Annotated in this window: 50 protein-coding genes and 1 tRNA gene (2 of these 51 running past the window's edge); 35 read left to right on the forward strand and 16 right to left on the reverse strand. The window is 61.7% G+C overall.

What is annotated here, in order from left to right; all coding sequences use genetic code 11:
* The 5 genes from NH234_RS01735 to NH234_RS01755 form a co-directional block, all read right to left on the reverse strand.
* Window positions 1-538: the 5' portion of a hypothetical protein gene (locus NH234_RS01735; protein WP_367255483.1), read on the reverse strand. 251 nt of this gene lie to the left of the window's left edge; 538 of the gene's 789 nt are visible here — the first part of the coding sequence; its start codon is at window positions 536-538; its stop codon lies off the left edge, out of view.
* On the reverse strand, window positions 535-1,383 hold the full coding sequence (locus NH234_RS01740) for a DUF4123 domain-containing protein (RefSeq protein ID WP_367255485.1): 849 nt from the start codon (window positions 1,381-1,383) through the stop codon (window positions 535-537). Before NH234_RS01740 ends, NH234_RS01735 begins: the two co-directional genes overlap by 4 nt.
* On the reverse strand, window positions 1,380-3,449 hold the full coding sequence (locus NH234_RS01745; RefSeq protein WP_367255487.1) for a type VI secretion system tip protein VgrG: 2,070 nt from the start codon (window positions 3,447-3,449) through the stop codon (window positions 1,380-1,382). The genes NH234_RS01740 and NH234_RS01745 overlap by 4 nt, the downstream gene beginning before the upstream one ends.
* A gap of 169 nt (window positions 3,450-3,618) precedes the next feature.
* Entirely contained in the window at window positions 3,619-3,930 is a 312-nt protein-coding gene (locus NH234_RS01750) for a hypothetical protein (protein ID WP_367255489.1), read from the reverse strand.
* A gap of 58 nt (window positions 3,931-3,988) precedes the next feature.
* Window positions 3,989-4,576, reverse strand: coding sequence for a phage tail protein (locus tag NH234_RS01755; RefSeq protein ID WP_085733413.1), 588 nt, complete (start codon window positions 4,574-4,576; stop codon window positions 3,989-3,991).
* Window positions 4,577-4,817: 241 nt separating this feature from the next.
* Here NH234_RS01755 and NH234_RS01760 point away from each other — a divergent pair, with 241 nt between their 5' ends.
* The 6 genes from NH234_RS01760 to NH234_RS01785 all read left to right on the forward strand — a co-directional run bounded on the left by NH234_RS01760 (window position 4,818) and on the right by NH234_RS01785 (window position 17,148).
* A complete protein-coding gene (locus tag NH234_RS01760; RefSeq protein WP_367255491.1) occupies window positions 4,818-6,413 on the forward strand; it encodes a glycosyltransferase family 39 protein in 1,596 nt (531 codons plus the stop codon).
* A gap of 138 nt (window positions 6,414-6,551) precedes the next feature.
* Window positions 6,552-7,397: a sulfotransferase gene (locus tag NH234_RS01765; RefSeq protein ID WP_085712623.1), complete on the forward strand. Its 846-nt coding sequence runs from the start codon at window positions 6,552-6,554 to the stop codon at window positions 7,395-7,397.
* Window positions 7,398-7,450: 53 nt separating this feature from the next.
* Window positions 7,451-13,834: an Ig-like domain-containing protein gene (locus NH234_RS01770; RefSeq protein ID WP_367255492.1), complete on the forward strand. Its 6,384-nt coding sequence runs from the start codon at window positions 7,451-7,453 to the stop codon at window positions 13,832-13,834.
* Window positions 13,835-13,882: 48 nt separating this feature from the next.
* Window positions 13,883-15,397: a TolC family protein gene (locus NH234_RS01775; protein ID WP_085733410.1), complete on the forward strand. Its 1,515-nt coding sequence runs from the start codon at window positions 13,883-13,885 to the stop codon at window positions 15,395-15,397.
* 3 nt (window positions 15,398-15,400) lie between these two features.
* Window positions 15,401-16,186, forward strand: coding sequence for an aspartyl/asparaginyl beta-hydroxylase domain-containing protein (locus NH234_RS01780; RefSeq protein WP_367255494.1), 786 nt, complete (start codon window positions 15,401-15,403; stop codon window positions 16,184-16,186).
* Complete coding sequence (locus tag NH234_RS01785) at window positions 16,174-17,148, forward strand: sulfotransferase family protein (protein WP_367255496.1); 975 nt, start codon at window positions 16,174-16,176, stop codon at window positions 17,146-17,148. The genes NH234_RS01780 and NH234_RS01785 overlap by 13 nt, the downstream gene beginning before the upstream one ends.
* Here NH234_RS01785 and NH234_RS01790 read toward each other — a convergent pair.
* Complete coding sequence (locus NH234_RS01790) at window positions 17,114-17,872, reverse strand: slipin family protein (protein ID WP_085712629.1); 759 nt, start codon at window positions 17,870-17,872, stop codon at window positions 17,114-17,116. The genes NH234_RS01785 and NH234_RS01790 overlap by 35 nt on opposite strands.
* Before the next feature lie 2 nt (window positions 17,873-17,874).
* Window positions 17,875-18,426: an NfeD family protein gene (locus NH234_RS01795; protein ID WP_367255498.1), complete on the reverse strand. Its 552-nt coding sequence runs from the start codon at window positions 18,424-18,426 to the stop codon at window positions 17,875-17,877.
* A 175-nt stretch (window positions 18,427-18,601) separates the two neighbouring features.
* Between NH234_RS01795 and NH234_RS01800 the strand changes: the two genes are divergently transcribed.
* Window positions 18,602-19,063 carry an aminoacyl-tRNA deacylase gene (locus NH234_RS01800; protein ID WP_085712631.1) on the forward strand — a complete coding sequence of 154 codons (462 nt, stop codon included), beginning with the start codon at window positions 18,602-18,604 and terminating at the stop codon, window positions 19,061-19,063.
* A 128-nt stretch (window positions 19,064-19,191) separates the two neighbouring features.
* Window positions 19,192-19,437 carry a DUF2789 domain-containing protein gene (locus tag NH234_RS01805; protein ID WP_085712632.1) on the forward strand — a complete coding sequence of 82 codons (246 nt, stop codon included), beginning with the start codon at window positions 19,192-19,194 and terminating at the stop codon, window positions 19,435-19,437.
* Window positions 19,438-19,446: 9 nt separating this feature from the next.
* Here the strand turns inward: NH234_RS01805 and NH234_RS01810 are convergent, their stop codons facing one another.
* Window positions 19,447-19,647: a hypothetical protein gene (locus tag NH234_RS01810; protein WP_367255500.1), complete on the reverse strand. Its 201-nt coding sequence runs from the start codon at window positions 19,645-19,647 to the stop codon at window positions 19,447-19,449.
* Between the two features lie 185 nt (window positions 19,648-19,832).
* Here NH234_RS01810 and NH234_RS01815 point away from each other — a divergent pair, with 185 nt between their 5' ends.
* The 16 genes from NH234_RS01815 to NH234_RS01890 all read left to right on the forward strand — a co-directional run bounded on the left by NH234_RS01815 (window position 19,833) and on the right by NH234_RS01890 (window position 37,879).
* Window positions 19,833-20,261 (forward strand): MarR family transcriptional regulator, encoded by a 429-nt coding sequence (locus NH234_RS01815; protein WP_085733406.1) that lies wholly within the window; start codon window positions 19,833-19,835, stop codon window positions 20,259-20,261.
* Window positions 20,258-22,321, forward strand: a complete 2,064-nt coding sequence (locus NH234_RS01820) for an FUSC family protein (protein WP_367255502.1) — start codon at window positions 20,258-20,260, stop codon at window positions 22,319-22,321. The genes NH234_RS01815 and NH234_RS01820 overlap by 4 nt, the downstream gene beginning before the upstream one ends.
* Complete coding sequence (locus NH234_RS01825; RefSeq protein WP_007957657.1) at window positions 22,318-22,527, forward strand: DUF1656 domain-containing protein; 210 nt, start codon at window positions 22,318-22,320, stop codon at window positions 22,525-22,527. Before NH234_RS01820 ends, NH234_RS01825 begins: the two co-directional genes overlap by 4 nt.
* Window positions 22,524-23,411 (forward strand): HlyD family secretion protein, encoded by an 888-nt coding sequence (locus NH234_RS01830; protein ID WP_085733404.1) that lies wholly within the window; start codon window positions 22,524-22,526, stop codon window positions 23,409-23,411. The genes NH234_RS01825 and NH234_RS01830 overlap by 4 nt, the downstream gene beginning before the upstream one ends.
* Complete coding sequence (locus NH234_RS01835) at window positions 23,408-24,850, forward strand: efflux transporter outer membrane subunit (protein WP_367255505.1); 1,443 nt, start codon at window positions 23,408-23,410, stop codon at window positions 24,848-24,850. Before NH234_RS01830 ends, NH234_RS01835 begins: the two co-directional genes overlap by 4 nt.
* Window positions 24,851-24,943: 93 nt before the next feature.
* Entirely contained in the window at window positions 24,944-25,579 is a 636-nt protein-coding gene (locus NH234_RS01840; RefSeq protein ID WP_085733402.1) for an NADH:ubiquinone oxidoreductase subunit N, read from the forward strand.
* A gap of 199 nt (window positions 25,580-25,778) precedes the next feature.
* Window positions 25,779-27,290, forward strand: coding sequence for a YdgA family protein (locus tag NH234_RS01845; RefSeq protein WP_367255507.1), 1,512 nt, complete (start codon window positions 25,779-25,781; stop codon window positions 27,288-27,290).
* 258 nt (window positions 27,291-27,548) lie between these two features.
* Window positions 27,549-30,032 (forward strand): poly-beta-1,6 N-acetyl-D-glucosamine export porin PgaA, encoded by a 2,484-nt coding sequence (gene pgaA, locus NH234_RS01850; protein ID WP_367255509.1) that lies wholly within the window; start codon window positions 27,549-27,551, stop codon window positions 30,030-30,032.
* Between the two features lie 12 nt (window positions 30,033-30,044).
* The gene (gene pgaB, locus NH234_RS01855) at window positions 30,045-32,042 is read left to right on the forward strand and encodes a poly-beta-1,6-N-acetyl-D-glucosamine N-deacetylase PgaB (protein ID WP_367255511.1); all 1,998 of its coding nucleotides are present in this window, start codon (window positions 30,045-30,047) and stop codon (window positions 32,040-32,042) included.
* 1 nt (window position 32,043) lies between these two features.
* Complete coding sequence (pgaC, locus tag NH234_RS01860) at window positions 32,044-33,399, forward strand: poly-beta-1,6-N-acetyl-D-glucosamine synthase (RefSeq protein WP_085733398.1); 1,356 nt, start codon at window positions 32,044-32,046, stop codon at window positions 33,397-33,399.
* Window positions 33,396-33,926: a poly-beta-1,6-N-acetyl-D-glucosamine biosynthesis protein PgaD gene (gene pgaD, locus NH234_RS01865; protein ID WP_085733397.1), complete on the forward strand. Its 531-nt coding sequence runs from the start codon at window positions 33,396-33,398 to the stop codon at window positions 33,924-33,926. Before pgaC ends, pgaD begins: the two co-directional genes overlap by 4 nt.
* Window positions 33,927-34,029: 103 nt before the next feature.
* Complete coding sequence (locus tag NH234_RS01870) at window positions 34,030-34,590, forward strand: YbhB/YbcL family Raf kinase inhibitor-like protein (protein WP_085733396.1); 561 nt, start codon at window positions 34,030-34,032, stop codon at window positions 34,588-34,590.
* Between the two features lie 88 nt (window positions 34,591-34,678).
* Window positions 34,679-36,370, forward strand: coding sequence for a von Willebrand factor type A domain-containing protein (locus NH234_RS01875; RefSeq protein ID WP_367255513.1), 1,692 nt, complete (start codon window positions 34,679-34,681; stop codon window positions 36,368-36,370).
* Between the two features lie 29 nt (window positions 36,371-36,399).
* Complete coding sequence (locus tag NH234_RS01880; protein WP_367257111.1) at window positions 36,400-36,981, forward strand: RNA polymerase sigma factor; 582 nt, start codon at window positions 36,400-36,402, stop codon at window positions 36,979-36,981.
* The gene (locus NH234_RS01885) at window positions 36,978-37,589 is read left to right on the forward strand and encodes a hypothetical protein (RefSeq protein WP_367255515.1); all 612 of its coding nucleotides are present in this window, start codon (window positions 36,978-36,980) and stop codon (window positions 37,587-37,589) included. The genes NH234_RS01880 and NH234_RS01885 overlap by 4 nt, the downstream gene beginning before the upstream one ends.
* A 20-nt stretch (window positions 37,590-37,609) precedes the next feature.
* Window positions 37,610-37,879 carry a hypothetical protein gene (locus NH234_RS01890; RefSeq protein WP_256576049.1) on the forward strand — a complete coding sequence of 90 codons (270 nt, stop codon included), beginning with the start codon at window positions 37,610-37,612 and terminating at the stop codon, window positions 37,877-37,879.
* A 66-nt stretch (window positions 37,880-37,945) separates the two neighbouring features.
* Here the strand turns inward: NH234_RS01890 and NH234_RS01895 are convergent.
* Window positions 37,946-38,022: transfer RNA gene (locus tag NH234_RS01895), tRNA-Arg, on the reverse strand.
* A 444-nt stretch (window positions 38,023-38,466) separates the two neighbouring features.
* Here NH234_RS01895 and gabD point away from each other — a divergent pair.
* From gabD to NH234_RS01910, 3 genes are all read left to right on the forward strand, one after another.
* Window positions 38,467-39,909 carry an NADP-dependent succinate-semialdehyde dehydrogenase gene (gabD, locus tag NH234_RS01900; RefSeq protein ID WP_085733392.1) on the forward strand — a complete coding sequence of 481 codons (1,443 nt, stop codon included), beginning with the start codon at window positions 38,467-38,469 and terminating at the stop codon, window positions 39,907-39,909.
* A gap of 186 nt (window positions 39,910-40,095) precedes the next feature.
* Window positions 40,096-41,373, forward strand: coding sequence for a 4-aminobutyrate--2-oxoglutarate transaminase (gene gabT, locus NH234_RS01905; protein WP_085733391.1), 1,278 nt, complete (start codon window positions 40,096-40,098; stop codon window positions 41,371-41,373).
* Window positions 41,374-41,513: 140 nt separating this feature from the next.
* Window positions 41,514-42,725, forward strand: a complete 1,212-nt coding sequence (locus NH234_RS01910) for a response regulator (RefSeq protein ID WP_085733390.1) — start codon at window positions 41,514-41,516, stop codon at window positions 42,723-42,725.
* Between the two features lie 25 nt (window positions 42,726-42,750).
* On the opposite strand, the gene NH234_RS01915 is transcribed toward NH234_RS01910, so the two are convergent.
* Together NH234_RS01915 and desA are read right to left on the reverse strand one after the other, a co-directional pair.
* Window positions 42,751-43,740 (reverse strand): GGDEF domain-containing protein, encoded by a 990-nt coding sequence (locus NH234_RS01915; RefSeq protein WP_367255517.1) that lies wholly within the window; start codon window positions 43,738-43,740, stop codon window positions 42,751-42,753.
* Window positions 43,741-43,885: 145 nt separating this feature from the next.
* Window positions 43,886-45,070: a delta-9 fatty acid desaturase DesA gene (gene desA / locus NH234_RS01920; protein WP_085733388.1), complete on the reverse strand. Its 1,185-nt coding sequence runs from the start codon at window positions 45,068-45,070 to the stop codon at window positions 43,886-43,888.
* 146 nt (window positions 45,071-45,216) lie between these two features.
* Between desA and dibA the strand changes: the two genes are divergently transcribed.
* From dibA to NH234_RS01950, 6 genes are all read left to right on the forward strand, one after another.
* Complete coding sequence (gene dibA, locus NH234_RS01925) at window positions 45,217-47,136, forward strand: phosphodiesterase DibA (protein ID WP_085733387.1); 1,920 nt, start codon at window positions 45,217-45,219, stop codon at window positions 47,134-47,136.
* A gap of 190 nt (window positions 47,137-47,326) precedes the next feature.
* Window positions 47,327-47,509, forward strand: a complete 183-nt coding sequence (gene oscA / locus NH234_RS01930) for a sulfur starvation response protein OscA (protein WP_085733386.1) — start codon at window positions 47,327-47,329, stop codon at window positions 47,507-47,509.
* A 132-nt stretch (window positions 47,510-47,641) separates the two neighbouring features.
* The gene (locus tag NH234_RS01935) at window positions 47,642-48,655 is read left to right on the forward strand and encodes a sulfate ABC transporter substrate-binding protein (RefSeq protein WP_065257482.1); all 1,014 of its coding nucleotides are present in this window, start codon (window positions 47,642-47,644) and stop codon (window positions 48,653-48,655) included.
* A 71-nt stretch (window positions 48,656-48,726) separates the two neighbouring features.
* Window positions 48,727-49,545 carry a sulfate ABC transporter permease subunit CysT gene (gene cysT, locus NH234_RS01940; protein ID WP_007952818.1) on the forward strand — a complete coding sequence of 273 codons (819 nt, stop codon included), beginning with the start codon at window positions 48,727-48,729 and terminating at the stop codon, window positions 49,543-49,545.
* Between the two features lie 13 nt (window positions 49,546-49,558).
* Window positions 49,559-50,431 (forward strand): sulfate ABC transporter permease subunit CysW, encoded by an 873-nt coding sequence (gene cysW, locus NH234_RS01945; protein WP_085733385.1) that lies wholly within the window; start codon window positions 49,559-49,561, stop codon window positions 50,429-50,431.
* A 3-nt stretch (window positions 50,432-50,434) separates the two neighbouring features.
* Entirely contained in the window at window positions 50,435-51,424 is a 990-nt protein-coding gene (locus tag NH234_RS01950; RefSeq protein WP_085733384.1) for a sulfate/molybdate ABC transporter ATP-binding protein, read from the forward strand.
* Between the two features lie 53 nt (window positions 51,425-51,477).
* On the opposite strand, the gene NH234_RS01955 is transcribed toward NH234_RS01950, so the two are convergent.
* A complete protein-coding gene (locus tag NH234_RS01955; RefSeq protein ID WP_367255521.1) occupies window positions 51,478-52,002 on the reverse strand; it encodes a DUF962 domain-containing protein in 525 nt (174 codons plus the stop codon).
* A gap of 85 nt (window positions 52,003-52,087) precedes the next feature.
* Here NH234_RS01955 and NH234_RS01960 point away from each other — a divergent pair, with 85 nt between their 5' ends.
* Window positions 52,088-52,771, forward strand: coding sequence for a Crp/Fnr family transcriptional regulator (locus NH234_RS01960; RefSeq protein WP_367255523.1), 684 nt, complete (start codon window positions 52,088-52,090; stop codon window positions 52,769-52,771).
* A 3-nt stretch (window positions 52,772-52,774) separates the two neighbouring features.
* Here the strand turns inward: NH234_RS01960 and NH234_RS01965 are convergent, their stop codons facing one another.
* Window positions 52,775-53,779 (reverse strand): AraC family transcriptional regulator, encoded by a 1,005-nt coding sequence (locus NH234_RS01965; RefSeq protein WP_085733379.1) that lies wholly within the window; start codon window positions 53,777-53,779, stop codon window positions 52,775-52,777.
* A 100-nt stretch (window positions 53,780-53,879) separates the two neighbouring features.
* Between NH234_RS01965 and NH234_RS01970 the strand changes: the two genes are divergently transcribed.
* Window positions 53,880-54,953, forward strand: a complete 1,074-nt coding sequence (locus NH234_RS01970; RefSeq protein WP_367255524.1) for a fatty acid desaturase — start codon at window positions 53,880-53,882, stop codon at window positions 54,951-54,953.
* Between the two features lie 53 nt (window positions 54,954-55,006).
* On the opposite strand, the gene NH234_RS01975 is transcribed toward NH234_RS01970, so the two are convergent.
* The 3 genes in view from NH234_RS01975 to NH234_RS01985 are tightly spaced (at most 14 nt apart) and all read right to left on the reverse strand, a layout consistent with a single transcriptional unit that may run on beyond the window.
* A complete protein-coding gene (locus NH234_RS01975) occupies window positions 55,007-56,617 on the reverse strand; it encodes an arylsulfatase (protein ID WP_367255525.1) in 1,611 nt (536 codons plus the stop codon).
* Between the two features lie 14 nt (window positions 56,618-56,631).
* Complete coding sequence (locus NH234_RS01980) at window positions 56,632-57,447, reverse strand: ABC transporter ATP-binding protein (protein WP_085702770.1); 816 nt, start codon at window positions 57,445-57,447, stop codon at window positions 56,632-56,634.
* Window positions 57,444-57,671, reverse strand: partial view of an ABC transporter permease gene (locus NH234_RS01985; protein WP_367255526.1) — the end only. It continues 1,371 nt past the right edge of the window; 228 of the gene's 1,599 nt are visible here — the last part of the coding sequence; its start codon lies beyond the right edge, outside the window; its stop codon occupies window positions 57,444-57,446. Before NH234_RS01985 ends, NH234_RS01980 begins: the two co-directional genes overlap by 4 nt.

Here is a 57,671-nt window from a genome sequence, read left to right on the forward strand (position 1 = left end):
CCCCGAAGGTCTTGCCATAAGCTCGTGATCCCGAGGCGTCGACTGTTCTGCAATCAAGGATCTTTCTGAGAATTCGCGGTTTACCCGAGGTGCGGAACCACCACTCACACTGACCATGGAACGTGCTTTCACCGGCTTCGTTGAACACACCTTTGAACTGCTCCTCCAGATCATCACGGATGAAAACCATGGCTTCGTCACGACTGAAGTCGCTCCAGTTTCTGCCGTATGCCGAATTGATCTCCAGCTCGATTCGCCTCACGACCAACGGACACCCTTTAACCGTCTTGCGAATCGTGATCTCGGCATCCGGCTTGTAGTCCGTGCGCCACTTGCTGTTGAACACCGGGGCAAGGTTGTCGCGTCTGTCGAGGGTGCAGGTCTGGCCTTTTTCGGGTACGTAGTAAACCGCTGCCACATAGGCAAATCCCGGTGGTAGATCGGCCGTGAATTTGAAGGTGTTGGGCGGTTCGGTCCTGCAGCCTCCCAGTGCCGCGAAACAGCCGATCAGACCGAGGCTTTTGAGCGGAATTTTCATGAGGGCGTCTTCCCGTTCCAGTGCTTCGAGAGCTGGTAAACCCGATCAAAGTGTTCATCCGGTGTTTCGTCCGGTCGGGCTTGCCAATGGGGCGCGAGATTCGGCGTTTGCAGGCTGTGGATCAGCAGAAACTCCAGCCGCTCCGGTGCCAGCCAGCTCCAGGCTTCGGCCTGGGTCAGTCGTTCACGGAGCCAGATTTGCGGATCCCGAACACACGCCAGCGCGGAATAAGCCTGCACATGCCCGGCCAGCAGAAAGCGGTGGGCATTTGCCAGGCGAATTTCCATGGATTGTTCGTCAGGCATCGGCAGTTGCAGCCACGGCGGCGTGTCCGGCACGGGGTAGCTGCCCGGCGCAGGGTTGTCGGTCATCTGCCAGTGCGAGCCCTGCCAATGGCAAACGCTGATCGCCGGCCCGAGATACGCCGGCAAAGCCTCGACCGGCAGATGCTCCAGCGCCCGGTCCAGCACCCGGTTGTCGTGAAAGCGGTACAGCGCCTGATGCGGACGGGCGCCGATGATCAGCCGCTCCTGCCAGTGCCGGACCCAGGCCTTCAACTCGCCTTTGCCCAGGCTGGCCAACCATCCCCAGTGGCTGTCCGGCCTGTCGAGCAGGGCGTCGAGACGGCGGTCGTCGGGCTGGTCGAAGGTGAAGAGGAACGGGCCGGTGTCGGCCAGTTCGGCAACTGCGGTTTCGCCGTAGACGCTGGCGTATTGCTCGTAACGGCTGCTCTTCAGCCAACGCTGGCGCATGTCGCGCTCGTTCTGCGAGTCGAGAACCAGGCACAGGAGGCAACCGGCACGGTGCTGTTCGATCAGCCAGCGTCGTACAAGGGCGTCGCTCATGCGGCAGCCTCCGGGATCGGGCACGCACCTGTGCAGCAGGCTTCGCAGATCGGGCAGAAATCCGCGCCCAGGGTTTTGCTGGCGGCCATCAATGCCTGTTGTGAGGGCGCCACCAATGGCGGCAAAGGCGCAGGCGCCGACAGGTCTTCAATACCGTCGGGCTGCAACAACGGGGCGCGCAGGAAGGTCGCGGGCACGCCGCCGATCAGCAGGTCGCTGCTGCCGAAAAGGCCACTGTGATCGAGGACAAAATGCTCGCCACCGACTTTCAGACTGATGCTTTTTCCGGCCTCCAGCACCAGATGTTCGCCCGCGCTGAGGCACAGCTGCCCGACGGTTTCGGTTGTCAGTGATTGACCGACCCGGGTGTGGCTGCTGTCGCCGACGTGCAGGTAATCGCTGGCCTTGAGATGGGTCTTGCGATGACCGGTGACGATGCGGTGTTCTTCCGCGTGCAGCGCGCTGAAGCTGTTGCCCCTGATGGTTTCCCGGCGTTGGTTGCCGATGTCCAGCTGACTGTCGTGCTCGACCTTCTGTCGCAGGTCGCGCTGGGCGCGCAGGTAAATCTGCTCCTGGCCCGCGCGGTCTTCGATCATCAGCTCGTTGAAGCCTGTGCTGTCCGGCGAACTGCGGGAGCGAAACACGCTGCGGGTCTTGTGCGTCGGCAACTCGTAGGGCACCGGGTTGGCGCTGTTGTTCAGGCAACCGCTGATCACCGGACGGTCGGGATCGCCGTGGAGAAACGTCACCATTACTTCCATGCCCACGCGCGGGACGATCACGCTGCCATGGGCATTGCCGGCCCAACCCGAGGCCACCCGCAGCCAGCAACTGCTCTTGTCGTTGTGGCGGCCTTCGCGATCCCAGAAGAACTGCACCTTGACCCGGCCGTACGGGTCGCAATGGATGTCTTCGCCTTCCGGGCCGGTGACCACCGCTGTCTGGGTCGAACCAATGTGGGGTTTGCGGTAGCGCAACGGTGGTCGATGGATCGCCTCCCAGGGCGTTGCCGTGAAGTGGTTGCGATAGCCCTGGGTGAAGTCCTTCTCGGGATCGGCTGACGCATGATCAGCGGTCTCTTCCAACACTTGCGGTTGCTTTCCTTCATGGCGGATTTCGGTCAGCAGCCACAGGTCGTTCAATGCCGGATCGGGATGTTCGGCCAGTGACAAAAAATGCCCCGACAACAGCGCCGGTTCATTGCTGTCGCCTTCTCCCAGGCAACCATCGGCGCGGTGACCTTCCAGGACTCGCCGGGCCAGTTGCTTGCCGTGCTCGCGATCGAGGTAGCGTCCCGGGTATTCGTAAACCCCGGGATCGGGCTGGAGATGCCGATCGGGATTGCGGGCATCCGCTTCCAGCAACATACGCGCCTTTTTAAAGTCGTAGGCGCGGCTGGAGGCGTGGTTGGGTCGGGTTTCGAGCCGATAGTCGAATCGCTGAATTACCGGCCTGTCGGCCACCATGGCGTTGTGCGGTTTAAAGCGTGTTGGCCGAGAGAGGCGGGGGAACACGGTCTGGTCGTCGCCAAAGACCAGCAGGTGTCGGTCGCGGCTGTGCCGGAAGTGGTAATGCAAGCCGTCTTCCTGACACAGGCGCTGGATGAAGTGCAGGTCGGACTCGTTGTACTGCACGCAATATTCGCGATCCGGTAACGGGTGGCCGAGCTGGAACCGGTAGCGATCGGCGTGGATGCCATGTTCTTCGAGAATCTGCGCAATGATTCGCGCAACGCTCAGGTTCTGGAAAATCCGCTGATTGACGCGATGGCGAAGATTGGCCAGGCAAGGGGCGAGGGTCAGGCTGTATCGTGTCAACCGTTCGCCGATATTGCCGCGGCCGATGTGCTGGATCTGTCCGTGTATGCCGTGGCCGTGGTCATCGAAGGCAAGAAAGGCCTGTTGGTGCATCAGGCCTGGAAGATCGGCATCCGGTCTGGTGCCGACCAACTCGACTTTGAAGGCAAACGGCTCGCTGATGGCTTCGCTGCCACTGAAGGACAGCACTTGAAAATCGTGTTTAAAGTCGTCGGTCGTAAGGCGAAAGCGTGCGTTGGCATTGAACATCCGTTGTTCCTCGTCCTGTGACGGATTCGGAACAACGCTAACAAGGTGAGCCGGGAAATGATGTCGGACGTTTCCCAATAAAATCGGTTGAAGAGCCCGCCCTACAAGGCCTTGGCTTTAGTCCTACATCTTTTTCCTACAAGGTTTCGTGAGGATTCTGCAGGGGGTATCAGTTGAAGGAAATACAGAAGTAGCCCAACTGTGGATCCCGCCCCATCGCCGGCACCCGTGACACGAAAATATCTTCCACCCGGCCGAATTCCGGCAGCTCCAGTGCGCACAGGCCGTCGACAAACTCGGTCGGCTCCAGGCTGTTGAATTCGAGGCAGAAGGGCATGCGTTCGCTGTGGCGCATTTTCGCCGACGGGATTTCTTCAAGGTGGGCGAGTTGAATCGGCAGCGCCGTGCCGTCCGGCAGGTGCAGTGTGCGTTGTCGCCCCAGCAACGGCTGGAGATGTTCGATTTGAACCGATTGCAGCATGGTCTGACTCCAGAAAAAAAACGAAACGTCCGGGGGCGCGGGGCCCCCGGACGATTGCTCAGTTGCGCGACGGAAAGAGACCGTTCAGGGCAACGCTGAAGTTGAGGACCAGGAAGGGGTTCATGATGCCCAGCGGCTGGCTGCCGCCGGTGGAGGAAATGTCGCCGGTGACGGTGGTGGTCACACCTTTGAGTGGCACCGGCGTGGCGCCCTGGGCGTCGGAATAGATGTTCGCCGAGCCGGGGCCGCCGCCCGAGGCACCGATGTAGGAATTGGTTGCAGTCGGTACGGTCGCCGGATTGCTGGCGGGTACCGCCAGCGACAAGGCCGTGTTGGCGGTGAGACCGGTCATCGCGTGGGTGTGGTTGGGCATGTTGGCAATGGTGGCGGTGACGCTTTCCGTACCGGCCACCTGACCGATGACGCGCGGCGTCAGGCCGAGGCCGTTGCCCTGGGCCATTGGCACGCGGCCCTGCAGGTTGGGCAACTGAAAATTGGTCGTGCCGTTGCCGCCGTAGTAAGTGCCCAGCAACGCGAAGAGCGCGTTGTATTGCGCAATGGAAAGGATCTGTCCATTACACAGGGCCCAGCCACTGGGAGCGAAGTTGAAGGCGAACGGTTGAATCGTACCCATAAAGACTTCCATGGTTCCTCATCCTTCTGTTATGTGGTTGGCGCGCCGCGCGTTAGCCTGTGTTGCCGGGCAGGTCGAAACGTTTTACTGACGCCTTCCATTTGCGCGGGCAGGTCACGCCAAGCCGTAGCGTAGACCCGGATCGGCGGACTTGCCGGACGTCGTCGCGGCCGCGCGTCGGCTTCGGCTCTGGCCTAAAGTGTGCGCAATGAATGGCGCTGTTTTTTACTCGGAATACCGTAAGGGAAGGTTGATGGAAGCGCGTCGCGAGACTCCGCTGGGGGATACCCAGGACCCGTTTGCCGCACCGAATGCCGGTGTCCGGCGTCTGCTGCGCTGGGTTCGCCAGCAGTGGCTGATACCGATTTTGCTGTTGGCGACCGTCGTGCGGTTTTATGACCTGACCGCCGCCGCGATCTGGGGCGACGAAGGCTCCAGCCTGCTGCTGGCGCGCTATACGCTGGGCGGTATCTGGGAGCATGCAGCGTTCGATGTGCATCCGCCGTTGTACTTCATGCTGCTGCACGGCTGGATCGGACTGTTTGGCGAAGGGATCCTGTCGATCCGCAGCCTCAGTGCCCTGGCCGGCATCGCCACGGTCGGCCTGGGCGTGTGTCTGGTCGATTGTCTGGCGACCCGTCGCGCCGCGATCATCGCCGGGGTGTTGCTGGCGCTGCTGCCGACGGCGGTGCGCTACAGCCAGGAAGTGCGCATGTACTCGCTGCTCGGCCTGTTGCTGGTCGGCACCACCCTGGCGTTGATCTGCTGGGTCAGACGCCCGCAGCGCCGACGGTATCTGGTGATCTATGCGCTGCTGATGAGCGCCGCGTTGTATACCCACTACTTCGCGGTGCTGGCGGCGCTGAGCCATTGGCTGTACCTGGGGCTGATCCGCCTGCTGCCGGGGTATCGCCTGCGGCATATCCAGCGCAAGGACTGGTGGCTGGCCAATCTGGCGATTGTCGCGCTTTACCTGCCGTGGCTGCCGAACCTGCTCGATCTGACGCAACACATGGAAGAACTCAAGGTCGGTGGCGATGTCGGTTGGGAAGACCCGGTGACCCTGTCCTCGTTGCCGTCGATGATCTGGCTGTGGCTGATCCAGAACGAGGGCGATCATCTTCCGCTGCTGCTGTTCTGCGGCATGCCCCTGGCCATGCTGGCGCTGGCGGGCGTGGCCGTCGCCCGCGACCGCAGCGTGAACCATGGCAGCGTGTTGCTGGCGCTCTATACCGGAGTGCCGTTGTTTCTGGTGTTCGCGGTGTCGTTCATCAGCCCGGTGTTCATCGAGCGCTATCTGACGGCTTATGCATTGGGCCTGCCGATGCTGGCGGCGCTGGCCATCGACCGCCTGTACAGCCGCGTTCGTGTGTTGGCGCTGGCGGTGCTGGTGGCGTTTGTCGGAATCGAAATGGTCGGGGTGAACAACAACGCCACGGTCGATCCGAATGACCAGTTCAACGTGATGGTCGATCACGTCAACCACCACTTCGTCAGCGGCGACCGGATCGTCACCAGCGACATGCTCTGGTACCTGAGTTACGTCTACTACAACCGTACCGATGCGCAAATCCGGTTGTATACGCCGCCTGCCGCCGACGGGCGCTCGACGCGTCCGAACCACTACGGCTTCGGCACACTGGTGTCCGATGAGGTTTATCTGGATCGTCTCGCGGATCTGCCGAAGGACAGTTCCCGGGTCTGGTTGATCGGTGACCTGGACCCGGAAATTGCGGACCCGTTCCTGCCTCTGCCCAAGACCTGGCAACTGCGTGATCAGTCCAACGCTGGCGGGGCGAAAGCGCGACTTTTCGTTCTGGAAAAGGACGATCGTACCAACAGGGAATGACTTAAACGCTTCACCTTACTGTTCGCGATAAGAAATGGTCTGACAAGTCCGTTTTGCTCTATGTTGATGTCAAAACACTACTAGTCGAAAGGGTATTGTTGGACTACGCTCGTCGGGCAAAAGGACTTACAAAGTAAGGTGAAGGGATTGCAGCAGTTCCACTTTATCTCCGGCTTGCCGCGCTCGGGCTCGACCCTCCTTTCTGCGATCCTTTTGCAGAATCCGCGCTTCCATGCCGGCATGACCAGCCCGGTTGGCGCACTGTTTTCCGGTGTCCTTGAACAATGCAGCGCCGGCAGCGAATTCGGCGCGGTGATCGACACCGACATGCGCCGTCGCCTGTTGCGCGGCCTGTTCGATTCCTACTACGCCGACAAGGCCGACAAACCGGTGGTGTTCGACACCAACCGGCAGTGGAGCTCGCGCCTGCCGGCCATCAGCGATCTGTTCCCCAAAGCCAAAGTCATCGCTTGCGTGCGCAACGTCGCCTGGGTGATGGACAGCCTGGAGCGGCTCTACCGCGCCAACCCCTACGAAAACACCAAGCTCTTCGGCGATGCCGTCGAGCGCAACACCGTCTACAGCCGCTGCGAGACCCTGGCCCAGCGCAACCGCCTGGTGGGTTTTGCCTGGGCGGCGCTCAAGGAAGCCTATTACGGCGAGCACGCCGATTCGCTGCTGATCGTCGATTACGACCTGTTGACCCAGGCCCCGGAGCGCGTGCTGCGGCTGGTCTACGACTTCATCGGCGAGCCGTGGTTCGAGCACGATTTCGAGCACCTGGCCTATGACGCGCCGGAGTTCGACCAGGCCCTGGGCGTGGCCGGCCTGCACAAGGTAAAACCCAAGGTCGCCCTGCAGTCCCGGCGCACGATTCTGCCGCCGGATCTGTTCAAGCAATACGCCGATCTGTCCTTTTGGCTCGATGGCTCAGCCAGCGCTGCCAATGTGATTCGTATGAAGTCCGACGCCGCGATCAGTTGATCGCGGCGTTTTTCATTGATGCGTTTACAACTGTTCGAGTCCGGGTGAGCAACATGTGGTGGAGCAAGCAAAAGTCGCGGGTAACCGAGGGCCAACGGACGCTGGCTGCGCCGCTGATCATGTCGCTGGAGCCGCGCATGCTGTTCGACGGTGCTGTCGCGGCCACTGTGGCCGATACCGCTGCGGCCCAGCCCGACAGCCATCCCACTGCCGATGCCGCCAAGGCGCCGACCGCCGATCATCCGGTGGCGAGCAAGGACACCCACGGCCAGGCCGATGCCACGCCGGCTGCCAGTCCTGTCGCCGTGCCGGGCCAGACCGTGGTGTTTGTCGATGCCCGGGTCAAGGATGCCGACAGCCTGCTGAAAGGCATCGCTCCCGGCACGCAAGTGGTCAAACTCGACGCGAGCAAGGACGGCTTGCAGCAGATCGCCGAGTATCTCGACCAGCACTCGGGCGTCAGTTCGGTGCAGATCATCGCCCACGGCAACGCCGGTGACTTGTGGCTCGGCAACAGTTACCTGTCGGCGGACAACGTCGCGCAGCGCAGCGCGGTATTGGCGGAAATCGGCAAGGACATGAACGTCGGTGGCGACATCCTCATTTACGGCTGCTACACCGCCGAGGGTGACCGTGGCCTGAGCTTTGTCGACTCGCTGGCGCAACTGACTGGCCGCGACGTGGCGGCGTCGAACAACCGCACCGGTGTGGGCGGCGACTGGGATCTGGAGATCGCCACGGGCAAGATCGAGAGCGCCAACGTGCTGTCGGCCCTGTCGATGAGCGAATACCAATGGGGCCTCGCCACCTGGACCGCCACCAACAACGCGAACACCGGGGTCGGCTCGCTGCGGGCAGCGCTGGCGTCGGCGCAAAACGGCGACATCGTGACCTTCAGCACCGGCATGACGGTGCAGCTCACCTCGGAATTGCTGATCAACAAGAACATCACCGTCGATGGCGACCTGAACAATGACGGCGTCGCCGATGTCACCCTCGACGGCCAGTACAAGACCCGGGTGGTGGAAATCACTTCCGGCAGCACCGTGACCCTCGACGGTCTGGTGATTACCCGGGGCCTGGTTTCGGGCAACGGCGGCAATGGCGGCTACGGCGCGACCGGGGCCATGGGCGGCGGGATTTTCAACGCCGGCATCCTCACGCTGAACAACGTTTCGGTCACCGGCAACGCGGCAGCGGGCGGTGGCGGCGGCGGTGGTGTCACGGGCGCCAACTACGGCGGCGGTGGTGGCGGTGGCGGTGGCCTCGGCGGTCAGGGTGGCGGTCATGGCGGTACGGCCGGGCCGGGCACCGGTACGCTGGGCGGCCAGGCCGGCAGCGGCGGTGTCGGTGGCTACGGCGGTGGCTACGACGCGACGCACATGGGCGGTCGTGGCGGATCCACCATCGGCGGCGCCGGTGGTGTCGGCGTGTCCTATTACAGCAACGGCGGCAATGGCGGCACTGCGAACAACGGCACGATTTCCATTGGCGGCGGCGGTGGCGGCTCCGGCTGGGACAAGGTCGGCGGCGTCGGCGGCAACGCGGCCGGCGGCATTTACAACGCTTCCACCGGCACCCTGAAAATCGTCGGCACCTCGGTCATCAGCAACAACATCGGCGCGGGCGGCGGTGGCGGCGGCGGCAGTGGCCAGGGCAGCAACAACCTCAATGGCGGCGACGGCGGGCGGGGTGTCGGCGCGATCTGGAACCAGGGCGGCACGGTACTGATCACGGCCTCCAACTTCAGTGCCATCAGCGGTAATGCGGCGGGCAGCGGCTCCGGCGGCTCAGAGCTGGGCGGCGGCGTGACGGGCTCTGTACCTTTGGCTTTTGCAGCGATCTACAACAACGGCGGCACCCTCAACACCGCTTATGTGGAGCCACCGACCGCCACCATCGTGATGTCCGATACCGCGCTGAAAATCGGCGAAACCTCGCTGGTGACCATCACCTTCAGCCGCGCAGTGACCGGTTTCACCAATGCCGACCTGACCATCGCCAACGGGACGCTGACATCGGTCAGCAGCAGCGACGGCGGCCTGACCTGGACCGCGACCTTCACTCCGACCAACAACATCACCGACGCCACTAACCTGATCACTCTCGACAACACCGGGGTGACCGCGATCAGCGACGGCGTGGCGGGTGTCGGCACGACCAGTTCCGTCAACTACGCGATCGATACCGCACGGCCGACCGTGACCATCGTGATGTCCGACACGGCGTTGAAGATCGGCGATACCTCGCTTGTGACCTTCACGTTCAGCGAAGCGGTGACCGGTTTCACCAACGCCGACCTGACCATCGCCAATGGCACGCTGAGCGCAGTCAGCAGCAGCGACGGCGGCATTACCTGGACCGGGACGTTCACCCCGACTGCGAGCATCACCGACACCACCAACCTGATCTCCCTGGACAACACCGGTATCGCCGACCTGGCCGGCAACGCCGGCAGTGGCACCACGGATTCGGCCAACTACGTGATCGATACCGTGCGGCCGACCGCGACCATTGTCGTCGCCGACAGCAATCTGGCAGCGGGCGAAACCTCGCTGGTGACCATTACCTTCAGCGAAGCGGTCAGCGGCTTCACCACCGCCGACCTGACGGTGGCCAACGGCACCCTGACTGGCCTGAGCAGCAGCGATGGCGGCATCACCTGGACCGCCACGCTCACGCCTACCACCAACATTACCGACACCACCAACCTGATTACCCTGGACAACACCGGGGTCGTCGATCTGGCCGGTAACGCCGGCAGCGGCACCACCAACTCCAACAACTACGCCATCGACACCGCGCGTCCGACCGCGACCATCGTGGTGGCCGACAACAACCTGAAGATCGGCGAAACCTCACTGGTGACCATCACCTTCAGCGAAGCGGTGACCGGTTTCACCAACGCCGACCTGACCATCGCCAACGGCACCTTGACGGCGGTCAGCAGCAGCGACGGTGGCATCACCTGGACGGCCACGTTCACGCCGACCGCCAGCATCACTGACGCGACCAACCTGATCACCCTGAACAATACCGGCATCGCTGACCTGAACGGCAACACTGGCGTCGGCACCACTGATTCGAACAATTACGCGATCGACACTCAGCGTCCGACTGCGACCATTGTCTTGTCCGACAACGCGCTGAAAATCGGCGAAACCTCGGTAGTGACCATCACCTTCAGCGAAGCGGTCACCGGTTTCACCAACGCCGACCTGACGATTGCCAACGGCACGTTGAGCGCGGTGAGCAGCAGCGACGGCGGTATCACCTGGACGGCGACATTCACACCGACCAGCAACATCACCGACGCCACCAACGTCATCACCCTGGACCAGACCGGCGTCTCGGATCTGTCCGGCAACGCCGGCAGCGGTACTGTCGATTCCGGCAACTACGCCATCGATACCCAGCGTCCGACCGCCACCATCGTGGTCGCCGACAGCACCCTCACGGCCGGCGAAACGACCCTCGTGACCTTCACCTTCAGTGAAGCGGTGACCGGCTTCAGCAACGCTGACATCGTGGTTGCCAACGGCACCCTGACGGCGGTCAGCAGCAGCGATGGTGGCATCACCTGGACAGCTACGTTCACGCCGAGCGTGGGCGTCAACGACGCGACCAATCTGATCACCCTGGCCAACACCGGTATCACCGACCTGGCCGGCAACGCCGGCAGCGGCACGACCAACTCCAACAACTACACCATCGACACCGTGGTGCCGACTGCCACCATCATCATTTCCGACAACTCACTGAAAATCGGCGAGACCTCGCTGGTGACTATCACCTTCAGTGAAGCGGTGACTGGTTTCACCAACGCCGACCTGACCATCGCCAACGGCACGTTGTCGGCAGTCAGCAGCAGCGACGGCGGCATCACCTGGACGGCAACCTTCACGCCGACCAGCAACGTCACCGACGCCACCAACCTGATCACGCTGGACAATTCAGGGGTTCAAAACCTTTCGGGCAACGCCGGCAGCGGCACCACCGATTCGAACAACTATTCAATCGACACTCAGCGTCCGACCGCGACCATCGTGGTCGCCGACACCGCGCTCGGCGTCGGCCAGACGTCGCTGGTGACCATCACGTTCAGCGAAGCGGTGACCGGTTTCACCAACGCCGACCTGACCATCGCCAACGGTACGCTGAGCGCAGTGAGCAGCAGCGATGGCGGCATCACCTGGACTGCCACGTTTACTCCGGCGGCAGGAATTACCGACACCACCAACGTCATCACCCTGGACAACACCGGCATTGCCGACCTGGCGGGCAACGCCGGCAGCGGCACCACCGATTCCAACAACTATGCAGTCGACAGTCAGCGGCCGACGGCGACCATTGTCATGAGTGACAGTGATCTGCGCCCTGGCGAAACCGCCCAGGTGACCATCACTTTCAGCGAGGCCGTGACCGGATTCGACAATTCCGACCTGAGCGTCGCCAATGGCACCTTGAGCAACGTCACGTCCAGCGACGGCGGCATCACCTGGACAGCCACGTTCACGCCGAACATCGGCATCACCGACCTCACCAACCTGATTGTCCTGAACAACACCGGCATCGCCGACCTGGCCGGCAACACCGGCACCGGCACCACCAGTTCGGCCAACTATCAGATCCAGACCCAGGTACCGACCGCGACCATTGTGGTTGCCGATACCTCACTCAGGGCCGGGGAAACCTCGCTGGTGACCATCACCTTCAGCGAAGCGGTGAGCGGTTTCGACAACAGTGACCTGACCATCGCCAACGGCACGTTGGGCAATGTCAGCAGCAGCGACGGCGGTATCACCTGGACCGCGACCTTCACGCCGACGGCCAATATCACCGATGCCACCAACCTGATCACCCTGAACAACGCCGGGGTGGCCAACCTGTCGGGCAACAGTGGCGTCGGCACGACCGATTCCAACAACTTCGCCATCGACACCGCGCTGCCGACTGCCACCATCGTGGTCGCCGACAATCGTCTCGGCATCGGTGAAACCACCACCGTGACCATCACCTTCAGCGAAGCGGTGAGCGGGTTCGATCTGTCCGACATCAGCGTCGCCAACGGCGCGTTGTCGAACCTGACCAGTAACGACGGCGGCAAGACCTGGACCGCGACCCTCACACCAACGGCCAACGTCAACGATGCGACCAACCTGATCCTGATCGACACCGCCGGTGTCCAGGATCTGGCCGGCAACGCCGGGGCGAGCGTTGCTATCTCCAACAACTACATCCTCGATGCGACCCGGCCGACGGTGAACATCGTGGTCGCCAACCCACATCTGGGCATCGGTCAGAGCACCATGGTGACTTTCACTTTCAGCGAGGCAGTGAGCAATTTCGACCTGTCCGACCTGAGCGTGACTAACGGTGACCTGAGCAACCTGACCAGCAACGACGGCGGCAAGACCTGGACGGCGACCTTCACGCCGACCGCGAATGTCACCGATCCAAGCAACTTCATTGCCCTGGACACCAGCAACGTCACCGACCTGGCGGGCAATGCCGGCAGCACGGTGGCGGTGTCGAACAACTACACCCTCGACAGTGAGCGGCCGACCGCCACGGTGGTGGTCGCCAGTCCGAACCTGGGCGTCGGTCAGACCTCGCAAGTGATCATCACCTTCAACGAAGTGGTGACCGGTTTCGATCTGTCGGATCTGAGCGTAGCCAACGGCACTTTGTCCAACCTGAGCAGCAGCGACGGTGGCAAGACCTGGACCGCGACCCTGACGCCGAATGCCAACGTCAACAGCGTCAGCAATGCGATCAGTGTCAACAGCGCCGGGGTCAGCGACCTGTCCGGCAATAGCGGTAGTGGAGTCAGTCAGTCCGGCAACTATGTGATCAATACGGTGCCGGCCGCACCTCCGACATCACCGCTGGTGGTGGTATCACCGGATCCGGAGTTCCGCATCGACGTTCCGGTCGTTGCGCCGCCGCTGCCCGATGTGCCGCTGCAACCGATCATCTTTGCGCCACCCACCGGCGATCTCGGTTCACCGCTGACCTTCCCGCCGTTGTTTGAGCAGCGGGTGATCGGCAATGGCATCCGTCCGCTGGGCGATATTTTCATCAACCACGGCGCGTTGAGCCCAAGCTTTATTGCTCAGGTGTTCACCAGCAGCGACAGCGGTGGTGATGGATCCGGTCACGGCTTCCTCGGTTTCGGTGGTGGTGATGGCGGGGTGTTCGGTATCAGCACCTTATCCAGTCTGTTCAACCAGAACAGTGAGGCAGAGCGGGATTCACTGAACGCCTTCGACAGCCACTCGATTCGGGGTGGCGACGTATCCCAAGGCCTGCGCGGCGTATTCGGCGCGCCGACCCTGGGCCAGCAACTGCAAGAGATCAAAGACAGCGAGCAGCACCGGGTGGATAGCCTGGCGGCGGCTCTGCAACAGGTCGGCATCAGCGAAATGCCGGCCTGACCAACCACAACAATTCAACAATATGCGGGACCTAGGGGCGATCCAGGGATGAAGAAAAGTCAGAAACTGTTCGGCGCCAGCCTGCTGGCGCTGGCGATCAGCGGATGTGCAGTCACCAGTGAACCGATCGAACGCAGCGTCAGCGAACAACGGGCCAAAGCCGACCTGCAAACCATGTACAAGGGCCAGGAACCGTTGCGCGGTCCGCTGACCCTGCACCAGGCCATGGCCCGCGCGGTGAAATACAACCTCGAAGGGCGCCTGAAGATCATGGAGGAAGCGCTGGCCAAGCGGCAGCTCGACCTCGCGAGTTTCGACATGCTGCCGCGCATGGCGCTGGATGCCGGCTACGTCGGGCGCAACAACGTCAGCGCCTCCAGCAGCCAGAGCGTGCGCACCGGCACCCAGTCCCTGGAACCGTCGACTTCCCAGGACCGCGACCGCAACGTCGCCGACCTGACCATGGTATGGAACGTCCTCGATTTCGGTGTCAGCTACATCAACGCCAAACAACAGGGCGACCAGCGCCTGATCGTTCAGGAGCGCCGGCGCAAGGTGATCAACACCATCGTTCAGGACGTGCGCTCGGCCTATTGGCGGGCGATGGCGGCCGAACGCCTGCTCAAGCAGATCGACAGCCTGATGGCGCGGGTCGATGCTGCCCGGCGCAACAGTGAAAGCATGAGCGAACAGCGCATCGGCGATCCGGTGCAGTCCCTCGGCTACCAGCGTTCGCTGATCGAAGCCACCCGCCAACTGGAAGAGCAGCGTCGCGCGCTGTCACTGGCGAAAACCGAGCTGGCGACCCTGATCAACCTGCCGATGGGCACCAACCTGACCTTGGCCACCGACGACGGTTATCAGATCCCGGAACTCAAGGTCGATATTGCCAAACTGGAACAGGAAGCCCTGACCAGCCGCCCAGAACTGCGCGAACAGGATTACCAGACCCGGATCAGCGCCGCTGAAACCCGCAAGGCCATGTTGCGCATGCTGCCGGGCCTGGAGTTTTCCGCCGGCGGGCACTACGACAGCAACTCGTTCCTGGTGAACGATCGCTGGGCCGACTACGGCGTGAAAGTGACCTGGAACCTGTTCAACGTGATCTCCGCCCCGGCCGCCATCGATGTGGCCAAGGCCGGCGAAGAAGTCGCCACCGCACGCCGTCAGGCGATGTCGATTGCGGTGCTGGCGCAGTTGTACGTGGCCAACGCCAACTATCAGGAGGCGCTGCGTCAGTTCAAGACCAACCAGCAACTGTCGGATATCGACGGGCAAATCGTCGGTCAGTTGCGCAACCGTCATCAGGCTGCGGGCATCGGCGAACTGGATCTGATCCAGGGCGAACTGAACAACCTGCAAGCGGATTTGCGTCGCGACCTGTCCTACGCCGATCTGCGCAATGCCTATGGCCAGATCTTCGCCAGTGCCGGCCTCGATCCGTTGCCGGATCAGGTGCAGTCGACCGAAGTGCAGTCGATCGCCACGGCGCTGGCCAACCGTGAAGCGGCGTGGGCGTCGGGGGATATTTCGGTGCCGCTGGCTCATGCTGCAGCCAAGTGAGTGATGAGTCGGCCAGCATTCTCTCGCCTGCCGGTCTCTGTGGATTTGCCGTTGCTGTTGCAGGCGTTGGCGGCGATCGAGGACGGAGACTGGCGCGGCCATTTCAACACCGCGTATTTCACCGGTGACTGGAGCGGTGTGGCACTGATTTCCGCTGCCGATGCCTTGACCGAGTTGTCACCCGGTGCCGCCGAACCGGTGCCGCGCCGCCCCTGGTTGAATGACCACCGCTGGCAGCGGGCGCTGCAGGATCTGCCGCTGGAAATCGTCAGTGCGCGACTGTTGCGCCTTGGGCCCGGCGGGCAGATTCACGAGCATTGCGACTACGATCTCGACGGTGAAAACGCAGACGTGCGTCTGCATATTCCGCTGCTCAGCCCACCCGCCGTGGACTTCTGGCTCGATGGATTGCGCATGCCGATGACTGCGGGAGAGTGCTGGTTTCTCGATCTTGCGCGACCGCATCGGGTCGACAATCGCGACAGCAGGGCACGCGTACATCTGGTTCTCGACTGTCGCCCTGGCGCCTGGCTGGAACAGATGATTGCCGAGGGTTTGCCGAGTACGCCGCAGCCGGATGCGCAAGACTCGGCGCTACAGCGTTTTCAGCGTCTGCTGCTCACGGATCTCGCGTTGTCGGCGACCCTGCAGGCGTTGCGCGATCCCGACGTGTTCATCAGCCAGACACTGGCACTGGCCGCCGAGCGTGGCTTGGCATTCTCCCGGGAAGAACTGCACGCGGCGATGCGCAACGGGCGCCGGTCGTGGAACGAACAATGGCGAGCCTGAATTTCGACGGCTGGTTGCCGATCCGCATCTGGAAAAGTGCCGGTCAATGGCAGGTGGACTGGTGCTGGTTTGGCGACACGCCGTTGCACCAGCCGTTTTTTCGCGAGGCGGTGGAGCAGGCGCTGCAGTTGCCGTTCAATCAGGCGTTTCGCCGGCAAACTCCGTTGTCGACGCTCACGGATTGGCAGGCGCTCAGCCCCGGCCTGGCACCGAGCGCCTTCATCCTGCACGCCTCGCGTTGCGGATCGACGCTGATCAGCCAGATGCTCGCCCGCCTCGACGATCACATCGTGATCTCAGAGCCGCCGCCCCTCGATACCTTGCTACGCAGCGATCTGCCCGCCGCAGAACGCCGTGCGGCCATCGCCGGGTTGCTCTCGGCCTACGGCCAGCGCCGGCGCGGGATGGAGCAGCGGCTGATGATCAAGCTCGACGCCTGGAACATCGGCGAATGGCCGTTGCTGCATGAGTGCTTTCCCGACACACCGTGGCTGTTTGTCTATCGCGATCCGCTGGAGATCGCCGTTTCACATCTGCGTCGTCCGGGCATGCACATGGTGCCCGGCCTGCTTGGCGAGTGCGTGCTGGACGACGACCTGCCATTCGAGGGGCGCGAAGATTTCATCGCCCGCAGGCTCGGACGTCTGCTGGAAGCGGCGCGCTTGCACTGCGCTGATTTCGGCGGGCTGGCGGTCAATTACAACGAGTTGCCCGAAGCGATAACGGGACGTCTGGCGCGGTTTTTTCAGCTGAATGCCGAGCAGTGCGAACAGGCGATGACAGCTTCGGCACAACATGCGAAACAGCCGTCACAGGCGTTTGTTGCCGATGGCGAAAGCAAACGCCGCGAAGCCTCTCCACTGTTGCAGGCGCGAGTAGAACGGTGCGCGCGAGCACCTTACGAAGCGCTGGAGCGTTTGCGCGCGATCACGACTTGGCCGACAGATCCGCCATCCCCTTGAGCAATTCGATCGGCAACGGGAAGACGATGGTTGAGCTCTTGTCGCCGGCAATCGAACTCAGAGTCTGCATGTAGCGCAACTGCATGGCGCCGGGCTGGCGCCCCAGCATTTCGGCGGCCTGCATGAGTTTTTCCGAGGCCTGCAATTCGCCTTCGGCGTGGATCACCTTGGCTCGCCGTTCCCGTTCCGCTTCGGCCTGTCTGGCGATGGCGCGGACCATCGATTCGTTGAGGTCGACGTGTTTGATCTCGACGTTCGCGACCTTGATGCCCCAGGCGTCGGTCTGGGCGTCGAGCACTTGCTGGATGTCGATGTTCAACTGTTCGCGCTCGGCCAGCAGTTCGTCCAGTTCATGCTTGCCGAGTACCGCGCGCAGGGTGGTCTGGGCCAGTTGGCTGGTGGCCGCCAGGAAGTCTTCCACCTGGATGATCGCTTTCTGCGGATCGAGCACCCGGAAATACAACACCGCGTTGACCTTGACCGAGACGTTGTCGCGGGTAATCACGTCCTGCGGCGGCACGTCGAGAACAATGGTGCGCAGATCCACCCGGACCATTTGCTGCACCACCGGAATCAACAGGATCAGCCCCGGCCCCTTGACCTGCCAGAAGCGTCCGAGCTGGAACACCACGCCGCGTTCGTATTCACGCAGGATGCGGAACGTCGAGCCGGCCAGGGCAATGAGCAACAGCAGCAGCGCGACAAAACCGATTTGCAGACCCATGATCACTCTCCGAGCGGTGCCGCGTCAGCCGCGGCCACTTGCAGCAACAAGCCCTTGCGCCCGACCACCCGCACCGGTTGCCCGGCGTGCAGCGGCGTGGCACTCGACACTTGCCAGCGTTCTCCTTGCAATTGCACCCAGCCATTGCGGGTGTCCGGCGACTCCACGACGGTCACGGCCGTCACGCTGCCGACCAGGCCGGCGTCACCGCTGATCGCGCGTCGTGGCCGGGTCTTCAAGGCGCGGAGCAACAATGCAATCAGCAGCAGGGCGCTGACCAGACCGAGGCCGATCATCAGTGGCACTGGCAGTTCGGCGTTGCTCAGGATCAGCGCACCGATCACGAATATGACAATCCCGGCAAGGCCGATCACGCCGTAATTGGGCAGCACGCCTTCGGCGATAAGAAAGACGATGCCCAAGGTAATCAGCCACAGCCCGATCGGATCGACGGTGGGCAGCGGAGAGTCCGCAGCCAATGCTGATCCGCTCAGCAGCATCAACAGGGCAAACACACAGCGACGGGTGTTCACGCGACCCTCCGGGAGAGTCATGGGGTTCTCTTATCAGTCTAGTTGAGCCTGCGGCTGGATGAATTTTGATCATTGCGCGGCCTCGCCAGTGGGCGGATTTGCCTTCGTTCGCGGCTTGCCGGACTAGACTTTCCAGAACAGGAACAACGTTCATCAACGCTCGCCGCGCAGTGTCCGGCGGGCACCGAGGTGCATCATGCGTATGGCAAGAAAAGTGCAAAGCAGCCTGACCCGGGCGCAATGCCAATACGACGTCGTCTCCCATCCGCACTCGAGCAGCAGCCTGGAAACGGCGCGGGTTTCGGGGATTCCGGCGGAGCGGGTGGCCAAATCGGTGATCCTCGACGATCACCACGGGCATTACCTGATGGCCGTGCTGCCCGCCAGCCGTCATCTGGACTTGAGCAAAGTGCGCACCAGCGGCGAGTGGCAGATCACCCGCGAAAGTACCCTGGCGCACTTGTTCGATGATTGCGAACGCGGCGCGGTGCCGCCACTTGGCGATTCCTATGGCCTGGACATGGTCATCGACCCGCTGGTGACCCGGCAGAAAGACATTTACCTGGAGGCCGGCAACCACAACAACCTGCTGCACATGAGCATGCCCGAGTTCCTGAAAATGGTGCCGCATGCGCAGGTGCGGGAATTGAGTCAGTAGGTGTTTTCAGCGTCTGTGTCGACGCTAATCGCGAGCAGGCTCGCTCACACAGGTTCTGCAATGAATCTGTGGCAATGTGGCTTGCTCGCGAAATGTTTTATTCACTGAGTCTTCGAAGGAGTAGAACCATGGAAAACCCGACGCACAGCCTCCCGTCCCTGTTCAAACAACTCGGCCTGCCCAACGACCCGGTCAGCATCGACCAGTTCATCGCCACCCATTCCCCGCTCAAGCCCGAACTGCACCTGTGCGATGCGTTTTTCTGGACCAAAAGCCAGGCGGATTTCCTGCGGGACGAGATTCTTGACGATGCGGATTGGGCAGAGGTGGTGGATCAACTGGATGTGATGTTGAGGAAGGGGCGGGCGGGGTAATCATCGGACCTATCCCTTGGCAGTCATAGCTCTCAGGGAAGAGAACTTCGCTTCAATCTCAAGATTGGATAAACCGATTCCGGAGGCCATTGACTTACGGGCGATGCTGACTTTTTGCTCTAAAAATGCCGCGTACGCAGATGTATCGGGCAGACGTTCAATCGGATGTTCTTCGGAATTCGGGTTCTCTGTCGTGAAGTTGATCGTCATGGTTCAGTGCTCTCGGGTGTCGGTGTCGGTGTCGGTGTCGGCGCAGTTTCAACGAGGGTCATTTCTTGTGCTCAAAGCATTTTGTTTCAAAACTTGACTGAATTTCCCCTCCAATGCCATATTGATAGTTAGCAAACTAACAGTGTGTGCATTCCTTCGTGCCGAACAACCTCGAATCCCTCCAGATGAACATCAGCAGTGCCATGGTGGTGGCCGCCAGGCATTGGCGGAAGATCTGCCAGACCACGCTGGTCAACTATGGAATTTCCGAAGCCTGCGCGGTCCCGCTCTTGATGATCGGGCGGCTGGGGGAGCGTGTGCATCAGGTGCAGGTGGCGCAGGCGGCGGGGATCGAGAGTCCTTCGCTGGTGCGGCTGCTCGATCAGTTGTGCCACGCCGGCTACGTCTGCCGCACTGAAGACCCGCAGGATCGCCGCGCCAAATGCCTGAGCCTGACCGACACCGGCCGCGAACTGGTGCAGGCGGTGGAAGGCGAGCTGGTGCGTCTGCGTAATGAAGTGCTCGAAGGCATCGACCAGAGTGATCTGGAAGCTACGCTTCGAGTATTGAGAGCTTTCGAGGCGGCGAGCCCGCCAGCGGTGACCCATCCGTGAACGGCTTTTTTTCCGGCATTCCTCCGGCCCGGGACTGGTTCTACGGGATCCGTACTTTCGCGGCCTCGATGATCGCGCTGTACATCGCCTTGCTGATGCAGATGCCGCGTCCTTACTGGGCGATGGCAACGGTGTACATCGTTTCCAGCCCGTTCCTCGGGCCGACCAGTTCCAAGGCGCTGTATCGGGCGATCGGTACGTTCCTCGGCGCCGCTGCGGCGGTGCTGTTCGTGCCGATGTTCGTCCAGAGTCCCTATGTACTGGTAGTGGTCATCGCCCTGTGGACAGGGATTCTGCTGTTCCTGTCCCTGCATTTGCGCACCGCCAACAACTACGCGTTGATGCTCGCCGGCTACACCTTGCCGCTGATCGCCCTGCCGGTGGTGGATAACCCGTTGGCTGTGTGGGATGTCGCGGAGGCACGGACCGAAGAGATCTTCCTCGGCATCGCGGTGGCGGCGGTGGTCGGTGCGATGTTCTGGCCCCGGCGCCTGGCGCCGGTGTTCAACGATGCCGTGGGCAAGTGGTTCGCCGATGCGACCACCTACAGCCTGAAATTCCTCAGCCGTGACGTGAATCCCGAAGAAGTCGCGGCCCTGCGCATGGCCATGGTCGGCAGTTTCAACAGCCTCGAATTGATGATCGGCCAGTTGCCCCACGAAGGCGCGCGGCCGCAAACGGTGCGCAACACCAAGGAGCTGCGCGGGCGGATGATCCATCTGCTACCGGTGATCGATGCCCTGGACGATTCGCTCTATGCCCTCGAACGGCGCACGCCGGAGCTTGTGGAAAAATTCGCGCCGCTGCTCGCCGCCACCCGCGAATGGCTCGGCCACAAAGACGCTGATCTCGACCGCTGGCAAGCCCTGCGGGATCAGCTCGAAGCCCTGCAACCCAGCGCCGAAACCCTGGAGGACCGCAAACAATTGCTGTTTTCCAACGCGCTGTACCGCCTCGGTGAATTCATCGATCTGTGGCAGGACTGCCGCAGTCTGCAGGACGCGATCCTGTGCGAACGCCAGGACAGCTGGCGCGCGGTTTACCGCCACTGGCGCCTTGGTCGCCTGACGCCATTTCTTGACCGTGGGCTGATGCTGTATTCGGTGGCGTCGACCATTCTGGCGATCATTGTCGCCTCGGTGCTGTGGATTCTGCTGGGCTGGACCGACGGTGGCAGCGCGGTGATTCTGGCCGCCGTGTCGTGCAGCTTCTTCGCCTCGATGGACGACCCGGCTCCGCAGATCTACCGGTTCTTTTTCTGGACCGGGATGTCGGTGCTGTTCGCCAGCCTGTACCTGTTTCTGGTGCTGCCGAACCTGCATGACTTCCCGATGCTGGTGCTGGCGTTTGCCGTCCCGTTCATCTGCGTCGGCACCCTGACGGTGCAGCCACGGTTCTTCCTCGGCATGTTGCTGACGCTGGTGAACACCTCGTCATTTATCAGCATCCAGGGTGCCTACGACGCCGACTTCTTTGCGTTCGCCAACTCCAACCTGGCGGGGCCATTGGGGCTGTTGTTCGCGTTTATCTGGACCCTGATCGCCCGGCCGTTTGGCGCCGAACTGGCGGCCAAGCGCCTGACCCGTTTCAGCTGGAAAGACATCGTCAGCATGACCGAGCCGGCGAACCTCGCCGAGCACCGGCAACTGGGCGTGCAGTTGCTCGACCGCTTGATGCAGCATCTGCCGCGTCTGGCGTTGACGAGGCAGGACACCGGCATCGCGATGCGCGAAGTGCGGGTGGGGTTGAACCTGCTCGACCTGCTGGCCTACACCCCACGGGTGACCGGTGCGCCGAATGCGTTGTTGCAGCAAGTGGTGGTCGAGGTTGGCGAGTATTTCCGCGCCTGCCTCAAGGCCGGCGAACGCTTGCCGGCGCCCAGCGCCTTGCTGATGACCATGGACCGCACCCGTCGTGCGCTCAATGGTCACGGCGATGAAGAAACCCGACTACACCTGTTGCACGCCTTGAGCGGTTTGCGTCTGGCGCTGTTGCCCGGCGTCGAATTCGTCTCCAGTGCCGAGCCCGAAGAACCGCTGCCCGAAGGAGCGCCCCTATGATCGGTGACCTGGACATCAGCGGCATCTTCCTGCCGACCCTGCTGGTGCTGATGGGCATCACTTATGTGCTGTTCGTGCTGGTACACGGCGTGCTCACACGCCTGCATTTCTACCGTCTGGTCTGGCACCGGGCATTGTTCAACGTGGCCCTCTACGCCGTGATGCTGTACGGCGTGGACTCACTCAGTCGATACCTGATGACATGAAAAAACCGTTTTTGACTATCGGTCGCGTGATGCTGACCTTGCTGATCGTGGCTTTCGCCGTCGTCGTGGTCTGGCGCATGGTGATGTATTACATGTTCGCGCCCTGGACCCGCGACGGCCACATTCGCGCCGATATCGTGCAGATCGCCCCGGACGTGTCCGGGCTGATCCAGCAGGTCGAGGTCAAGGACAACCAGTTGGTGAAACGTGGCCAGGTGCTGTTCAGCATCGATCAGGACCGTTTCAAACTGGCGTTGCGTCAGGCCAAGGCAGCCGTTGCTGACCGCGAAGAAACCCTGGCTCAGGCCCAGCGTGAAGCCAAGCGTAACCGTGGCCTGGGCAATCTGGTGCCCGCCGAACAGCTGGAAGAAAGCCAGTCGAAAGTCGCTCGTGCGCAATCGGCACTGGCCGAAGCGCTGGTGACGGTGGACAGCGCCCAGCTCAACCTCGACCGCTCGGTAATTCGCAGCCCGGTGGACGGCTACGTCAACGACCGTGCGCCGCGCGCGCAAGAGTTCGTCACCGCCGGGCGTCCGGTGTTGTCGGTAGTCGATAGCAACTCGTTCCACATCGACGGCTATTTCGAAGAGACCAAACTCGACGGTATCCACATCGGTCAGTCGGTGGATATCCGCGTGATCGGTGACCGCGCCCGTTTGCGCGGGCATGTCGAAAGCATCGTCGCCGGCATCGAAGATCGTGACCGTTCGAGCGGCAGCAACCTGTTGCCCAACGTCAACCCGGCCTTCAGCTGGGTGCGTCTGGCCCAGCGGATTCCGGTGCGAATCGCCTTCGACGACGTGCCGGATGACTTCCGCATGATCGCCGGGCGTACTGCCACCGTGTCGATCATCGACGATCAGCAGCAGGAGCCCGCGAAATGAGCAGGGCCCTGATGATCGCCGGTCTGGGCGTGATGCTGTCGGCCTGTTCCATGGTCGGGCCGGACTATCACCTGCCGGGTGATGCGGCGATTCAGCGCAAGGATTTTCAGGGCGGTCTGGCGGTGGCCGGCAAGCCTGTGGTTTCTACTCCCGTGCCGGCGGACTGGTGGCGGTTGTATCGCGATCCGCGTCTGGATCAACTGGTGCAGCAAGCCATGGCCTCCAACACCGATCTGCGGGTGGCGGCGGCGAACCTGTCGCGGGCCCGTGCCCAGGTCGATGAGGCCGAGGCGGCCGGTGGCTGGAGCGGCGGCGTGAAAATGGGCGCCCAGCGCTTGCAGGAATCCGGTCAGGCATTCCTGTTGCCGGAGAAGGTCCCGGTGGCCAACGTCGCCGACATCGGCATCAGCGCCTCGTATCAGTTCGACCTGTGGGGCGTCTTGCAGCGCGGGATCGAAGCAGCGAAAGCCAATGCCGATGCGACCCAGGCCGCCGCCGACACCGCACGCATCACCCTGGTGGCGGACGTGGTTCGGGCCTACACCCAGGTTTGCGCGGCCAACGAAGAACGGGAAATCGCTCAGCACTCCCTCGACCTGCAATCCCAGAGCACCACGCTGATCCAGCGTCTGCGCGATGCCGGGCGCGGGGACGAAACCCAGGTCACCCGCTCGCAGACCCAATTCAAGTCCTTGCGCGCCGACATGCCGCGCTATGAAGCGGCGCGTCAGGCCGGGCTGTTCCGTCTGTCGATGCTGCTGGCCAAACCGGTCGATCAATTGCCGGCCGGCACCGCGACCTGCGCCGAACTGCCAAAAATCGCCCAACTGGTGCCGGTCGGTGACGGCGCTGCACTGCTCAAGCGTCGGCCTGACATCCGCCAGGCCGAGCGTCGCCTGGCCGCCGCGACCGCCGGCATCGGCATCGCCACCGGCGAGTTGTACCCGGACATCAGCATCGGCGCGACCATCGGTACTGTCGGTATTGTCTCCGACCTCGGCGACCCGTCGACCAACCGCTGGGGCTTCGGCCCGTCGCTGAGCTGGAAGGTGCCGACCAACGGCGCCCGGGCACGTATCCGCGAAGCCGAAGCCTCGACCCAGGGCGCTTTGGCCCATTTCGACGGGGTGGTGCTCAACGCCATTCGTGAAACCCAGACCGGTCTGGCCCAGTACACCGCGCTGCTGCAACGCCGCGATGCCCTGGCCGATGCCGAGCAGTCGGCGAAGCTGGCTGCCGACCAGACCCATCGTTTCTTCCAGGCGGGCCGCGAGTCGTTCCTCGCCGATCTGCAAGCCACCCGCACCTACACCGACGTCACCGCGCAACTGGCCGCCGCCAACACCCAGGTTGCCATGAGCCAGATCGATTTGTTCCTCGCCCTCGGCGGCGGTTGGGAAAGCGGACGAACGCAAGCCTCGAGTGCCAGCAAACCCTGAGGCCGTTGCTATGCTTTGAAGTGTTGGAGGGGCGCCCTGAGCAAGGCGCCTTTTCAGTGCACATTGCTAGCGCAGGTCTAGGGGAAACCAATAATGAAAAACCCTTACGCTCTCGGCTTCTGGTGCGCCCTGGTCGCACTGGTGCTACTGTCGGCCACCTATTTCTACGGCATCATGCTGGCCCATCAGATCGACAAGGCGATGGTCTTCCTCGACAGCGCGACCGCGTTGATCGCAGTGATGGCGATCGTTGTGGTGGCCTGGTCGTTGGTGCAAGTACAAAAGCTCAAGAAAAGACAGCTTGAACAAAGCAAGACCCTGCTGCTGATCTGGGACACCAAAGTCGCGCTACGCAAAGTCGAAACCGTGTTTGACCGTTACTTCTGGGGTAGCTACTGGCAACCGGGCCGCACCTTTGCCGAAGTCATGGGCGAACTCACCGGCACCCCGCTGGAAAAAAGCCTTGAAGCCCTGAAAAAACAATGCCTGGAACTCGACAGGCAAGTCGCCGATGACGGCTGGCACTGGCTGAACAACGCCCGTGAACTGTCCGACGTGGCCACGGCCATGGCCCGCGAGCGCTATCAACTGGACTTCTGCGACCCACGCAACGACGGGCCGGGCGGGGCGGTAATCGACCGGGATTTCGAGGTGCTCGTGTACACCTGGACCGCGCGCCTGAAGAGCTTCGATCATCAGCTCGATGAGATCGAGGTCCAATATTCCTGATCCCGAAAAGATCGCCGAACCCGGCGATCTTTTTGTTTGTCCATGTCCCGTGGACACTCTTTAACCTTTAAACATTGGGCCGCCCCGCTCTGCCAGTGCTAATCTCCTCCGCTAAATTCAGCGGAGTCGAACCACGGCCCGGTCACGGGTTCACGGAAGACGACCACACCTTCAGCCACGGAAATCGATCAGGTCATTCATGAATAAATCAGCAGGCGTGCTTCTCGGAATTGTTGTTGCCATCGGCGCCATCAGCGTCGGCGGGGCCTGGTACACCGGCACCAAGATCGAAGGCGTGCTCAACAACGCCGTCGTCGACGCCAACAAAGAGCTGCAAACCGCCATGGCTGGTTCCAACGGCAGTGCGTCGCTGGAGCTGGTCTCGCTGGAGCGTCACACCTTCAGCAGCACCGCGCACTATCGCCTCAAGGGCGAAGGCGAGATGTTCGGTGAAGCGCCGGTCGAGTTGCTTTTCGTCGACCACATCGAACACGGCCCGCTGCCTTTCTCGCGTCTGGTTTCGCTGAAGTGGTTGCCGGTCATGGCCACCAGTCACTACGAGCTGGAAAAGACCCCGATCACCGAAAAATGGTTCGCTGCCACCAAGGGCGCTACGCCGCTGAAGGGCGTGGTCAACATCGGCTACGACCAGTCCACGACCGGCAACATCGAACTGCCGCCACTGGAAACAGCACTGGACGAGCAGTCGAGCCTGAAATTCTCCGGTCTGAACATGGATATCTCCGCCAGTGCTCAGGCGCAGAAGGTCAAGGCCAATGGCTACATGGACAGCCTGCACCTGACCACCGTGGCTGAAGACCAAGCGCCGGTGCAGATCGAACTCAACGGCCTGACCCTGGCCAGCAACCTCGCCAAGAGCAGCTACGGCTACTACACCGGCGACAACACCCTGGAACTGACCAGCAGCAAGACCACCTTCGGCGCCAAGCAGTCCGTGTTGGGCGTGAAGAACTTCGAAATGAAAAACCTCACCGAAGAAAACGGCACGAACGCTTCCGGTCGTGCCGACTACAAAATCGGTGAAGTGACCCTCAACGACAAGAAAATCGGTTCGGCCAATCTGGCCATGAGCCTGAAAAACCTGGACATCCCGTCGGCCCTGTCGCTGATGCAGATCTACCAGACCAAGTTGCAGCCGTATGAGAAAGCCGCCGCTGAAGCCACCGCCGCCGGCCTGCCGGCGCCAGAGCTGAACCTGACCGAAGCCGAGTCCGCCCAGGTCAAGGCTGACATGCAGAAACTGCTGGCGGCCGGCCCGCAACTGGCGCTGGAAGACCTGTCGCTGAAAACCGCCAACGGTGAAAGCCGCGCCAACCTGGTGCTCGACCTGACCAAACCGGCCTCGATGGACCTGCCGCCGGATCAACTGGGCAAACAGCTGATCGCGCTGCTTGACCTCAATGTGCAAGTGTCCAAGCCGATGCTGGTGGATCTGCTCAGCGTACAGGCCCAGATCGACGGTCAGACCGATGCCAAAGCCATCGTTGACCAGGCCAGCGCCGCCGCCGACATGTTCTCCGGCATGGCCGTGGGTTCGCAACTGGCAACGCTGGATGGCACCAATGTGACGACCAAGTTGCATTACGCCGCCAATCAGGTGGAGTTCAACGGCCAGAAAATGACGGTCGAGCAGTTCGTCGGTTTCCTGATGAGCAAATTTGCCGGCGTCAGCGTCAGCCAGGAACAGTAAAACCCCACGCTACACCTCAACGCCCGGCCTCTGCTTCCCGCAGACGCCGGGCGTTTTGCTGTCTGGGATCTGCGTTTGCGGCGCGCGCCAGCGTTTCCGGTCACGAATCTGAACAAATATTGTGTTCTGAATATTGGTCTACGCTAGCGTGCAAGACTGCTTGGATTAGCTTGGCCAAGTGATTCTGACTTGGCCTCCGTCATGAATCGGGCAAGGGGGGGCGTAGCTACCCGGCTGGCCATGTAAGGATGCTGACGAATGCCGCGTACTGATGTTCCCGTATTACATCGTGGTTTACGCCCTTTGTTTCGAGTCGCGCTGTGCAGCCAGTTGCTCTGGCCGGTGCTAGCGTTGGCCGATACGGCCTACGATCAAATGGTGCTCGATGCCCGGGCAGGGCATTACACGCCCGCGCTGACCGCTTTGCGTCAGGTGCCGCCGGCCCAGGCCACGGCGGGACAGGTCAGCGATCACCTGCAAATCGCCAGTTGGGCCGGGCTCGATGCCGAAGTGGTCAAGGTTTATGAAACCGAGGGCCGCAACCGTGTCCTGCCTGTTCAGGCCCTGACCGCCACCGCCCGGGCCTATCGCAATCTCAAACGTTGGGATCAGGCCACCGAGGTCTACAACAAGGCCCTGGCGTTGGAGCCGAACAATGCCGACCTGCAACTGGGGCTGGCGCTCACTCAGGCTGATTCCGGCAAACCCGATGAGGCCGTGACCCGCGCCAAGGCATTGGTTGCCGCCAAGCCCGACGATCCATCCCGCCGTCTAGCACTGGGCTACGCCCTGACCCGCGCCGGCAAACAATACGACGCACTGTTCGAATACGATCAGGCCTTCACTCGTGCCGGCAACAAACCGGAAGTCGCCCGCGAATACGTGGTGGCCCTGCAAAAGGCCCGTCTGCCCGAGCCAGCACTGCGCCTGGCCAACCAGCGTCCGGGGCTGATCGATCCAGTGACCTTGCGTCGCCTCGAAGGCGACCTGGCTGCCGAACGCGTGCGCCTCGCCGAATTCGCCACCCGCAGCGAAAAAGAACGTTATGTGATCGCCGACCGCGCGTTGGGCGACTACGACAAACTGCTCGCCACCTGGACCCCTGACGCCAGTGCCCACGATGACGTGACCCGTTGGCGCATCGACCGCATGGGCGCTCTCAAGGCCCGGGCGCGCACCGCCGACGTGATTACCGAATACCAGAAGCTACAAGCCGAAGGCGTGAAGATTCCGACCTACGCCCTGCGCTGGGTGGCCGCGTCCTATCTGGACCAGCGGCAACCGGAAGTCTCCACCGACCTGTATCGCCAGGTGCTCTCGGCACCGGACGCGGATGCCGGTGATCGCCTCGAAGACACCACCGCGCTGTATTACTCGTTGCTGGAAAGCGACCGGGCGGAAGAGGCACGCAAGGTCGCCGAAGACCTGGCCAAAAACGAGAAACCGCGCGTCGAACTCAAGGGGCTGCCGATCGGCAACCCCAGCGACGACTGGATGGACGCCCAACTGCTGTCGGCCCAGGCCGCCGGCACCTACGGCGCGGACCTGCCCCACGGCGAGGATCGCTTGCAGACGCTGGTCGATCAGGCGCCAGGCAATGTCGGTTTGCGCCTGTCCCAGGCCGATCTGTACCTGGCCCGCCAATGGCCCCGTCGCGCCGAAAGCCAGCTCAAGGAAGTCGAGAGCGCGGTAACGCGAGACATGGGCCTGGAAGTCGCTCAGGCCCGTACCGCCATGACGCTTCAGGAGTGGCGGCAGATGGATGCCCTGACCGACGACGTCGTCGAGCGTTTCCCGGACAACCGTCAGGTGCAGCGCGCTGCACGCGAGCGTGAAGTGCATGACATGTCCGAGCTGCGCGTCGAAGCCTACGGCGGCAAGGCCAATGGCGGCAGCGGTGGCAATGCCGGCGCGGTCAGCGGCAGCCGGGACTTCGGCATCCAGAGCACGTTGTACAGCCCGCCGATCGATGAAGACTGGCGAGTGTTTGCCGGAATCGGTTACGCCACAGGTGATTTTGCCGAGGGCACCGGCAACCACCGCTTCCAGCGTGTCGGTCTGGAGCGACGCACCCGTGACATGACCCTTGAAGCGGAAGTCTCCAACCATTCCTACGGTTATGGTGACAAGCAGGGCGCCCGTCTGGCGATTGCCCGGGATATCAACGACAACTGGCAGTACGGCGGCAGTCTTGAATACCTGTCGGCCGACACCCCGCTGCGCGCGTTGAACAGCAACATCAAGGCCAACGGCGGCAGCGGCTTCATTCGCTGGCGCGCCAATGAAAGCCGCGAATGGAAACTGTCGGTCAGCCCGTCGCACTTCAGCGACGGCAACAACCGCGTCGAAGCCTTGCTGACCGGGCGCGAGAGCGTCTACAGCACCACTCATGTGCAGGTCGACGCCGGCCTGGAAGTCGCCACCAGCCACAACTCCAATTCCGAAGACGTGCCTTACTACAACCCGAAGGCGGACTTCAGCGTGATGCCGACGGTCAACGTCAACCACGTGCTCTACCACCGCTACGAAACCTCCTGGAGCCAGCAGTTCCAGGCTGGTGCGGGTACGTACAGCCAGCGTGACCACGGCACCGGCGGCATGGCGTTGCTGGGCTACGGCCAGCGCTATGCCTGGAACGACGTGTTCGAGGTGGGCGGTTTGTTCAGTGTGATCAACCGGCCCTACGACGGTGACCGGGAAACTGATCTGCGTCTGCTCGTCGACCTCACTTTCCGCTTCTAGAAGAGTTTGAAGATGCCTTTTATTTCGCGTTTCATCCTTCTGCTGGGAGTGCTGCTGGTCAGCGCTTGCGCCCAGCAAGCTCCGGCCTTCGCGCCGCCGTCCGAGCGCCCGGTGGCGGCCAATGAAAAACCATGGCCGAAAAACCACGTGCTGGGTATCGCCTATCACGACGTCGAGGATCGTGATCCCGATCAGGCCGTGGTGGCGGTGCGTACCGAGCGCATGATCGAGCAACTGGCGTGGCTGCGGGAAAACAACTACAAGCCGGTGACGGTCGATCAGATCATGGCCGCGCGCAAGGGCGGGCCGGAACTGCCGCCCAAGGCGATCCTGCTCAGCTTCGACGATGGTTATGCCAGCTTCTATACCCGCGTGCTGCCAGTGCTGCGCGCCTATAACTGGCATGCACTGCTGGCGCCGGTCGGCGTCTGGATCGACACACCGCTGAATCAGCCGGTGGATTTCGCCGGTACCCCGCGTCAGCGCTCCGACTTTCTGACCTGGGATCAGATACGGGAAATCTCGCAATCCGGCCTGGTGGAAATCGCTGCCCACACCGACGCCAGCCACAAAGGCATCCTCGCCAACCCGCAAGGCAACCTGCAGCCGGCGGCCGCGACCCGGCGTTATGATCCTGTGACCAAACGCTATGAGTCCGAAGCGGATTTCCAGGCACGTATCCGCACCGACGTGGCCACCATCTCGGAAAAGATCCGTAAGGCCACTGGCAAGAAACCACGGGTCTGGGTCTGGCCCTACGGCACGGCGGACGGTACTTCGCTGACCGTGGTCGGCGAACAGGGCTACGAAATGGCCCTGACCCTCGATGACGGTCTCGATGCCCTCGACAACCTGATGAGCAGCCCTCGGTTCCTGGTTGCGTCTGACCCGGATGGCGAGCACTTTGCCAACAGCATCGTAGCGGTGCAGTCCGACTCTCCCATGCGTGTGGTGCACGTAGACCTGGACAATGTTTATGACCCGGACCCGGCGCAACAGGAAGTCAACCTCGGCAAGCTGATCCAGCGCATGGCCGACATGGGCGCCAACACCGTATTCCTGCAAGCTTTCGCCGACCCGAAGGGCGATGGCTTGGTGCATTCGATGTACTTCCCCAACCGCCACTTGCCGGTGCGTGCCGATATTTTTGACCGTGTCGCCTGGCAACTGCGTACCCGGGCTCACGTGAAAGTGTTCGCCTGGATGCCGGTGCTGAGCTTTGCGCTGGACTCGAAACTGCCACGGGTCACGCGCTGGGATCCGAAGACCGGCACCACGTCGGTCGACCCGGATCAGTACAAGCGACTGTCGCCCTTCGACCCCGAAGTGCGACGGATCATCGGTGAAATCTACGAAGACGTGGCGCGCCTGACCTCGGTCGACGGCATTCTCTACCACGACGACGCCGTGCTGTCGGATTTCGAAGACGCCAGTCCCGAAGCGTTGAAGGCCTATGTTGCTCATGGTCTGCCGGGCTCGATTGCCGCCCTGCGTGATGATCCGGCGGCCATGCAGCGCTGGACCCGGTTCAAGAGCCGTTATCTGATCGACTTCACCAACGAACTGACCGCCAAGGTCCGCGCGATTCGTGGCCCGCAAGTGCTCACTGCACGCAACATCTTCGCCGAACCGATTCTAAACCCCGAGAGCGAAGCATGGTTCGCACAGAACCCTGACGACTTCCTCGTGAGCTACGACTGGACGGCGCCGATGGCCATGCCGCTCATGGAAAAACAGACCCATGCGCAATCCGGTCCGTGGCTCGAAGAACTGGTGGCGAAGATCAAACAGCGTCCCGGTGCGCTCGATCGCACGGTGTTCGAATTGCAGGCCCGGGACTGGACGAAAAAAGACCAGGCCGATATCGACGGTGCACAACTGGCCGACTGGATGGGCCGCCTCAAGCGTCAGGGCGCGACGAGTTTCGGCTACTACCCGGACAACTTCCTCGAGAACCTGCCGGACCTGAAAACCGTGCGGCCTGCGCTCTCCAACAAATGGAACCCATGACATGCTGGATAGACTGCTGGCCCTGCTTGTTCTGGCGATCGTCCTCGGCGTCCCGCTGGGGCTGATTTTCCTGGTCACCGGGCAATTCCTGATGGACTTCGTGTTTTTCTACCCGCTGTTCATGTCCGGGTTGTGGATTTCCGGTGGCCTGTATTTCTGGCTGCACTGGGAGCGGCACTGGCCGTGGAAGGACGACACGCTGCCGCCGCCGCTGGAAGGCGAACCGCTGATTTCGATCCTGATTCCTTGCTACAACGAGGGCGACAACGCCGCCGACACCATTCACGCGGCGCTGGCCCAGCATTACCCGAACATCGAAGTCATCGCGATCAACGACGGTTCCAAGGACAACACCGCCGAAGTGCTGGATGCGCTGGCCAAGGAAGACCCACGGCTGCGGGTACTGCACCTGGCGGAAAACCAGGGCAAGGCCGTGGCCCTGCGCATGGGCGCCATCGCTGCGCGCAGCGAATATCTGGTGTGCATCGACGGTGACGCGCTGCTGGCGCCGAACACCGCTGCTTACCTTGTGGCACCGATGCTCGACAACGCACGGTTGGGTGCAGTAACCGGCAACCCACGAATCCGCACGCGTTCGACATTGGTCGGGCGGGTCCAGGTCGGCGAGTTCTCGTCGATCATCGGGCTGATCAAGCGCACCCAGCGGGTGTTCGGGCGGATCTTCACTGTGTCGGGTGTGATCGTCGCGTTCCGCCGCACGGCATTAAACCGGGTCGGCTATTGGAGCCCGGACATGATCACCGAAGACATCGACATCAGCTGGAAACTGCAACTGGACCACTGGAGCATCTTCTACGAGCCCCGCGCTCTGTGCTGGATCCTGATGCCGGAAACCCTGGGCGGGCTGTGGAAACAGCGCCTGCGCTGGGCCCAGGGCGGTGCCGAAGTGCTGTTCAAGAACATTCGCGGCATCTGGCAGTACCGTCACCGTTACCTGTGGCCGCTGCTGTTCGAATACTGCCTGTCGACCGGGTGGGCGTTCACTTTCCTGTTGTCGGTGATTTTCTGGGTGATGGGCAAGTTCATGGTCATGCCTGAAGCGATCGCCGTGCATCACCTGATGCCGCCGGCGTTTACCGGGCTGCTGCTGGCCTTTGTCTGCCTGGTGCAGTTCGCGGTCAGCATCATCATCGACCGGCGCTACGAGCCAGGTCTGGGCAAGACCATGTTCTGGGTGGTCTGGTATCCGTTGGTGTTCTGGTTCATCAGCCTGCTGACCACGCTGGTCAGTTTTCCCAAGGTGCTGTTCGGCCAGCATCAGAAGCGTGCGCGTTGGGTCAGCCCGGACCGGGGTATCAAACCCGTCGGGGACGACGAAGAGGAGGTCATCAAATGAAAATCATCCGGACCCGCCAGCGACCATTCCTGGTGGTGGTCGATGTGATCCTCACGGTGCTGGCCTGGGTTGGCCTGCTGTATCTGTTGGTGCGCGGGCTGTGGCCGCTGATCGAAACCCATGCCGGCGGGCCGCGCATCGACAACTCGGCATTCGAAGCGCTGGGAACGTTGCAGATCTACCTGTGGGTGGCGCTGGTCAACGCCGTCATCCTGATTTCCTGGGCTCGTTATCAACAGCGCAAGAGCCGAAGTTTTGCTCAGCGTCGCCTGGCGGCTCCGGTGGTCGACGATGATGGCCTGAGCAAAAGCTTCAAGCTGTGCGATGACCGCCTGCAGAAACTTCGCAGTCCGGGTGTCATCACTATCCACAACAATCAGGACGGGGATGTCAGCCATGTGGTGCCGCACCTGTGGCCGGTGGAGCAGGCGGAATTGCCGCCGCCGCTGGCGCCGCTGGAGCATCCGCGGGTGATTTTTCTGCATGCCGAAGACGACGATAATCGTGAGCCGGTGAACCGTCTGTAAGCGCGGCGATACCAATGGGCGTCATTTGCCACTGCCACGGCACGAACGGTACAGCTATAGTCTGCAGGCCGAAGACGGCCCAACTGCACAAGGTGCTCCCGGAATGACCCGATTGACCTCTCTCAACCCTTGGCTGGCGGCCGTTGCCGTCGCCCTTTGCGTGCAGTTTCCCGCGCAGGCCCAGGAGCGCTTCACCCTCAGCATTCCCGGTGTTTCGGACAACCGTCTGTTCACCGCGGCGGCAGCCAGTGACGCCGCCGGTTGCGGCGGCAAGAACCAGTCGCCGGCGTTGAGCTGGAACGCTGGCCCGGCCGCGACCCAGAGCTACGCCATCGTGATGCACGATCCGGACGGCCAGAAAGGCCTCGGCGTCGATCACTGGGTTCACTACGGCATCAAGGCCACGACCCGGCAGATCCCGGCCGGGATTGGCACCAAGCCGACCTTCGAAGGCCTGGGTGGCACCAACAGCAAAGGCACGACCACCTATGTCGGCCCGTGCCCGCCGACCGGCGACAGTGCGCACCACTACATCATTCAGATCTATGCCCTGGACCTGGCCCCCGACGCCTTGCCGGCCGGTCTGACTCGCGCCCAACTGCTGGAAAAAATCAAAGGCCATGTGCTGCGCAACAGCAGTGCAGTGCGGCGTTATCACCGCTGAAAAAATTTTCGGCGGCGTTTAACCCGGACTGAAAGGGCTGTCCGTCTCAGAGGTTGAATGGATCAATTCTTCCTCGAGGTCAGCCCCCATGTCTCTTCCATCGACGCTTCTGCGACCCCTTGCTGCCGGCATGCTGTTGGCCGTCGCCGGTTGCGGCATTTCCTCCAGTCCGGAATCCGCTGCCGTACTGCCGCCGGCGCAGCTCCCCTCGAAACCCGTGGTGCAGCAAGAAGTGGTCATGGCCGATCACTCCTTGGCCAAGCGCAGCGCGCTGGTGGCGCCGATGGCCAGTTTTGCACCGATGCCGGCCGGGGAAAGTTATCCACAGGACTATCGCACCGAGCCGCGTGAGCAATACGAAACCCTGGCGGATAATCCGATCCACAGCGTTGCCGAAACGCCCGTTTCGACCTTCAGTGCCGATGTGGATACTGGCGCCTACGCCAATGTCCGCCGTCTGTTGAATCAGGGACGCCTGCCGCCGGAAGGCGCGGTTCGGCTGGAGGAGATGGTCAATTATTTTCCCTATGACTACGCGTTGCCCACTGACGGATCGCCGTTCGGCGTGACCACCGAACTGGCCGCGTCGCCCTGGAACCCGCACACCCGTCTGCTGCGCATTGGTATCAAGGCGTCCGACCGCGCGGTGGCGGAGCTGGCCCCGGCCAACCTGGTGTTTCTGGTGGATGTGTCCGGCTCGATGGACCGTCGCGAAGGGCTGCCGCTGGTCAAAAGCACCCTGAAGCTGCTGGTCGATCAACTGCGCGAGCAGGATCGCGTTTCGCTGGTGGTGTATGCCGGCGAATCCAGAGTCGTACTGGAGCCAACCTCCGGACGAGAAAAAGCGAAAATTCGCACAGCCATCGAGCAGTTGACTGCGGGAGGCTCGACCGCTGGTGCCTCCGGCATCGAGCTGGCCTACCAAATGGCGCAACAAGCCTTCATTCCCAAAGGCATCAACCGCATCCTGTTGGCCACCGACGGTGACTTCAACGTCGGCGTCAGCGACTTCGACAGCCTCAAGCAAATGGCTGTGGATAAACGCAAGACCGGGATTTCCCTGACCACCTTGGGTTTCGGTGTGGATAACTACAATGAACACCTGATGGAACAACTGGCGGATGCCGGTGACGGCAACTACGCCTACATCGACAACCTGCGCGAGGCGCGCAAGGTGTTGGTGGATCAGTTGGGTTCGACCCTCGCCGTGGTGGCGAAAAACGTCAAATTGCAGGTGGAATTCAACCCGGCGCAGGTCAGCGAATACCGGCTACTCGGCTACGAAAATCGCGCGCTCAAGCGTGAGGATTTCAGCAATGACAAGGTCGATGCCGGCGAAATCGGTGCAGGGCATACGGTGACCGCGCTGTATGAAATTGTCCCGACAGGCGAGAAGGGCTGGCTGGAACCGCTGCGCTACGGTAAGTCGGAGCCGGCTGTTTCCGGGAAGAGCGGAGAATTGGCGATGCTGCGTGTGCGATATCAAAAGCCTGAAGGTGGGAAAAGTCTGCTGATCGAGCGGCCGATTGCCGGCCAAGTTGTGCCGGCCAGCGAAGACCTGAGATTCGCCGCCGCCGTCGCTGCGTTTTCCCAGCAACTCAAGGACGGCCGCTACACCGGTGACTTCAGCCTCAAAGACACCGAAGCGTTGGCCCGAGGTGCCCGTGGCGATGACCGCTTCGGCCTGCGCAACGAGTTCGTGCAACTGGTGGAACTGGCGCAGAGCTTGCGGACTTCGACCGCCTCCAATGCGCTGCCAAACGAGCGACGGGTTGAATAGTGAGCCGCCTGAAGGGGTTTATCAGCCAGCTGTTTGCCAGCGCAGACAGCCTTGAGGCCAGCAGCGACGAATCGCTGCTGGCCCGTTATCGCGAGGGCGACGGCAAGGCGTTCGAGATCTTGTACGCCCGCCACCGCCAGAGCCTGTACCGTTTTCTGCTCGGTTTGAGCGGCAAGCCGGAATTGGCCGAAGAGGTGTATCAGGAAACGTGGTTGAGCCTGATCCGCAGCGCCAGTCAGCCACAAGGTCGGGCGACTTTTCGTACCTGGTTGTTCCAGATTGCCCGCAACCGTCTGATCGATCACTGGCGCAAACACGGCGCCCATCAGCCGTTGCATGACAGCTACGACGAACAGACCCATGCGGTCAGTGACGATGCGAGCGACCCCGAACAACTGCTGAGCCTCAGCCGCGACAGCCTGCGCCTGGACAGCGCGCTGCAAACCCTGCCTGCCGACCAGCGCGAAGTGTTCCTGCTGCGCGCCCACGGTGACCTCGACCTGGCGCAAATCGCCAGCCTCACCGAAACACCGCTGGAAACCGTCAAGAGCCGCTTGCGCTACGCCCAGCACAAACTGCGTCGGCTGCTGGCCGAGGAGGTACTGACATGACGGACACCCGCCAGACACCCGAAGAGCAACTGCTCAAGCATTATCGCGAGCAACAGCACGGCGAACCGCCGGCGACTCTCGACGCGCTGATTCTCAACGCCGCGCATCGCCAGATCCCGGCACTGAAGCCGAGCCTGTGGCAGCGCTGGCTCAAGGCCTGTCAGAGACCTCGCTACCAGGTAGCTTTCGCCAGTCTGGTCGGCATCGCGCTGATGCTGGCGCTGGTGCAACGCGCCCCGGAACCCGTGGCTCATTACGATTTCGCTCCTGCCGCCAAACCTGCTGCGCCACTGGCCCGCAAGGAGGCCATTGAATCCCGGACGTTGTCAGGCCCTGCTGGCGCGCTGTCCGCACCCGCGCCCGCTCCGATGACGGAAATGGCTGCACCGATGCAAAGCGAGTCGATCAGCGCCGACAGGGCTGACGAAGCCAAAGTCAGCAAACGCGCCGCTGCCCCGGCCAATGGCCTCGACGAGCAACTGCGCGAAGTCTTGCGCCTGCGCGAATCCGGTCAATCACAGGCTGCCGATACCCTGTACAACAATCTGCACAAGCGTTACCCGAGCGTGAATCTGGACCTGCGCCTTGAACAAATCCGTCAGAACTGACCGGGTGATCTCTCAGCCATTTGGCATTGCCCCGCAAAAACGCGCACTATCAGGCCATTGCCGATGCGCTGGAGGATGCCGTGGCCCAAAAAATCGACCGCATCGCCCAAATGCTCAACTGCCCGGTGAAGGGTGAGGAACTGCGGCGAGCAGTGACCGAGAGTCGTAAGGAATTTCTTCTGGCGAAGCAGGCGGAAGAAGATCTGGAGGAAGACGTTCTTGATGATGAGTTGATCGAGGACGACGAAGACAATGATGAATACGACGAGTTTGACTGGACGACGGAGTGAGTCGCCAGTCAGCACCCACAAAAAAGCCCCAGACCTTACGGCCTGAGGCTTTTTCGTTTCTGTTCATGGCGCACCAGGCGGGATTCGAACCCACGACCCCTGCCTTCGGAGGGCAGTACTCTATCCAGCTGAGCTACTGGTGCAGCGGGCGACATCATACCTAGGTCGGCTCGGGGCGTCCATGCCGGGTTTTGGCGCTGATTGTCAGTGCGCGTGTCGGTGGAAAGCGCTGCATTCCATAAAGCTGTAACGTCCTGCAAAAGGCTCGCTTGGCGCTTTGGCGGGACTGAACTAAGGTTTCGTTGCGGCGCAGGCTTGCTGCTCGTTGATCTGAAAAGTCCGGCAAAAGCGGTGTTTTTGTTCTTTTTTTCGAACGACCTATTGTCCTTTACCCCCTTTGATCCTACGATCCGTTTGAGATTTCAAACGCTCTTTGATCGGGTGCCGAGCCGCACGTGTTTGCAACCGTGCACTCTTCAGGTGCTTCAGCCCGGTGAATGATTTCCCTGACGGCAGCCTTGCGAGGCGCCTTTCTACAATCATAATTTTGCTCCGCGCTGGCCGCGGTGCTGTTAAGGAAAGCCGACATGCAGCTTAAAGACACCCAGTTGTTCCGCCAGCAAGCCTTCATCGATGGCGCTTGGGTCGACGCGGACAACGGTCAGACGATCAAGGTCAACAACCCGGCCACCGGCGAAATCCTCGGCACCGTGCCGAAAATGGGCGCTGCCGAAACCCGCCGTGCCATCGAAGCCGCCGACAAGGCGCTGCCGGCCTGGCGTGCACTGACCGCCAAGGAGCGTGCAGGCAAACTGCGTCGCTGGTTCGAGCTGATCATCGAGAACCAGGAAGACCTGGCTCGCCTGATGACCCTGGAGCAGGGCAAGCCACTGGCCGAAGCCAAGGGCGAAATCGTCTACGCCGCTTCGTTCATCGAGTGGTTCGCCGAAGAAGCCAAGCGCATCTACGGTGACGTGATTCCGGGCCACCAGCCGGACAAGCGCCTGATCGTGATCAAGCAGCCGATCGGCGTGACCGCCGCCATCACCCCGTGGAACTTCCCGGCGGCGATGATCACCCGTAAAGCAGGCCCGGCCCTGGCCGCCGGTTGCACCATGGTGCTCAAGCCTGCATCGCAAACCCCGTTTTCCGCTTTCGCCCTGGCCGAACTGGCCCAGCGCGCCGGCATCCCTAAAGGTGTGTTCAGCGTGGTGTCCGGCAGCGCCGGCGACATCGGCAGCGAGCTGACCAGCAACCCGATCGTGCGCAAACTGTCCTTCACCGGCTCGACCGAAATCGGTCGTCAGCTGATGTCGGAATGCGCCAAGGACATCAAGAAAGTCTCGCTGGAACTGGGCGGCAACGCACCGTTCATCGTGTTTGACGACGCGGACCTGGATAAGGCAGTCGAAGGCGCGATCATTTCCAAGTACCGCAACAACGGCCAGACCTGCGTCTGCGCCAACCGTCTGTACATTCAGGATTCGGTCTACGACGCCTTCGCCGAGAAGCTGAAAGTCGCCGTTGCCAAACTGAAGATCGGCAACGGTCTGGAAGATGGCACCACCACTGGCCCGCTGATCGACGAGAAAGCTGTGGCCAAGGTGCAAGAGCACATTGCTGACGCCGTTGCCAAAGGCGCAACCGTGCTGGCCGGTGGCAAGCAGATGGAAGGCAACTTCTTCGAGCCGACCATCCTGACCAACGTGCCGAAAAACGCTGCGGTGGCCAAGGAAGAAACCTTCGGTCCGCTAGCGCCGCTGTTCCGCTTCAAAGACGAAGCCGAAGTGATCGCGATGTCGAACGACACCGAGTTCGGTCTGGCTTCCTACTTCTATGCTCGCGACCTGGGCCGTGTGTTCCGTGTGGCTGAAGCCCTGGAGTACGGCATGGTCGGCGTCAACACCGGGCTGATCTCCAACGAAGTCGCGCCATTCGGCGGCATCAAGGCTTCGGGCCTGGGCCGTGAAGGCTCCAAGTACGGCATCGAAGATTACCTGGAAATCAAATACCTCTGCCTGGGCATCTAAGCCTCGGTAGTAGATCGCTGTAAACGCAAAGGGCACGAGAGCGCTGTCCCTTTGCGTCGTTTCAAACCGGAATTTTCTCTGCGGCCGGGAACGCCGTGGCAGTCGATCATCGCATGCTGCCACCGCCGATTCCTCCCGCTTAATCCTTGAACCACGCCGCCCGATGAGCGGTGAATGAGGACTGTAATGAGCAAGACTAACGCTGACTTGATGGCCCGCCGTACCGCCGCTGTTCCACGTGGTGTTGGCCAGATTCACCCGATCTTCGCCGAGTCCGCGAAGAACGCGACCGTGACCGACGTTGAAGGTCGTGAATTCATCGACTTCGCCGGCGGTATCGCCGTGCTGAACACCGGCCACGTGCACCCGAAAATCATCGCCGCCGTGACCGAACAGCTGAACAAGCTGACTCACACCTGCTTCCAGGTACTGGCCTACGAGCCGTACGTTGAGCTGTGCGAAAAAATCAATGCTCGCGTACCGGGCGACTTCGCCAAGAAAACCCTGCTGGTGACCACCGGGTCCGAAGCCGTTGAAAACGCCGTGAAAATCGCTCGTGCCGCCACCGGCCGCGCTGGCGTGATCGCTTTCACCGGCGCTTACCATGGTCGCACCATGATGACCTTGGGTCTGACCGGTAAAGTCGTGCCTTACTCGGCCGGCATGGGCCTGATGCCAGGTGGCATCTTCCGCGCGCTGTACCCGAACGAGCTGCACGGCGTGAGCATCGACGACTCGATCGCTTCCATTGAACGCATCTTCAAGAACGACGCCGAGCCGAAAGACATCGCTGCGATCATCATCGAGCCTGTGCAGGGTGAAGGTGGTTTCTACGTCGCGCCGAAAGAATTCATGAAGCGTCTGCGCGCCCTGTGCGACCAGCACGGCATCCTGCTGATTGCTGACGAAGTGCAGACCGGCGCTGGCCGTACCGGCACTTTCTTCGCCATGGAACAGATGGGCGTTGCCGCCGACCTGACCACCTTCGCCAAATCCATCGCTGGCGGCTTCCCGCTGGCCGGTGTCTGCGGCAAGGCCGAATACATGGACGCCATCGCTCCAGGCGGCCTGGGCGGCACCTACGCCGGTAGCCCGATCGCTTGCGCCGCGGCCCTGGCCGTGATGGAAGTGTTCGAAGAAGAAAAACTGCTGGATCGCAGCAAGGCTGTCGGCGAGCGTCTGGTCACCGGCCTGAAGGCCATCCAGGCCAAGTACCCGGTGATCGGCGAAGTCCGTGCCCTGGGCGCCATGATCGCGGTCGAGCTGTTCGAAAACGGCGACAGCCACAAGCCAAACCCTACTGCCGTAGCAGCGGTGGTGGCCAAGGCACGCGACAAGGGCCTGATCCTGCTGTCCTGCGGCACCTACGGCAACGTTCTGCGCGTACTGGTTCCGCTGACCTCGCCTGACGAGCAACTGGACAAAGGTCTGGCGATCATCGAAGAGTGCTTCTCGGAGCTGTAAGCCCGGGCACTGTGTGATCGGATCGACAAAAAACCCGCTTCGGCGGGTTTTTTCATGCCCGGGAAACACTTGCGCGGTTTTCAGGTTGTACCGAAACGCCAGCATTGGCTAAGGTTCAAGCATTGCAAGGGAGGGCGAGCATGACTGCCGTCGAATTACCCGCTGTACCCCGGGTCCTGATTGCCGAGGCCGACCCATGGTCTCGTGACCTGCTCAAACAAGTTTTGCTCAACGTACGCTGCGATGCGCGGCTGGATCTGTGCGCCGATGGTCAGGAGGCGATGTCTCTGCTCGGCGAAGTGCCCTATGACCTGGCCATCGTTGACTGGGAGCTGCCCGGTGTCGATGGCTTGAGCGTGTTGCGCAGTGTCCGCCAGCGTAAACGCAATCCGCCGCTGCCGTTCATTCTGATGAGCAGCCGCAACGACAGCGCCAGCGTGCGCGAAGCCCTGCCATTGGCGCCGACGGCCTATCTGGCCAAACCCCTGAACATGGAAAGCCTGACGGAGCGTTTGCAGGGGCTGCTGCTCAATGCCGGCGAGGAAGTGTTCTGCGAAGTGCCTGCACTGGCGCCGGGCATGACCCTGTCGGTGTTCCTCGAGCGTCGTCGCGAGCAGGCCGACGGCGCGCCATTGATGACCGACGTGCAAGTGGCGGTCAAACGCAGCCTCCACCCCAATGGGCTGGATCTGAAGCTGCTGGAAGAGGAAATCCGCACCGACCCACAGATCACTGCGGTGTTGATCGCAGCGGCCAACAGCGCCGCTCAGCACCACGGCGCGGCTGTGCAGACACTGGCCCAGGCGCTGCATCGCCTGGGCACCGGGCAAAGCATGAACCTGATTCTTGGCCTGGCGCTCAAGCGCAGCGCCAGACTCAGCGATCCGTGCCTGGCGGACTACGCGGAGCGCTATTGGGGCCTGTCGCTGCACACCGCTGAATACGCGCGTACTCTGGCGCGTCTGCTCGATCTGGATCAGGAGCGCTGCTATTGCGCCGGGATGCTTCATCGTCTCGGCGATCTGGCACTGCTGCGTTGTTTGCAGGAGTGGAAGCAGGCCGGCGGCGAGCTGGATGAACTGGAAGAAGTCGGTGATGCGCTGGCGGAGTTCGGTGCCGCCTACGGTTCGGCATTGCGCACCCGCTGGCGCCTGCCACTGGAGCTGCGCGAGCTGATTGCCTCGGTCTACCAACTCGGTGGCGGGGTGTACTCCCGCGAAGCGCTGGTGATGAACATGGCGGCGCAGATGGCACGGCTGACCGAGCACGAGGGTGTTGAGGAGCTGGCGAAGAGTCGCACGGCGCGCTTGCTCAAGATCGGGTTGCCGGAGCTGATGCGGATGCGCAAATAGCGCTCGTCCCGCATCAGCGCGGTGTTCAGGCCGAGATGATCCGGTTCTTGCCCTGACGCTTGGCCTCGTACATCGCTGCATCGGCCCGGGCGAACAGACTGTCCAGGCTTTCGTCTTTCGGGGTAAGGCTGGTCAGGCCCTGGCTGACGGTGATGCCGAACACTTGTTCGCCGTGGCTGAAGCTCAATCGCTGGATTTCCTGTTGCAGCCGCTCGGCCACCTGCATCGCCATGTCCGGCGCACAGCCCGGAAAAACCGCAGCAAACTCTTCACCGCCAATCCGTCCGAACAGGTCGCCCCGGCGCAGCGAGGCACGCCCGCATTCGGCGATTCGTTGCAGCACGTTGTCGCCTTCCGGGTGACCGTAGGTGTCGTTGATCACCTTGAAGTCATCGATGTCCAGCAGCAGAAACGCCAGTGGCGCACCCTGCAGGCGGGCTTCTTCAAACTCGCGATTGGCGCATTCGAAGAAGTGTCGACGGTTGCTGCTCTGGGTCAGCACGTCGGTGGTGGCCAGGCGTTGCAACTCGGTTTCCATCTGCTTCTTTTCGGTGATGTCTTCAGCGATGCCGACGATGATCACCGGTTGTCCCGGTTCTTCCTGGCGGTTGATGAAGCACTTGTCGCTGATCCAGCGCACCCGACCGTCGGCGCCGATGATCCGGTATTCGCGGTCTTCCACGGCGCCTTTGTGCAGCACTTCGGCGAGGCTGCGTTCGGCGTATTCCAGATCCTCGGGGTAGATGCTGTCACGCCACTGGTTATGGTCGGCGAGTAGCAGGGCGGCCGAACGGCCGAAAATCCGTTCATAGGCGGGGCTGACGTACAGCACCTGACGGGTTTCCCAGTTGAAGGCCCAAAGCACGGCGTTGACGCTGACCAGCAGCGAACTGAACAGCTGTTCGCGTTCACTCAGGCGTGCCACTTCGCCCTGGGCGTGCATCAATGCCATCAGGGTTTGCGCGGCTTCTGGCCACTGGGGAAGGGATGAGTCTTTTTGATTGTTGTTGACCATCGACACGGATCTCAAAGGGCGTGCCGATCAGTCGACAACGGCCACGGGACAACCCGCCGGGGGTGGCGAAGTGTCTTTGAGATAGGGGATCGGAGGTGAAGTTCCGAAGGGTGCGCCCGGGAACCGGGCGCACCGATCAACGGCATCAGACGGCGGCAGGGCGTAGCGAGTAGGTCTTCAATTGGTTGGCGAATTCGCGCAGGGACTGGATGCCACTGGCCTCGGCCTCGTGAACCCATTCCTTGATGGCCGCGAGCATGTCGTGACCATTTGCGCTGGTTTTGACCCAGATCTGCTGCAGGGCCAGGCGTTTCTCGTAGATTACCTTCAGCGCCTGACTGTGCTCGAGCATGTTCTGGATGCGCGCGTGGTGGCGATCCTCCAGCAGGCTGGTTTCACGGGATAGCAGACGCTTGGCGCGGTGGAACTGGTGGCGTACCGAATGATCGACCTTGTCCAGCTCCTGCTTGACCAGCGGTCCGATCACCAGCTTGCGGTACTGGGCCATGATCTGGAAACGGTTGTTGAGGATCGCCATGGCGGTGTCCATGTCCAGGCTGCCCTTGCCTTCGACGCGGTGAGCGATCGGCGCGACCCGCTGCACCTTGGCCAGGCGCAGGAAGCTGAAGATCTGGATCCAGGCCCAGCCGAGGTCGAATTCCCACTTCTTGACCGACAACTTGGCCGAGTTGGGGTAGGTGTGATGGTTATTGTGCAGTTCTTCGCCGCCGATCAGGATGCCCCATGGCACCAGATTGGTCGCTGCATCGCGACATTCGAAATTGCGGTAGCCGATGGCATGGCCGAGACCATTGACCACGCCGGCCGCCCAGACCGGAATCCACATCATCTGGATTGCCCAGATGGTGATGCCGATGGTGCCGAACAGCAGCAGGTCAACGACCGCCATGATTGCAATGCCCAGCAACCGGTAGCGGCTGTACAGGTTGCGCTCGATCCAGTCTTCGGGGCAGTTCTTGCCGTAGATGCGCAGGGTCTCGGCGTTCTGCGCTTCCTCGCGGTACAGCTCGGCACCTTTGCGCAGGACGGTAGACAGGCCTTTGACGACCGGACTGTGCGGGTCATCCTCGGTTTCGCATTTGGCGTGGTGCTTGCGGTGGATGGCCGTCCACTCACGGGTGTTCTGCGCGGTGGTCAGCCACAGCCAGAAACGGAAGAAATGCTTCAGGCCGGCATTCAGCTCCAGGGAGCGATGGGCCGAGTAGCGGTGCAAGTAGACCGTGACGGCAACGATCGTCACATGGGTCATCAGCAGGGTGACGGCGACCAGTGACCAGGCCGACAAGCCAAGAAAACCTTCGTACCACATAGGCTATAGGGCCCTCGATAGAGAAAAAACAGCCGTTGCATTATCACCAAGCACACAGATAAAACCAGTCGCCCTTTCAGATAAGAGATGGCTGGATGTTTCTTGACCTATAATCCCGACATTTTTGTAGGGACATGGACGGCCGAATGTCTGCCACATACCGCGATGCCTTGCGTGCAGCGCTGCTTTACCTGGTTCTTGCCGTTGTCTGGCTGCAAGGCATTGGCTATTTATTGAACAGTTTCTTCGATAGCTCTGATCAGTTGCTGCGTTGGCAACTGATCAACGGCTATGCCTTTGTGGTGTTCAGCGCCGGTTTGATCTTTCTTGCCCGGGCGCGCCTGTTCGAATGCCTGGGCATCGGTGCACGGTTGCGTGAGCGCCAGGCCGATCGTGAACGCCTGCGTCAGGCGGCTGCGGTGTTCGATTGCACCCGCGAAGGTGTGCTGGTCACGGACCGACAGGGGCTGATCGTGCACGTCAATCGTGCCTTCATGGAGATCACCGGTTATCAGCGCGATGAAGTCATTGGCCAGCAGCCCAGCCTGTTCAAGTCCGGCCATCATCCGCCGGGTTTTTATCAGGCGATGTTCGCCACGTTGCAGGCGCAGGATGAATGGAGCGGCGAGATCTGGAACCGGCGCAAGAGCGGTGAAATTTATCCACAGTGGCAAACCATTCGGGTGATTCGCGATGAGGACGATCGGCTCAGTCATTACGTCGCGGTGTTTTCCGACATCAGCGCGATCAAGGATTCCGAACACGAACTCAAGCACCTGGCTCACCACGATCCGCTGACCGACCTGCCCAATCGCCTGCTGTTCAGTGATCGCGCCGAACAGGCACTGGCTTCGGCACAGACCCACAAGCGCGGCTGCGCACTGCTGATGATCGACCTCGATCACTTCAAACTGATCAACGACAGTCTCGGCCACAACATCGGTGACCGTTTGCTCAAGGCGGTTGCTGTGCGTTTGCAGGCGCTGTTCGGATCGGGCATCACCCTGGCGCGGCTGGGTGGCGACGAGTTCGCGGTGTTGATGGAAAGTTGTCCACAGCCGGCGCAGGCCGCTGCACTGGCCCAACGGATTCTCGATGCACTCAAGGAGCCGTTCTGCCTCGACGGCCACGAATTGTTCATCAACGCCAGCCTCGGCATCAGCCTGTTTCCCAGTGATGCGTTGAGCGCCGAACAGCTGTTGCGCAACGCCGATGCGGCGTTGTTCAAGGCCAAAAGCAGCGGCCGCAACGGCTATGCGTTGTACACAGAAGAACTCACGGCCCATGCCCAGCAACGGGTCGAGATTGCCTTCGAATTGCGCCGCGCGCTGGAGCAGCAGGAGTTGCGGGTCTATTACCAGCCCGTCCACGACCTGCAGACCAGTCGCCTGATCGGCGTCGAGGCGCTGGTGCGCTGGGAGCATCCGCAGCGGGGGCTTGTGTCACCCGCGGAGTTCATCCCGATTGCCGAGCGCACCGGGATGATTTCGGAAATCGACGCCTGGGTCATGCAGCAGGCCTGTCGACAGATGTGCCAATGGCAGCGGGCCGGGGTAGTGCTGTCGTTTGTCGCGGTTAACGTGTCGTCGCGGCTGTTCGCCCGCCGCGAGCTTTATCAACAGGTGGCGCAGGTGCTGCACGATACCGGTCTGGACCCGGCCTATCTGGAACTGGAAGTTACCGAGAGCGCGGTGATGGATGATCCGGAAGTCGCGCTGGAACAGATGCATCGTCTGCGCGAGCTGGGCATTCGCCTGGCCATCGATGACTTTGGTACCGGTTATTCGTCGCTGCTGCGGCTCAAGCGCCTGCCGGTGCAGAAGCTCAAGATCGATCAGGGCTTCGTCGCCGGACTGCCGTGGGACGAGGACGATGCGGCAATCGTCAGGGTGATCATCGCTTTGGCCCGCAGCATGGGCATGCAGGTGCATGCCGAGGGCATCGAGCAGGCCGAGCAGGCGGCATTCCTGCTGGAGCAGGCGTGCGATCTGGGGCAGGGCTACTGGTTCGGGCGGCCGGTGCCTGAAGCTCAGATCGACTGGGCCAGAGCGCCGGCAATCGGCTGAAGGATATGCGCAGCGGGTTTGTGAACGGGCAAATCCGCCGCAACCCCTTGCTGCATCACATAATGTTTTCCAGTTATATAAACATTCTTAAATAGTCTTTTTAAGAATATCTGCGCCTCTCTTATATTGCTCCCACGCCGAACGCAGTGCCGCCCACTGCCAGGCATATCCCATACAAAGGAGCAGCACCATGAGCGCATCCCTGCGTAGCGTTGACGGTCAGGACGAAACCACCATCTTGCGCGAAATCCAGAGCGCCTTGCGCGATCTGCGTTTCGGCGCGGTGGAAATCACTGTGCACAACGCCCAAGTGGTCCAGATCGAACGCAAAGAGAAATTCCGTCTGCAGCAACCGGGTAACAAGCCGGCCTGATTCGTAGTCTGCGGCAGCTCCTGCGGGGAGCTGTTGGCAGAAGCTGCCACAGGCTGCGGTCGTTGAATGAGCAACCCGATTCCAGCAATACATAAGAAAAAGCCACCACCAAGAATTCCAGGAGCTTTCACCATGTCGTCGATTCGCCGTTACGCTTTGGCCGCCCTGGCCAGTGCTGTGTTTGCCGGTTCCGCGGTTGCCAAGGATTACGAATTGCTCAACGTTTCGTATGACCCGACGCGCGAGCTGTATCAGGATTACAACGCCGAATTCGTGAAGTACTGGCAGGCAGAGCATGCCGGCGACACCGTGAAAATCCAGCAATCCCACGGCGGTTCGGGCAAGCAGGGCCGTGCGGTGATCGACGGTCTGCGCGCCGACGTCGTGACCCTGGCACTGGCCGGCGACATCGACGAAATCGCCAAGCTCGGCAAGACCCTGCCGGCCGACTGGCAGAAGCGTCTGCCGGACGCCAGCACCCCGTACACCTCGACCATCGTGTTCCTGGTGCGCAAGGGCAACCCGAAAGGCATCAAGGACTGGGGCGACCTGATCAAGAACGACGTTTCGGTGATCACGCCGAACCCGAAAACCTCCGGCGGTGCACGCTGGAACTTCCTCGCGGCATGGGCCTACGGCCTGAAAGCCAACGGCGGCAACGAAGCGAAAGCCAAGGAATACGTACAGACCCTGTTCAAGCACGTTCCGGTCCTAGACACCGGCGCCCGTGGCTCGACCATCACCTTCGTCAACAACGGTCAGGGTGACGTGTTGCTGGCCTGGGAAAACGAAGCCTTCCTGGCGCTGAAAGAAGACGGCGGCAAGGACAAGTTCGACATCGTCGTGCCTTCGCTGTCGATCCTCGCCGAACCTCCGGTGGCCGTGGTCGACAAGAACGCCGAGAAGAAGGGCAACGAGCAGATCGCCGAAGCCTACCTCAAGCACCTGTACAGCCCGGCCGGCCAGGAAATCGCGGCGAAGAACTTCTACCGCCCGCGTGACAAGGACGTGGCCGCCAAGTACGCCCAGCAGTTCCCGAAACTGGAGCTGGTGACCATCGACAAGGACTTCGGCGGCTGGAAAACCGCACAGCCGAAATTCTTCAACGACGGTGGCGTGTTCGACCAGATCTATCAGGCGCAGTAATCTGAAATAGGTCATAAACGAGCCCCGATTTAACCGTCGGGGCTTTGTGCGTTCTCAAACCAAGGACTTTTATGTCGCGTCGTATCTCCCCCGTCATACCCGGCTTCGGGCTGACGCTGGGCTACACCTTGGTGTACCTCAGCCTGATTGTGCTAATCCCGCTGGCGGCGATGTTCGTCCACGCCGCCCAACTCACCTGGGATCAGTTCTGGACGATCATCTCCGCGCCCCGTGTTCTCGCCGCATTGAAGCTGAGCTTCGGCACCGCGCTGTGCGCCGCGATCATCAACGGCATCATCGGCACGTTGCTGGCCTGGGTGCTGGTGCGCTACACGTTCCCGGGGCGCAAGGTGATCGATGCGATGATCGATCTGCCGTTCGCCCTGCCGACCGCGGTGGCCGGTATTGCGCTCACTGCGCTGTACACGCCGACCGGGCTGGTCGGGCAATTTGCCGCCGACCTCGGTTTCAAGATCGCCTACACCCCGCTCGGGATCACTCTGGCGCTGACCTTCGTGACCCTGCCGTTCGTGGTGCGCACGGTGCAGCCGGTGTTGGCCGACATTCCCCGTGAAGTCGAAGAAGCGGCGGCGTGCCTCGGTGCCAAGCCGCTACAAGTGTTCCGCCACATCTTGCTGCCGGCACTGTTGCCAGCCTGGCTGACCGGTTTTGCCCTGGCGTTTGCCCGGGGCGTCGGCGAGTACGGTTCGGTGATTTTCATCGCTGGCAACATGCCGATGAAAACCGAGATCCTGCCGCTGCTGATCATGGTCAAGCTCGATCAATACGACTACACCGGCGCCACTTCCATCGGCGTGCTGATGCTGGTGGTTTCCTTCGTCCTGTTGCTGCTGATCAACTTGCTGCAGCGGCGCATCGAAACCCCATAAGGAGGCGCGAACCATGTCCCAATCGTCTATTGCGGCCGCTTCCTCGGCCAACGCCGCCCGCCGTGGCAGCGCGACTTCGCGCAGAGTGCTGATCGGCCTCGGCTGGCTGATTTTCTTCCTGTTCCTGCTGCTGCCGCTGTTCATCGTGGTGTCGCAGGGTTTGAAAAACGGCCTCGGTGCATTCTTCACCGCGATCTTTGAACCGGATGCCTTGTCGGCGCTGAAACTCACCGTGATCGCCGTGCTGATTTCGGTGCCGCTGAACCTGGTGTTCGGTGTCAGCGCCGCGTGGTGCGTGAGCAAATACTCGTTCCGTGGCAAGAGTATGCTGGTGACGCTGATCGACCTGCCGTTCTCGGTCTCGCCGGTGATCGCCGGTCTGGTCTACGTGTTGATGTTCGGCGCCCAGGGCCTGTTCGGGCCGTGGCTGCAGGATCACGACATCCAGATCGTCTTCGCCCTGCCGGGCATCGTGCTGGCGACGATCTTCGTCACAGTGCCGTTCGTGGCCCGTGAGCTGATCCCGCTGATGCAGGAACAAGGCACTCAGGAAGAAGAAGCCGCGCGCCTGCTCGGTGCCAATGGCTGGCAGATGTTCTGGCATGTGACCGTCCCCAACATCAAATGGGGCCTGATCTATGGTGTGGTGCTGTGTACCGCACGGGCCATGGGTGAGTTCGGCGCGGTGTCGGTGGTTTCCGGGCACATTCGCGGGGTGACCAACACCTTGCCGCTGCACGTCGAGATCCTCTACAACGAATACAACCACGTGGCCGCGTTCGCTGTGGCGAGCCTGTTGCTGATCCTGGCGCTCTTCATCCTGCTGCTCAAGCAGTGGAGCGAAAACCGTATCAACCGCCTGCGCGCCAGCGCCGCGGAGGAATAGTTCATGTCAATCGAAGTGCGTAACGTCAGCAAGAATTTCAATGCGTTCAAGGCGCTGGACAACATCAGCCTGGATATCCACAGCGGTGAACTGGTGGCGCTGCTCGGCCCGTCCGGCTGCGGCAAGACCACCTTGCTGCGCATTATTGCCGGTCTGGAAACCCCGGATAACGGCAACATCGTGTTCCATGGCGAAGATGTGTCCGGCCACGACGTGCGTGATCGCAACGTGGGTTTCGTGTTCCAGCACTACGCCCTGTTTCGCCACATGACTGTGTTCGACAACGTCGCGTTCGGCCTGCGCATGAAACCGAAAAACCAGCGCCCGAGCGAGAGCCAGATCGCGACCAAGGTTCACGAGCTGCTGAACATGGTGCAACTGGACTGGTTGTCGGATCGTTATCCGGAGCAACTGTCCGGCGGCCAGCGTCAGCGTATCGCTCTGGCTCGCGCCCTGGCGGTAGAACCGAAAGTGCTGTTGCTCGACGAGCCGTTCGGCGCCCTCGACGCCAAGGTGCGTAAAGAGCTGCGCCGCTGGCTGGCGCGTCTGCACGAAGACATCAACCTGACGTCGGTGTTCGTGACCCACGACCAGGAAGAGGCGATGGAAGTGGCCGACCGCATCGTGGTGATGAACAAGGGTGTGATCGAACAGATCGGCTCTCCGGGCGATGTTTACGAAAACCCGGCCAGCGATTTCGTCTATCACTTCCTCGGCGACTCGAACCGTCTGCATCTGGGCGATGACAATCACGTGCTGTTCCGCCCGCACGAAGTGTCGCTGTCGCGGCATGAGCTGGAGGATCACCACGCCGCTGAAGTCCGCGATATCCGGCCGTTGGGTGCGACCACGCGGGTAACGTTGAAGGTAGAAGGCCAGACGGATCTGATCGAGGCGGAAGTGGTGAAGGATCACGACAGCCTGACCGGATTGGCGAAGGGGGAGACGTTGTTCTTCAAGCCGAAGGTCTGGCAGAAAGTCGCCAGCCTCTAAAACCATCGCTCGTTCCCACGCAGAGCGTGGGAACGAGCGAATCAGCCTGTGGTTCAGACAGCCGCACGGTTCGGATTGACCCGCACCACACCCGCCCGCGCCTCGATCTGCTCTTTCAGCTCATGCCGCATCCCCAGCATGAACGCCAGTTCGGCCACCACAAACAGCGGCCCGACAATCAACCCGCTCAAGTCATCCACAAACGCCGGTTTGCGCCCTTCATAGTGGTGCCCGACAAACTGGATCGCCCAGCCGATCACAAACATCGCCAGGCCTGCGCTCAGCCAGACCAGGGTGCTCTGCTGCGCCAATACATGCCCGGTCCAGACCGACAACCCCATCAGTACTGTCATCAACACACCGAGTTTCAGTTCCAGACGCAGGTAAAACCACGCCGAAGCGAGGGCGGCAATTACCGCCGGGGAAATCCACAATCCGCCCACCGACCATTCCGGCCGCGACAACAGCACGGCCACCGCCACCACAATCAGCGGAATCCCGATAAAGTGGCTGGCGATGTTGCGCGGGTCACGGTGGTAAGCGGCGTATTGACTCAAATGATCGACGAGGTTTTTCATTGTTGTTCCTCCTGTAGGGTGATCGAATCATGCCCCGGGTTCACGGTTCGCTCTGTCAGGCAGGCGACAATCTTTAGGAGAACGCATGGATAGGGTCTGGCGCGAGCGCCTGCTGACCGGGCAATGGTTCAGTCATCTACCTTTGTCTTTTCAGGATAGTCTGCTGGCGGCGGCCAAGGAGCGGCGGCTGGCGGCGGGGCAGCGGCTGTTCCAGCGCGGCGATGCGCCGTGCGGGCTGTACGCGGTGCTCGACGGCGCAGTGCGCATCGGCGCGGTCAGCGAGCAAGGCAAGGAGGCGTTGCTGAGTCTGGTGGAGGCGCCGCACTGGTTCGGCGAAATCTGCCTGTTCGACGGCCAGCCCCGCACCCATGATGCTTACGCGGTCGGCCCGTGTCTGTTACTGAATATCCCGCAAGCCACACTGCTGAAACTGCTCGACGAACACCCCGTTTACTGGCGACATCTGGCGTTGTTGATGAGCCACAAACTGCGCCTGACCTTCATTAATCTCGAACAGCTGAGCCTGCTGCCGGCCCCGGCGCGTCTGGCCCATCGCTTGCTGATGATCGCCGAAGGCTACGGCGAACTCGACCCGCCTCGCCGGGTGCTGCAACTGCCCCAGGAGCAACTGGCGTCGATGCTGTCGCTGTCGCGGCAGACCACCAACCAGATCCTCAAGGATCTGCAGGGGCAGGGGATTATCGGGTTGGCTTACGGGGAGATCGAGATCCTTGATGCCGTCCGATTGCGGGCTTTGGCTGTCGTATGAAACTCAACGCAACTGATCCCGAAACTGCCCCGGCGTCATTCCCGTCCAGCGCTTGAACGCGCGGCTGAAGCTGCTCGTATCGGCAAACCCCAGCAGATAACTGACCTCACTCAGCGAGCATTGCGGATCGCGCAGGTGCAGCAGCGCGAGGTTCTCGCGGCTTTCATTCAACAGTGTGTCGAAGCGACAACCCTCGTCGGCCAAATGCCGTTGCAGGCTGCGCAGGCTCAGGTGCAGGGCCTGGGCGATGCGTTCGGCGCTGGGTTCGCCTTCGGGCAATTGCTCTTCGATGGCGTCGCGTACCTTGCGCTCCCAGGTCAGCGGCTTGAGCTGGGCGAGGGTGCGTTTGAGCACGGCTTCGTTGTGTTCGGCCAGTTCCGGGTTGGCGTCGTCGAGGTGGCTGTCGAAGTCGGTGAGGGCGAATTCGATGCGGTCTTCTTCGGCGGAAAAATGCACCGGCGAGCGGAACACCTTGTGCCATTGATGCGCATCGGCAGGTTCCGGGCGACGCAGGTACACCGCCAGCGGCGCGTAGTCGCGGCCCAGGCGATTGCGGCACGTGCGCACGTAGATTGCGGCAAAGGCGTCGATGGCTTCGAAGGCCGGGGCCGGGTTGTCGGCCGGGATTTTAAGGCGAAACCGGTAGCGATCTTCGCTGCGGGTCAGCTCCAGCTCCAGCGCGTCGCTGACCACTTGGTGATAACGCACGATCCGCTCGAACACCTCCCGCAGGCTGCCGCTGGCCACCAACGCATAGCCCAACGCGTGAAATGTCGTGGGGCTGACGAACCGCGACACCCGCAAGCCGATTGCCGGATCACCGCTGACCTGCACCGCGATTTCCCACAGGCGAGTGGTTGCGGACAACGGGTAACGGGCGTTCGGGTCGTCCATCAGTTGTGGATCGAGCCCGGCCTGCTGGCACAGGGCAGTGCTGTCCAGCCCCAGCGCGTCGAGTTGCTTGCGCAGGGCACGGGTCCAGCTGGCGAGAGAAGTCGGTTCCTTCATGCTGATTGGCGCTTCCGGTCAACAGGTTGGCGTTCTCGGCTACCGCGTCCGGACCCTGCGCGGGGCAGGATGCGAACATCAATAACCAGAGGATGGAAGCATGGACCGTACTTCTGCAAGTCCCCAGCGACACAATGCTGCCCAGCGATCAGCGCATATTCGTGAAGTGGTGCTCGCCAAAGGCGTCGAGCTGCGCGAGCGCTACCCGATTCTCAACCATCAGGACGCCCTCGGTGCTGGGATTCTGGCCTTCGCTCTGGCCGGGATGATCGGTTCGGCGGCGCTCTATATCACTGGGCACATGGCGTGGTGGGCGTGTCTGTTGCTCAATGCGTTTTTCGCTTCGCTGACCCATGAGCTCGAACACGACCTGATCCACAGCATGTATTTCCGCAAGCAGCGCGTACCGCACAACCTGATGATGGGGCTGGTGTGGCTGGCGCGGCCGAGCACGATCAACCCGTGGATCCGCCGGCATCTGCACCTCAATCATCACAAGGTCTCCGGCACTGAAACCGACATGGAAGAACGGGCGATCACCAACGGCGAACCCTGGGGTTTTGCGCGGTTGCTGATGGTCGGCGACAACGTAATGTCGGCGTTCATCCGCATGCTGCGGGCCAGGACCTGGACGCACAAGTTCAGCATCATCAAGCGTTCGCTGAAGGTCTACGCGCCGCTGGCGCTGGTGCATTGGGGCGCTTGGTACGTATTTCTCGGCTTCCATGTGGCCAACGGCATCGCTTACTTGATGGGCTCGCCGATCGAGTGGTCAGCGACCACGTTGTCGGTGATGCAAGTGATCGACATAGCCGCTGTGGTCATCATCGGGCCGAACGTGCTGCGCACCTTTTGCCTGCACTTCATCAGCTCGAACATGCATTACTACGGCGACATCGAGCCAGGCAATGTGCTTCAGCAGTGCCAGGTGTTGAATCCATGGTGGTTGTGGCCGTTGCAGGCGTTCTGTTTCAACTTCGGCAGCAGTCACGGGATTCATCATTTTGTGGTGAAGGAGCCGTTCTACATTCGCCAGCTGACGGTGCCGGTGGCGCACAAGGTGATGCGGGAGATGGGGGTTCGGTTCAACGATTTCGGGACGTTTGGGCGGGCGAACCGGTTTGTTCGCAAGGAAACGGTAGTACGGAAAGAAGTGCAGACGGCTCAGGTTTGAAGGTATTCGAAGCTATCGCCGGCCAACCGGCGATAGCGTTGTATCCGTCATCGTCAATCCGGCTGAAACGGCGACTCACTCAAAATCACCCCGGTCTCCTCCACATACCGCTGCCAATGCTCGATCAGCGCTTCAAGCTTCTGCGGCTGGCTCGACGCCAGGTCGTGAATCTCCCCCGGATCACTCCCCAGATCGTAAAGCTGCCAGGTCGCCGGCCCCACTGGCCCGGGGATCCACACCGCCTTCCACTGCCCCTGTCGAATCGCCCGACGCCCGAATAATTCCCAGCCGGTGACGGTGTGTTCGTCATGCACCTGCGCTGTCTCGCCGGACAAGAACCCCAGCCATGATTTACCGCGCAACGGCGCCACCGGTTTGCCGTGCCACTGCTTGCCCGGATGCCGCACGCCGGCCAGATCGAGGATGGTCGGCGTGATGTCCATCACCGTGCCGAAACCATGGCTGATCTGCCCTTTCAGCGGCAGCTGCGGATAGTGCAACAGTGCCGGAACGCGAATCCCGCCCTCGGTGGTGAACGCCTTGAACAGGCGTGATGGTGCGGTCGCCACCTGCGCCCAGTTCGGCCCGTACCAGACGTAGGAATTGGCGCGGCCGATATTGTCGAGGCTGTTGTCGTAATGCTGGTTCAGATAGGTCAGCAATTCCGGGCCGAACTTGGGGAAGGCCTCCAGCAGCGCGCCTTCGGCACCGTTGTCGGACATGAACAGGATGAAGGTGTTGTCGAGCTGGCCCTGCTGGCGCAGGTAATCGACGACGCGACCGATGTTCCAGTCCATGCGCTCGACCATCGCCGCGTAGACCTCCATCGCCCGGGCGGAAATCCGTTTTTGTTCATCGCTCAGCGCTTCCCATTGCGCGGTCAGCTGGATCAGTGGATGCGGCTCGACATCGGGCTCGATCAATCCCAGCGACTTGAGTTTTTCCAGTCGCTCGAGGCGCAGCACTTCTGGCCCCGCGTCGTAGCGGCCACGGTATTTTTCGACGATATCGGCGGGCGCCTGCAACGGCCAGTGCGGCGCGGAAAACGGCAGGTACGCGAAGAACGGCCGGCTCTGGTCACGCTCCTTGAGGTACTGCAACAGCTTGTCGCCGAAGGCGTCGGAGGAATAGAAATCCTTCGGCAATTCGTCGATGAACGTGTCGTCCTCGATGTACAGCGCCGGGGTGGATTTCAGCAGGCCGGGCGTGTGCTCATCGTAGGTCGGTTCGAATCCGTAGTGGTTGGCCGCACCAGGCAGCAGCGAGAACGAACGCTCGAAACCACGGGCGTGGGGCGCCAGTTCGGCGGTCAGGCCCAGGTGCCATTTGCCGCTCATCAGGGTCTGATAACCCGCTTCGCGCAACAACTCCGGCAATGCGACGACACGGTCGTTGAGGTAACCCTCGTAGCCCGGTTTGCCGATCAGATCCGGGGTCAACGCTTCGGCCATGGTGCCGATGCCGGCGATGTGGTGATCGGTGCCGGTAAGCAGCATCGAGCGGGTCGGTGAGCAGGTCGGTGCGGTATGAAAGTCGGTCAGGCGCAGACCGTTGTTGGCCAGGGCATCGAGGTTCGGCGTGGCGATTTCGCCGCCAAAAGCACCGATGTCGGAGAAGCCGAGGTCATCGGCCAGAATCACCAGAAAGTTGGGACGTTGCGGCATCAACAGGCTCCTGTTCAGCAGGCAATGAACGACAACGGCAGATCACGGATCTGTACCGGTGCGCTCGGTTGGTAATGATCGTCACTGGTCAGTTCGTGCAGCAGCTCTTCGCGCAACTGATGGAAGTCAAAACTGCTGCGCTGGCGTGGATGGGGCAGGGTGATGCCCACCACCTGTTTGATCCGGCCCGGGCGTGGCTCCATCACCACTACGCGATCAGCGAGGAAAATCGCTTCCTCGACATCGTGGGTGACCAGAATCGTGGTGATTTTTGCCCGTTCACGAATCGCCAGCAGTTCGTCCTGCATCTGCTGGCGGGTCAGTGCGTCGAGGGCACCGAAGGGTTCGTCGAGCAGCAAGATCCGCGGGCTTGCCACCAGCCCGCGAGCGATCGCCACGCGCTGGGCCATGCCGCCGGAGAGTTGATGCGGATAGGCGCGAGTGAAATCGCGCAGCCCCACCAGCTCGATGAAGTCGTTGATGCGCTGCTGTTTTTCGGAGGCAGCCAGCGGCTCATTGACCAGGCCCAGACCGATGTTGTCGGCGACCGTCAGCCACGGGAACAAACGATGTTCCTGAAACACGATGCCGCGCTCGCCGCCGATGCCGTTGACGGCTTTGCCATCGACTGTGATCTGCCCGCGAAATTGCGTATCGAGGCCCACCAGCAAACGCAGCAGGGTTGATTTGCCACAGCCGCTGGAGCCGACGATGGCGACGAATTCGCCCTCGGCAATGTCGAGGTTGAATTCGCGAATCGCCTCCAGTTCGAAACCGTCGACGTCGAAGGACTTGCCTACATGGTTGAAGCTGACAATCGGTGCGTTCATGCGTGTCTCCAGCGGGTGGCGCGGATTTCCAGGCGTTGGCCAATGAGGTTGAGCAGGGCGCCGGTGAGGCCGACCAGCAGCATCCCGGCCATGATCAGATCCATGCGCAGCAGTTGTTGGGCGCCGATCATCTGGCTGCCAATGCCGCCGTTGGACGGCATGAAATATTCGGCGCCGATGGTGCCGAGCCAGGCGTAGATCAGGCTCAGGCGCAGGCCGGCGAA

The organism is Pseudomonas sp. stari2 (assembly GCF_040760005.1).
Classification (GTDB): Bacteria; Pseudomonadota; Gammaproteobacteria; order Pseudomonadales; family Pseudomonadaceae; genus Aquipseudomonas.

Coding starts and splice junctions, on each gene's coding strand:
- pgaA (WP_367255509.1), top strand. CDS start 27,549: ATGCCGCGTACTGATGTTCCCGTATTACATCGTGGTTTACGCCCTTTG.
- dibA (WP_085733387.1), top strand. CDS start 45,217: ATGTCTGCCACATACCGCGATGCCTTGCGTGCAGCGCTGCTTTACCTG.
- cysT (WP_007952818.1), top strand. CDS start 48,727: ATGTCGCGTCGTATCTCCCCCGTCATACCCGGCTTCGGGCTGACGCTG.
- NH234_RS01815 (WP_085733406.1), top strand. CDS start 19,833: ATGAACATCAGCAGTGCCATGGTGGTGGCCGCCAGGCATTGGCGGAAG.
- NH234_RS01935 (WP_065257482.1), top strand. CDS start 47,642: ATGTCGTCGATTCGCCGTTACGCTTTGGCCGCCCTGGCCAGTGCTGTG.
- NH234_RS01795 (WP_367255498.1), bottom strand. CDS start 18,426: ATGACTCTCCCGGAGGGTCGCGTGAACACCCGTCGCTGTGTGTTTGCC.
- NH234_RS01785 (WP_367255496.1), top strand. CDS start 16,174: ATGGCGAGCCTGAATTTCGACGGCTGGTTGCCGATCCGCATCTGGAAA.
- NH234_RS01745 (WP_367255487.1), bottom strand. CDS start 3,449: ATGTTCAATGCCAACGCACGCTTTCGCCTTACGACCGACGACTTTAAA.
- NH234_RS01845 (WP_367255507.1), top strand. CDS start 25,779: ATGAATAAATCAGCAGGCGTGCTTCTCGGAATTGTTGTTGCCATCGGC.
- cysW (WP_085733385.1), top strand. CDS start 49,559: ATGTCCCAATCGTCTATTGCGGCCGCTTCCTCGGCCAACGCCGCCCGC.
- gabD (WP_085733392.1), top strand. CDS start 38,467: ATGCAGCTTAAAGACACCCAGTTGTTCCGCCAGCAAGCCTTCATCGAT.
- NH234_RS01755 (WP_085733413.1), bottom strand. CDS start 4,576: ATGGAAGTCTTTATGGGTACGATTCAACCGTTCGCCTTCAACTTCGCT.
- NH234_RS01960 (WP_367255523.1), top strand. CDS start 52,088: ATGGATAGGGTCTGGCGCGAGCGCCTGCTGACCGGGCAATGGTTCAGT.
- NH234_RS01950 (WP_085733384.1), top strand. CDS start 50,435: ATGTCAATCGAAGTGCGTAACGTCAGCAAGAATTTCAATGCGTTCAAG.
- NH234_RS01780 (WP_367255494.1), top strand. CDS start 15,401: ATGAGTCGGCCAGCATTCTCTCGCCTGCCGGTCTCTGTGGATTTGCCG.
- NH234_RS01840 (WP_085733402.1), top strand. CDS start 24,944: ATGAAAAACCCTTACGCTCTCGGCTTCTGGTGCGCCCTGGTCGCACTG.
- NH234_RS01825 (WP_007957657.1), top strand. CDS start 22,318: ATGATCGGTGACCTGGACATCAGCGGCATCTTCCTGCCGACCCTGCTG.
- NH234_RS01910 (WP_085733390.1), top strand. CDS start 41,514: ATGACTGCCGTCGAATTACCCGCTGTACCCCGGGTCCTGATTGCCGAG.
- NH234_RS01750 (WP_367255489.1), bottom strand. CDS start 3,930: ATGCTGCAATCGGTTCAAATCGAACATCTCCAGCCGTTGCTGGGGCGA.
- NH234_RS01875 (WP_367255513.1), top strand. CDS start 34,679: ATGTCTCTTCCATCGACGCTTCTGCGACCCCTTGCTGCCGGCATGCTG.
- NH234_RS01915 (WP_367255517.1), bottom strand. CDS start 43,740: ATGGTCAACAACAATCAAAAAGACTCATCCCTTCCCCAGTGGCCAGAA.
- NH234_RS01835 (WP_367255505.1), top strand. CDS start 23,408: ATGAGCAGGGCCCTGATGATCGCCGGTCTGGGCGTGATGCTGTCGGCC.
- pgaB (WP_367255511.1), top strand. CDS start 30,045: ATGCCTTTTATTTCGCGTTTCATCCTTCTGCTGGGAGTGCTGCTGGTC.
- NH234_RS01975 (WP_367255525.1), bottom strand. CDS start 56,617: ATGCCGCAACGTCCCAACTTTCTGGTGATTCTGGCCGATGACCTCGGC.
- pgaC (WP_085733398.1), top strand. CDS start 32,044: ATGCTGGATAGACTGCTGGCCCTGCTTGTTCTGGCGATCGTCCTCGGC.
- NH234_RS01790 (WP_085712629.1), bottom strand. CDS start 17,872: ATGGGTCTGCAAATCGGTTTTGTCGCGCTGCTGCTGTTGCTCATTGCC.
- oscA (WP_085733386.1), top strand. CDS start 47,327: ATGAGCGCATCCCTGCGTAGCGTTGACGGTCAGGACGAAACCACCATC.
- NH234_RS01830 (WP_085733404.1), top strand. CDS start 22,524: ATGAAAAAACCGTTTTTGACTATCGGTCGCGTGATGCTGACCTTGCTG.
- NH234_RS01770 (WP_367255492.1), top strand. CDS start 7,451: ATGTGGTGGAGCAAGCAAAAGTCGCGGGTAACCGAGGGCCAACGGACG.
- NH234_RS01980 (WP_085702770.1), bottom strand. CDS start 57,447: ATGAACGCACCGATTGTCAGCTTCAACCATGTAGGCAAGTCCTTCGAC.
- NH234_RS01740 (WP_367255485.1), bottom strand. CDS start 1,383: ATGAGCGACGCCCTTGTACGACGCTGGCTGATCGAACAGCACCGTGCC.
- NH234_RS01885 (WP_367255515.1), top strand. CDS start 36,978: ATGACGGACACCCGCCAGACACCCGAAGAGCAACTGCTCAAGCATTAT.
- NH234_RS01955 (WP_367255521.1), bottom strand. CDS start 52,002: ATGAAAAACCTCGTCGATCATTTGAGTCAATACGCCGCTTACCACCGT.
- NH234_RS01965 (WP_085733379.1), bottom strand. CDS start 53,779: ATGAAGGAACCGACTTCTCTCGCCAGCTGGACCCGTGCCCTGCGCAAG.
- desA (WP_085733388.1), bottom strand. CDS start 45,070: ATGTGGTACGAAGGTTTTCTTGGCTTGTCGGCCTGGTCACTGGTCGCC.
- NH234_RS01970 (WP_367255524.1), top strand. CDS start 53,880: ATGGACCGTACTTCTGCAAGTCCCCAGCGACACAATGCTGCCCAGCGA.
- NH234_RS01810 (WP_367255500.1), bottom strand. CDS start 19,647: ATGACGATCAACTTCACGACAGAGAACCCGAATTCCGAAGAACATCCG.
- NH234_RS01760 (WP_367255491.1), top strand. CDS start 4,818: ATGGAAGCGCGTCGCGAGACTCCGCTGGGGGATACCCAGGACCCGTTT.
- NH234_RS01800 (WP_085712631.1), top strand. CDS start 18,602: ATGCGTATGGCAAGAAAAGTGCAAAGCAGCCTGACCCGGGCGCAATGC.
- NH234_RS01805 (WP_085712632.1), top strand. CDS start 19,192: ATGGAAAACCCGACGCACAGCCTCCCGTCCCTGTTCAAACAACTCGGC.
- NH234_RS01870 (WP_085733396.1), top strand. CDS start 34,030: ATGACCCGATTGACCTCTCTCAACCCTTGGCTGGCGGCCGTTGCCGTC.
- pgaD (WP_085733397.1), top strand. CDS start 33,396: ATGAAAATCATCCGGACCCGCCAGCGACCATTCCTGGTGGTGGTCGAT.
- NH234_RS01775 (WP_085733410.1), top strand. CDS start 13,883: ATGAAGAAAAGTCAGAAACTGTTCGGCGCCAGCCTGCTGGCGCTGGCG.
- gabT (WP_085733391.1), top strand. CDS start 40,096: ATGAGCAAGACTAACGCTGACTTGATGGCCCGCCGTACCGCCGCTGTT.